At 45.0% G+C, this 57,671-nt stretch carries 47 protein-coding genes and 1 tRNA gene (1 of these 48 running past the window's edge); 22 read left to right on the forward strand and 26 right to left on the reverse strand.

What is annotated here, in order from left to right; genetic code table 11:
* Positions 1-370: 370 nt before the first annotated feature.
* A complete protein-coding gene (locus tag DN748_RS02020; RefSeq protein ID WP_161554449.1) occupies positions 371-2,443 on the forward strand; it encodes a sigma 54-interacting transcriptional regulator in 2,073 nt (690 codons plus the stop codon).
* Positions 2,444-2,509: 66 nt separating this feature from the next.
* On the opposite strand, the gene DN748_RS02025 is transcribed toward DN748_RS02020, so the two are convergent.
* Positions 2,510-3,016, reverse strand: a complete 507-nt coding sequence (locus DN748_RS02025; protein WP_112370107.1) for a dihydrofolate reductase family protein — start codon at positions 3,014-3,016, stop codon at positions 2,510-2,512.
* An 84-nt stretch (positions 3,017-3,100) separates the two neighbouring features.
* Here DN748_RS02025 and DN748_RS02030 point away from each other — a divergent pair, with 84 nt between their 5' ends.
* Positions 3,101-3,445: a winged helix-turn-helix transcriptional regulator gene (locus DN748_RS02030; protein WP_112370108.1), complete on the forward strand. Its 345-nt coding sequence runs from the start codon at positions 3,101-3,103 to the stop codon at positions 3,443-3,445.
* Positions 3,446-3,471: 26 nt separating this feature from the next.
* Here DN748_RS02030 and DN748_RS02035 read toward each other — a convergent pair whose 3' ends face one another.
* From DN748_RS02035 to DN748_RS02045, 3 genes are all read right to left on the reverse strand, one after another.
* Positions 3,472-3,774, reverse strand: a complete 303-nt coding sequence (locus DN748_RS02035) for a LytR/AlgR family response regulator transcription factor (protein ID WP_201741413.1) — start codon at positions 3,772-3,774, stop codon at positions 3,472-3,474.
* A 138-nt stretch (positions 3,775-3,912) separates the two neighbouring features.
* A complete protein-coding gene (locus DN748_RS02040) occupies positions 3,913-4,356 on the reverse strand; it encodes a hypothetical protein (RefSeq protein ID WP_146746544.1) in 444 nt (147 codons plus the stop codon).
* A 320-nt stretch (positions 4,357-4,676) separates the two neighbouring features.
* A complete protein-coding gene (locus DN748_RS02045; RefSeq protein ID WP_112370110.1) occupies positions 4,677-5,246 on the reverse strand; it encodes a porin family protein in 570 nt (189 codons plus the stop codon).
* Between the two features lie 373 nt (positions 5,247-5,619).
* On the opposite strand from DN748_RS02045, the gene DN748_RS02050 reads away from it, so the two are divergent.
* The 10 genes from DN748_RS02050 (at position 5,620) to DN748_RS02095 (ending at position 16,986) form a co-directional block, all read left to right on the forward strand.
* Positions 5,620-6,663: a sensor histidine kinase gene (locus DN748_RS02050; protein WP_112370111.1), complete on the forward strand. Its 1,044-nt coding sequence runs from the start codon at positions 5,620-5,622 to the stop codon at positions 6,661-6,663.
* A complete protein-coding gene (locus DN748_RS02055) occupies positions 6,660-7,367 on the forward strand; it encodes a LytR/AlgR family response regulator transcription factor (protein ID WP_112370112.1) in 708 nt (235 codons plus the stop codon). Before DN748_RS02050 ends, DN748_RS02055 begins: the two co-directional genes overlap by 4 nt.
* A 362-nt stretch (positions 7,368-7,729) precedes the next feature.
* A complete protein-coding gene (istA, locus tag DN748_RS02060) occupies positions 7,730-9,253 on the forward strand; it encodes an IS21 family transposase (protein ID WP_236636755.1) in 1,524 nt (507 codons plus the stop codon).
* Between the two features lie 11 nt (positions 9,254-9,264).
* Positions 9,265-9,996 (forward strand): IS21-like element helper ATPase IstB, encoded by a 732-nt coding sequence (gene istB, locus DN748_RS02065; protein ID WP_112370114.1) that lies wholly within the window; start codon positions 9,265-9,267, stop codon positions 9,994-9,996.
* A 216-nt stretch (positions 9,997-10,212) separates the two neighbouring features.
* Complete coding sequence (locus DN748_RS02070; protein WP_112370115.1) at positions 10,213-10,620, forward strand: hypothetical protein; 408 nt, start codon at positions 10,213-10,215, stop codon at positions 10,618-10,620.
* A 36-nt stretch (positions 10,621-10,656) separates the two neighbouring features.
* A complete protein-coding gene (locus DN748_RS02075) occupies positions 10,657-13,020 on the forward strand; it encodes a TonB-dependent receptor (protein WP_146746545.1) in 2,364 nt (787 codons plus the stop codon).
* Positions 13,021-13,230: 210 nt separating this feature from the next.
* On the forward strand, positions 13,231-14,529 hold the full coding sequence (locus DN748_RS02080; protein WP_112370117.1) for a hypothetical protein: 1,299 nt from the start codon (positions 13,231-13,233) through the stop codon (positions 14,527-14,529).
* Positions 14,530-14,697: 168 nt separating this feature from the next.
* Positions 14,698-15,015, forward strand: coding sequence for a hypothetical protein (locus DN748_RS02085; RefSeq protein ID WP_146746546.1), 318 nt, complete (start codon positions 14,698-14,700; stop codon positions 15,013-15,015).
* Positions 15,016-15,297, forward strand: coding sequence for a hypothetical protein (locus tag DN748_RS02090; RefSeq protein WP_112370119.1), 282 nt, complete (start codon positions 15,016-15,018; stop codon positions 15,295-15,297). It begins immediately after the preceding gene.
* Positions 15,298-15,315: 18 nt separating this feature from the next.
* Entirely contained in the window at positions 15,316-16,986 is a 1,671-nt protein-coding gene (locus DN748_RS02095; protein ID WP_112370120.1) for a PepSY-associated TM helix domain-containing protein, read from the forward strand.
* Positions 16,987-17,230: 244 nt separating this feature from the next.
* Here DN748_RS02095 and DN748_RS02100 read toward each other — a convergent pair.
* A tRNA-Pro gene (locus DN748_RS02100) sits at positions 17,231-17,307 on the reverse strand.
* Positions 17,308-17,463: 156 nt separating this feature from the next.
* On the opposite strand from DN748_RS02100, the gene DN748_RS02105 reads away from it, so the two are divergent.
* From DN748_RS02105 to purB, 5 genes are all read left to right on the forward strand, one after another.
* Positions 17,464-18,591, forward strand: coding sequence for a PQQ-dependent sugar dehydrogenase (locus DN748_RS02105; RefSeq protein ID WP_112370121.1), 1,128 nt, complete (start codon positions 17,464-17,466; stop codon positions 18,589-18,591).
* 165 nt (positions 18,592-18,756) lie between these two features.
* Complete coding sequence (gene lpdA / locus DN748_RS02110; protein ID WP_112370122.1) at positions 18,757-20,148, forward strand: dihydrolipoyl dehydrogenase; 1,392 nt, start codon at positions 18,757-18,759, stop codon at positions 20,146-20,148.
* Between the two features lie 75 nt (positions 20,149-20,223).
* Positions 20,224-20,502, forward strand: coding sequence for a DUF3817 domain-containing protein (locus DN748_RS02115; protein WP_112370442.1), 279 nt, complete (start codon positions 20,224-20,226; stop codon positions 20,500-20,502).
* Between the two features lie 144 nt (positions 20,503-20,646).
* Positions 20,647-21,189, forward strand: a complete 543-nt coding sequence (locus DN748_RS02120) for an outer membrane beta-barrel protein (RefSeq protein ID WP_112370123.1) — start codon at positions 20,647-20,649, stop codon at positions 21,187-21,189.
* Between the two features lie 45 nt (positions 21,190-21,234).
* Entirely contained in the window at positions 21,235-22,578 is a 1,344-nt protein-coding gene (gene purB / locus DN748_RS02125) for an adenylosuccinate lyase (protein WP_112370124.1), read from the forward strand.
* Between the two features lie 110 nt (positions 22,579-22,688).
* Here the strand turns inward: purB and DN748_RS02130 are convergent, their stop codons facing one another.
* The 4 genes from DN748_RS02130 to DN748_RS02145 form a co-directional block, all read right to left on the reverse strand.
* Positions 22,689-23,246, reverse strand: a complete 558-nt coding sequence (locus tag DN748_RS02130) for a DUF4252 domain-containing protein (RefSeq protein ID WP_112370125.1) — start codon at positions 23,244-23,246, stop codon at positions 22,689-22,691.
* Positions 23,247-23,269: 23 nt separating this feature from the next.
* Complete coding sequence (locus DN748_RS02135) at positions 23,270-23,764, reverse strand: DUF4252 domain-containing protein (RefSeq protein ID WP_236636778.1); 495 nt, start codon at positions 23,762-23,764, stop codon at positions 23,270-23,272.
* Positions 23,765-23,948: 184 nt separating this feature from the next.
* A complete protein-coding gene (locus DN748_RS02140) occupies positions 23,949-24,398 on the reverse strand; it encodes a hypothetical protein (RefSeq protein WP_112370127.1) in 450 nt (149 codons plus the stop codon).
* Positions 24,385-24,894 (reverse strand): RNA polymerase sigma factor, encoded by a 510-nt coding sequence (locus DN748_RS02145; protein ID WP_112370128.1) that lies wholly within the window; start codon positions 24,892-24,894, stop codon positions 24,385-24,387. The genes DN748_RS02140 and DN748_RS02145 overlap by 14 nt, the downstream gene beginning before the upstream one ends.
* A 263-nt stretch (positions 24,895-25,157) precedes the next feature.
* Between DN748_RS02145 and DN748_RS02155 the strand changes: the two genes are divergently transcribed.
* A complete protein-coding gene (locus DN748_RS02155) occupies positions 25,158-26,627 on the forward strand; it encodes a S41 family peptidase (RefSeq protein ID WP_112370130.1) in 1,470 nt (489 codons plus the stop codon).
* 93 nt (positions 26,628-26,720) lie between these two features.
* Here the strand turns inward: DN748_RS02155 and DN748_RS02160 are convergent, their stop codons facing one another.
* Positions 26,721-27,842 carry an acyltransferase family protein gene (locus DN748_RS02160; protein WP_112370131.1) on the reverse strand — a complete coding sequence of 374 codons (1,122 nt, stop codon included), beginning with the start codon at positions 27,840-27,842 and terminating at the stop codon, positions 26,721-26,723.
* A 72-nt stretch (positions 27,843-27,914) separates the two neighbouring features.
* Positions 27,915-29,081, reverse strand: a complete 1,167-nt coding sequence (locus DN748_RS02165; RefSeq protein ID WP_112370132.1) for a helix-turn-helix domain-containing protein — start codon at positions 29,079-29,081, stop codon at positions 27,915-27,917.
* Positions 29,082-29,219: 138 nt separating this feature from the next.
* On the opposite strand from DN748_RS02165, the gene DN748_RS02170 reads away from it, so the two are divergent.
* The 3 genes from DN748_RS02170 (at position 29,220) to DN748_RS02180 (ending at position 32,186) form a co-directional block, all read left to right on the forward strand.
* Positions 29,220-29,396: a histone H1 gene (locus tag DN748_RS02170; protein WP_112370133.1), complete on the forward strand. Its 177-nt coding sequence runs from the start codon at positions 29,220-29,222 to the stop codon at positions 29,394-29,396.
* A gap of 244 nt (positions 29,397-29,640) precedes the next feature.
* Positions 29,641-30,969 (forward strand): PQQ-dependent sugar dehydrogenase, encoded by a 1,329-nt coding sequence (locus tag DN748_RS02175; protein WP_112370443.1) that lies wholly within the window; start codon positions 29,641-29,643, stop codon positions 30,967-30,969.
* 221 nt (positions 30,970-31,190) lie between these two features.
* A complete protein-coding gene (locus DN748_RS02180; RefSeq protein ID WP_112370134.1) occupies positions 31,191-32,186 on the forward strand; it encodes an aldo/keto reductase in 996 nt (331 codons plus the stop codon).
* A 109-nt stretch (positions 32,187-32,295) separates the two neighbouring features.
* On the opposite strand, the gene DN748_RS02185 is transcribed toward DN748_RS02180, so the two are convergent.
* Positions 32,296-33,147 (reverse strand): alpha/beta hydrolase, encoded by an 852-nt coding sequence (locus DN748_RS02185; RefSeq protein ID WP_236636756.1) that lies wholly within the window; start codon positions 33,145-33,147, stop codon positions 32,296-32,298.
* Between the two features lie 289 nt (positions 33,148-33,436).
* On the opposite strand from DN748_RS02185, the gene DN748_RS02190 reads away from it, so the two are divergent.
* Positions 33,437-34,546 (forward strand): TlpA disulfide reductase family protein, encoded by a 1,110-nt coding sequence (locus DN748_RS02190; RefSeq protein WP_112370135.1) that lies wholly within the window; start codon positions 33,437-33,439, stop codon positions 34,544-34,546.
* Between the two features lie 83 nt (positions 34,547-34,629).
* Here DN748_RS02190 and DN748_RS02195 read toward each other — a convergent pair whose 3' ends face one another.
* From DN748_RS02195 to DN748_RS02260, 14 genes are all read right to left on the reverse strand, one after another.
* Positions 34,630-36,042: a glycosyl hydrolase family 28 protein gene (locus DN748_RS02195; RefSeq protein ID WP_112370136.1), complete on the reverse strand. Its 1,413-nt coding sequence runs from the start codon at positions 36,040-36,042 to the stop codon at positions 34,630-34,632.
* 3 nt (positions 36,043-36,045) lie between these two features.
* Positions 36,046-38,001: an FG-GAP repeat domain-containing protein gene (locus tag DN748_RS02200; RefSeq protein ID WP_112370137.1), complete on the reverse strand. Its 1,956-nt coding sequence runs from the start codon at positions 37,999-38,001 to the stop codon at positions 36,046-36,048.
* A gap of 50 nt (positions 38,002-38,051) precedes the next feature.
* Complete coding sequence (locus DN748_RS02205) at positions 38,052-39,812, reverse strand: DUF4886 domain-containing protein (protein WP_201741399.1); 1,761 nt, start codon at positions 39,810-39,812, stop codon at positions 38,052-38,054.
* Positions 39,813-39,836: 24 nt separating this feature from the next.
* Positions 39,837-41,645, reverse strand: coding sequence for a RagB/SusD family nutrient uptake outer membrane protein (locus tag DN748_RS02210; RefSeq protein WP_161554450.1), 1,809 nt, complete (start codon positions 41,643-41,645; stop codon positions 39,837-39,839).
* Between the two features lie 95 nt (positions 41,646-41,740).
* Positions 41,741-45,010 carry a SusC/RagA family TonB-linked outer membrane protein gene (locus DN748_RS02215; protein ID WP_201741400.1) on the reverse strand — a complete coding sequence of 1,090 codons (3,270 nt, stop codon included), beginning with the start codon at positions 45,008-45,010 and terminating at the stop codon, positions 41,741-41,743.
* 357 nt (positions 45,011-45,367) lie between these two features.
* On the reverse strand, positions 45,368-46,078 hold the full coding sequence (locus DN748_RS02220; protein ID WP_112370139.1) for a sialate O-acetylesterase: 711 nt from the start codon (positions 46,076-46,078) through the stop codon (positions 45,368-45,370).
* 61 nt (positions 46,079-46,139) lie between these two features.
* Complete coding sequence (locus DN748_RS02225; protein ID WP_112370140.1) at positions 46,140-48,254, reverse strand: TIM-barrel domain-containing protein; 2,115 nt, start codon at positions 48,252-48,254, stop codon at positions 46,140-46,142.
* Between the two features lie 75 nt (positions 48,255-48,329).
* On the reverse strand, positions 48,330-49,826 hold the full coding sequence (locus DN748_RS02230; RefSeq protein ID WP_112370141.1) for a sodium:solute symporter family protein: 1,497 nt from the start codon (positions 49,824-49,826) through the stop codon (positions 48,330-48,332).
* A gap of 3 nt (positions 49,827-49,829) precedes the next feature.
* Positions 49,830-50,768, reverse strand: a complete 939-nt coding sequence (locus tag DN748_RS02235) for a dihydrodipicolinate synthase family protein (RefSeq protein WP_112370142.1) — start codon at positions 50,766-50,768, stop codon at positions 49,830-49,832.
* Positions 50,769-50,774: 6 nt separating this feature from the next.
* Complete coding sequence (locus DN748_RS02240; RefSeq protein WP_161554451.1) at positions 50,775-52,142, reverse strand: sulfatase-like hydrolase/transferase; 1,368 nt, start codon at positions 52,140-52,142, stop codon at positions 50,775-50,777.
* A gap of 53 nt (positions 52,143-52,195) precedes the next feature.
* The gene (locus DN748_RS02245) at positions 52,196-53,647 is read right to left on the reverse strand and encodes a sulfatase (protein ID WP_201741402.1); all 1,452 of its coding nucleotides are present in this window, start codon (positions 53,645-53,647) and stop codon (positions 52,196-52,198) included.
* Between the two features lie 25 nt (positions 53,648-53,672).
* The gene (locus DN748_RS02250; protein ID WP_201741403.1) at positions 53,673-55,187 is read right to left on the reverse strand and encodes a sulfatase; all 1,515 of its coding nucleotides are present in this window, start codon (positions 55,185-55,187) and stop codon (positions 53,673-53,675) included.
* Positions 55,188-55,190: 3 nt separating this feature from the next.
* Positions 55,191-56,735, reverse strand: coding sequence for a sulfatase family protein (locus tag DN748_RS02255; RefSeq protein ID WP_112370144.1), 1,545 nt, complete (start codon positions 56,733-56,735; stop codon positions 55,191-55,193).
* 3 nt (positions 56,736-56,738) lie between these two features.
* Positions 56,739-57,671, reverse strand: the end of a protein-coding gene (locus tag DN748_RS02260; RefSeq protein WP_112370145.1) for an FG-GAP repeat domain-containing protein. The gene runs 1,035 nt beyond the window's last position; the window shows 933 of its 1,968 coding nt (coding positions 1,036-1,968); the start codon falls outside the window, past its right edge — the gene reads right to left on this strand; the stop codon is at positions 56,739-56,741.

The following is a 57,671-nucleotide window of genomic DNA, read 5'->3' on the forward strand; positions in this document are numbered from 1 at the left end:
AACCTGATGCTAAGCTATGTTTTCAAGTCCGTTCGCCCGGAAAATCTCTATAACTAACTATATTTCAAATATTTCAAAGAACTTTTTCAGATTTTAATGGGACAGCAATGATGTTTTTTAATTGATGACCATCCCTTACCGCGATATATTAAAAGTTCAGGACAGTCATTTGCTGCCTATACATAAGCCAGTTTCATGCCATCCACATAATACATTGTATATCAATCAATTAATTAAAAAAGTAAAAACGAACTTATTCTATTTTATTATAAAATTCTATTATTTTAGAATTTAAAACTATCTTTACCAAGGTCAAAATGTATAATCGATGAGCAATATTACGGATGAATTAGAGTTAAAAGGTTGGTTGATGGACCGACTTCCCTACGAAATGGTCTGGGTCAGGGAAGACAGCCAGATCATATACGCCAATGCCAGGTTTTGTAAGGGAGTAGGCTATAGTCTAAAAGAATGCATGAAACTTAAGGTTTCGGATATCAATGTTACCGTGACCCCTGAAAGCTGGAAGAATCATTGGGAAGAAGTAATGACGAAGGGCGCCGTCCAATTCAGAGCTGTACATAAAACCAAAAAAGGAAAGTTCTATGAAGTTGAAGTCCATGTACAAAAATTCTCATATAATGGAAATTATTACATCTGCGGAACAACAAATGAATTTTCCGAGTCCAGTTTTTACAAAAACCTGATTGACAATACCCATAGCATAGCCAATGTCGGAGGATGGGAATTGAATCTGCATGACGGCTCTATTTTGGCCACCAATTGTGCACTGGATATTTTAAATGCTGAAAATTCGGAAGAGTTGACCCCGCCTAAGGTCATCTATAAATTTAAAGACAGTGGCAGGTTTAAGTTCTTACTCGGGGAGGTCATCAGAAAAGGGATTGCTTTTGATGAACTGTTCGAAACCAAGGATTCGCCTCCACGTTACATTCGGGCCGTGGCCAAACCTATTTTAAAAGGGGATAAAATTTACAAGGTCCTGGGAGTTTATCAGGATGTGACCGAGATTAAGCACAAGGAAAATGACGTAACACTCTACAAGACCATCATAGACAACGCCCAGGATTTAATCTATGTCTATAATGACAAGGGAGATTTGCTTCATTACAGCGAATCGCTGATCGAAAAGCTGGGATTCAGCAAGAAGGAGCTGAATAAGATGAGTATGTTCGATCTGGATACTTCGGTTACGCGTGAATTTTATAACTCCCATTTTGAAGAACTCAGAGAAAAAGGGTTACATAGATTCGAATGGCTCATTTCCAGGAAGGACGGAACCAAATTCCCCGTGGATATTACAGCAAGCCATTTAAAGTATTACGATGAAGATTACAGCTGCGCAGTGGTAAGGGATATTACGGCTAAAAAAATGCGGGATCTAAAACTTTATGAAGCCTTAGAAGAAATCAAATCCTTAAAGGAACGTCTCGAAAATGAAAATGAATACTTGCAGGAAGAAATAAGCAATAAAATAAACTTTAATAACATAATAGGCCAAAGCCAAGCTTATAAAAGTGTACTTATACAGGTTGACCAGGTGGCTCCTACCGAAGCAACTGTACTGATAACCGGGGAGTCGGGCACCGGCAAGGAATTACTTGCCCGGGCCATACACAACAGCAGCGGGAGAAAGAACCGCCCGCTCATAAAACTCAACTGTGCCACACTGCCAAAAGACCTTATAGAAAGTGAATTGTTCGGCCATAAAAAAGGAGCGTTCACAGGAGCGTTCGCCAATAAGGCAGGTAAATTCACCCTTGCCGATGGTGGAACCATTTTCCTGGATGAAATAGGAGAACTGCCCCTGGAATTACAGCCCAAACTCTTAAGAGTATTGCAGGAAGGCGAATATGACGAACTCGGAGGTACAAAGACGATTAAAGTCGATGTCCGGATTATTGCAGCAACTAACAGGGATTTAAAGGAGATGATACGGGAAGGCCAGTTCAGGGAAGACCTTTATTACCGCCTGAACGTATTTCCGATCCACAATATCCCTTTACGGGCCAGAAAAGACGACATTCCCGTATTGGCACAGTTCTTTCTGGAAAAATATTCCGCCAAAGCCGGGAAAGTATTCAGACAATTGTCGAAAAGAGCCATTGACAGCCTGGTAAATTATAATTTTCCCGGCAATATCCGGGAACTGGAAAATATGATAGAGCGCGCAGTAATTATAGAGAATGGTACTACCCTGAAACCGGGAAACTGGATTCCTGAAAAAGACATCGTATCGGCTACCGGCGACTTTAAATCTTTTGAGGCTGTTCAAAAGGATTATATTATCGAAGTGCTCGATCATACCAACTGGCGTGTAAGCGGTCCGAACGGAGCGGCTAAAATTTTAAAGATGAAAGACAAAACCCTGTTTGCCAAAATGAAACGTTTGGGTATAGAAAAGAAAGTCAGTTTAAAATGACAAGAGTTTCTTTTACAGTAATGGTGTAAGATAATAAACCTGTGATATGTTTTCGAGTGACCAATATTAATCCTTAACCAAATGTAGTTGGATAAAACCATCTTTAACTTTATGTTCTTTATATTTAAATTTTGAATTCAATTCACTGTTATTTCCCAGAACACCACCTATCCCTGTTATTAAAAGATTGATATTAAAATGAATATCTGTCACCAAATCTTTGTCTATAAAAGCATTAAAAGTATTTGTTCCACCACCGACCGCAATTTCATTTATTCCTTTTGCCGAAAGATACTCAATAGCTTCTTCAGGACTCCCAACCACCTTATAATCTTCTGATACATTTGTTTTATTAGACAATACTATGATTTTTATCCCGTCAAAAAGTTGCCGAACATCTGGCGGTAAATTCTGAAAATTTTCAAATGTTTTTAATCCTATGACAAGGTTACCAACTTGTTTTGCAAGCTCGAGATAAAAACTCATCGCTTCAGGAGGCAGATTATGATGAGGATTATCGGATAATAAAACTTTTCCATTGGCCGAAATGTTTGCTATTACTGTTACTTTCATTATGAATGATTTTTATTTGAATACAAAACTATTGGATATTAGATTTATATTTGCTATTCATTACCTTTAAGAAAGTAACTATCTATGAGCAAAAAAAATGATATAAACAAAGAAAAAATACTGGCTATAAAAGATGCTCTCGAACTTTTGAGTGGCAAGTGGAAATTTTGTATTTTACACAACCTACACCATTATAAAACCATGAGATTCAAAGATTTACAGGAAAAATCTGTAGGCATCACCCCAAAAGTCCTGTCAAAAGAGTTACAGGAATTAGAAGACAATTTACTGATCATAAGAACTGTCAACAATACAAAACCAGTTACTGTAACTTATACACCCACTAAATACGTTGAGGAAATTTATCCGGTGATTGATGCTTTGCTTAATTTTGGTTTGAAGCATCGAAAAAAAATAAAAGAAAAGTAATTTGAAAATCGTGCTGAATTAAATTATCAATCAACAATACCGTCCATCCATTTCATAAAGTCAGGAACGCGTACTCGACTTACCAGCACTTCAGACGGACATTCAGGCAAAAAGGAAAGTTTTAAACGGCTGTTGAAATATCTGGCAATATTTTCTATGGCTTTTACATTACCGATGCAGTTGCGAGACACACGGAAAAACAGGCGATTATCCAGCTGTTGTTCTAACCGGTCTAACGTAGAATTAATAATATAACGCTTATTTTGAAAAGTATGTAGAAAAACAACTCCTCCCTCACTGTAAAAATGGGCTATATCAATAGTTTCTATATATTCTTTTTTTACTCACCATGTGAGATTTAAAATACTCCGACCCTGTCCAGGGTTTACGGGGAGATTTGTGTCGAAAAGCTCTTTTTCGGATTTTCCGGTTTATCCCCGGAGATAAAACCCCGGGGAGAGCTGAGTTTATAGATTTCTGAAATTTTCTTTTTTCCGAAAGACCATATTTATTCTGAATTTTGCATTACTTCCTGTTACCTGGATATCATTTCCTCCTCCGACACCTATTGTTCCCGAAGAGGCATTATACGCGTCTACATAATCGAATCCTAATGTAGACATGGCATTCAGTAAATCCGTCTGATTCCGTATTTGAAGGTTATTCCTTTTTTGGAGTAATTTTTCCAGGCCCTCCAGGACTTCTTCATACTGTGATTTTTTACTTTCAATGCTTATGTTCATCCCTCCCAAAAACTTTGTATTTTCTGAAGTAACAACTACATATTCCGGAAGTTGCCGGATGTTTACAGACGAGGAATTGTCTACATTCAATTCTTGTGCAGACAAGCAAAACGTTCCGGATACGACCATTAAAATTAATGCGATTACATTTTTTGTCATTGTTTTCATTTTATGTTAATTTATGGTTTAAGACTTTAATCGCACGGTGCTGTCTGTGCGAATACTACAATATTTTGAAAAAACAATTAATACTTGTCGCTTATATGATATCAAAGAAACATATAGCATTCCCAACTGAAATGCAGCTTGCCCCGGACAAAAATGACAGGACGAGCATTACCGAAAGTAATAAGAGTAATAGTATAGCTATTTCCAGTAGGTCGCATAACAGGTCAAGGGTTTTGATAAGCTTTTGTTTTTTCATCATGCATGTTTTAGGAAAAAATCAAGTTTAAAATAAACCGGGAGGAATCTCATTCCAGAATCGGTCAAAAAACTCTTAGGGCGAGCCCCAGCTGTATTTGGCGACTTTTCACTTCTTTGCCAAACTGCCCGATATCGGAGAATCCCCAGATATAACGACCGTAAATGATAATGGGAAAAAGGTTTAGTTCGGCTCCAAGGACTGCTGAAAAATCGGTATCCTTAAACAGCTTTTTTCCGTTTTCCAGAACACCGTGGTCATGATTAGCCAGGAAACTAAACTGAGGCCCCCCGCTTATGGTTAAAACCCCACTTGAATTAAGCCTTAATAAAACTGGAACACTAATGTAATTGAGCGTCTTGTCTTTGTCGAAGGCGTCTTGAATAATGTCTTTATAGCTATCACTGATTTCGGTATTTGTTTGACTAAAAAGAATTTCTGTTTGTAAGCCGATAAAATCAGTAATGTCGTAATAAGCAAAACCTCCGAGCTGATAGCCCAGTTTATAGCTGTCACTGAAAGACTGACCATCCAGTTTGGTAAGATTGGCACCTGCTTTTGCGCCGAGATGAAATTGGGCCTGCCCGGTATAACCTGTTAAAAAAAGGATCAAAATAAAAAAAATCTTCCTCATATCTTAAAGTTGAATTGGGAGCGAAATTATAAAAACCGGCAGGTCACGATCCGTTTTATATACCAACCTGTTGTTTTAATAGACAAAGACATCCCGGAACAAGAGCAGCTGCAATGCGAGTTAACTGGAAATTACGGCATATATTGATCAGGTTTTCAGATCCTTTTCCGAATCTGTAAGATGCCATGTATCCAAATCCCGGTCCGGAAAGAAACCCGATAGTTTTTTGTCAAGTGAGAAGGAGTACGTAATTAAAGTGGTTTTTAGGGAAAGCTACCACTTTATAAAGTAATTTGGTATAGTTTTAAAGAACTTTCGTATATAAGTATAACTTTGTTAGTGATAAATACGGTTTTTTGAGCATAAAAAATATATGAAAAATGCTGATTTAAAAGAAGATACCCTGGAGTTGTACCTTGTCAAAATCCTTATTCAAAACAAGTATAGAATTTACAGGCATTTGATCGGGGTCGTGTTTTTGTTTTTAATGTTCATCAGCCTGCAGTCCATAGAAGAATATAATATATACAGACTGGGCATATCACTACTTATTATCCTGGGTGTTTTTTATACGAACATATATGTTTTGCTTCCCGCTTTACTTTATAGAAAAAAGTATTTTAAATATCTGGTATCCGTTGTACTGCTGTTATTGACAAGCCTGGTCGTTTCAGAAATTATAGACGTCTTTTTCGTAGATCCGGATGCACCTCAACCTCAACTATCGTTTTTATTTATATTTCTGGCTTATACCGTGTTACTCTCTCCTTTCATTTTTGTCTCTACCGGGATAAAAATATTCCAGAAGTGGATAAAATATGATAACAGGATGAAGGAACTGGAAAAAAACACGGTGGAAATGGAATTGAAGGCATTGAGAAATCAGATTAACCCGCACTTCATATTCAATACGCTTAATAATTTGAATTACATGATCATGAAGGACCAGGAAAAAGCATCGGTAATACTTTCGAAGTTGTCTGGTTTTTTAAGCCATCACCTACATGAAAACCATCAAAAATATATTTCATTAGCATCGGAAATCAGGTTTATTCATGATCATCTCGATCTGGAGAGTATCCGAAGAGATTATTTTACTTTTGAAGTTACCCCCCCAAAGGAAACTGACATAGAGATTCCTACAAATATTTTCTCCGTATTTGTCGAAAATGCGATCAAGCACAGCCTTGACCCCGATGTAGCGTCTTATGTGCGTGTCTCATTTGAGAAAACCGGAGATATGTTAGTTTTTAATTGCATTAACACAAAATCATCCAATCTGCCCGTAAAGAATCATAAAGGAGTGGGACTAAAGAATGTGAAAAGGAGATTGGAGTTGATTTATTTAGACCATTACACCTTGAAGACAACCAACTCCGAACATATATATAGTGTAGAATTAACTTTCCCGGTATGAATTGTATTGTTGTAGATGATGAGCCCATGGCAAGAGAAGTAATCAAGGGGCTTATTGAAAACAGGTCAGAGTTAAAATTTATCAAGGATTTTAGCAGTGCCTTCAGGGCAAAGGAATTCCTGGAACACCACGATGTAGATCTCATATTTCTCGATATCGAAATGGCTGGTTTGAACGGATTAAAGTTTGCGCAAAGTGTTCCGGATCATACATTTATCATTTTTACCACGGCATACAGAGACTACGCGGTTGAAAGCTATGCTTTAAATGCCGTAGACTATTTGTTAAAACCGATATTTGCCGAACGTTTTGAGAAAGCCGTGAACAAGGCCCTTTCCTTATATAAATTGCTGTTGAGAAAAGATACCGATACCTCAGGGAAAAAAAGAAATTTTTTATTTGTCAAAGCAGACCGAAAGTATTATAAAATAGTATTTGATAAAATACTATTTATCCGGGGGATGAAAGATTATTCGATTATATATAGCGGTACGGAGAAAATTATAACGCTGCTAAATTTAAAGACCCTGCATAAGCAATTACCCGATGAAAAATTTTTAAGGGTGAGTAAATCACATATTATCAACGAGGCAGCTGTTGATGCTTTTGACAACAAAACCATTTATATCCGCGAGTATGAGATCCCTATTGGCAAAGTCTACCAGGATGATTTTTATAAATATTATATAGACAAAGAGATCTGAATTTATATTTGACGGCGAGTGGTTAGGATGATATTCAATGACTTTTGTGATTTTTTTTTAATAACGGTTTTTGAATAAAAAAAAGAAAATGCCGCCTAATATGCTCCAAATTGATGACCTTGGGATGAGATATTGAGTACTCTTGCTCCATTGGCCTTTTTTAAGGTCTCCCACAATCCTTGGGTAAGTGCAAAAAACGGATATAGTATACCACTAAAAACGGGTTAAAGTGAGCATAGCACAGCGGGTGAAACTGAGCCACCTAAAACGGATGAAAGTGAACCACTAAAAATCGATTCTATTTGAAGTGTGCGCAATAGTCTTTTTTTGTCAAAAAGATTATGGCCAACAAACAAATAGAAATGCGAAAAGTAAAGAAGATATTTAAGTTATACAGTGCCGGGGTTAGTAAGCGCCGGATCAGTTCCCAGTTAGGGGTCTCCCGCAATACCGTAAGCAAATACATCACTTTTTTCCAGCGCTACCAACTGACCTCTTATGAAGTAGAGGCCATGACCCAGGAGGAACTTCATCACCTGTTTACTTCCACTGAAAAGCCCAAGAGTGAACGCTTACGCATTCTGGAAAGCTACTTTCCTTATTTTGACAAAGAACTGCGTAAAACCGGGGTGACCAAAGAACTACTCTGGCAGGAGTATTATAAAAAACATCCTGAGGGATATCAACTTACACAGTTCCGTTATTGGTACCAACAGTGGACCAAAGAGGTCTCTCCTGTGATGCATTTTACCCATAAAGTAGGAGATAAACTGTTTATAGATTTTACGGGGAAGAAACTTCCTGTAGTAGATCGACATACCGGGGAAATACAAGAACTGGAAATCTTTATTTGTGTACTGGGTAGCAGTCAATATACTTATGTTGAAGCCTGTGAGAGCCAGAGCGGGGAAAACTTTATAAGATGTGTAGAGAATGCGCTTCGGTTTTATGGGGGTGTTCCTGAAGCTCTTGTTCCAGACAATCTTAAAGCAGCGGTGACCAAAGCCAGTCGGTATGAACCGCGCCTCAATGCTGCCTTTGCCGATTTTGCGGAATACTACCAAACGGCTGTACTTCCTGCAAGGACCTACAAACCCAGGGATAAAGCTATCGTGGAAAATGCCGTCAGGATTATTTACACCAGGGTCTTTGCCCCTTTAAGAAACCAGATCTTTTATGATAAACCTTCATTGAACAAGGCCATTGCTTTTTTGTTGGAACAGCATAACAAGATGCCTTTTAGAGGGAGAGAATACTCCCGTTATTCTCTATTTATGGAAATCGAAAAACAAGCCCTCAAACCATTGCCCACAAAGCGGTATGAGGTTAAATCTTCCGCTAATGGGACCGTTCATAAAAACAGTCATGTGTATCTAAGTAAAGATAAACATTACTATAGTGTGCCCTACAAGCATATAGGAAAGCGTGTCAGGATTGTCTATTCTGACAGCCTAGTAGAGATCTACCATAACCAGGAAAGGATGGCTGTCCATGAAAGGGATAAAAAGAAATATGGATATACCACCACTAAAGAGCACATGCCTTCATATCACAGGTTTGTCAGTGAGTGGAGTTCGGAGAAGTTCATCGCTTGGGCAGGTCATATAGGAGAGGCTTGTAAGGCCTATATCATTAAAATACTCGATAAAAAACAACACCCGGAACAATCCTATAAATCATGTCTTGGTATACTCCACCTGGCTAAAAAGGCGGGTAATGAACGCCTGGATAATGCCTGTAAAAGAGCCTTGGGCTATGAAGCCTATAATTATAACATGATTGAACGTATCCTTGCAAAGGGATGGGACAAACTCGATGAAGATATCGAAGAACATACCGACATCCCCAACCATAAAAACATCAGGGGCGGTGATTATTATAAGTAAACATCAATACTATGAATACACAAACATTAGAACAAATGAAGGAATTAAGGCTCTATGGCATGTATAGGGCTTTTACGAGCGCTCTGTCCTCGCAGAGCATCGCTTATACCAATGATGAGCTGATCGCCTATCTCTTGCAATCCGAGTGGGATGACCGGCAGAACAGAAAAATTGAACGCCTGACCAAGGCCGCAAAGTTCAGGTACAAAGCCGTGATGGAAGACATCGCCTTCGACGCTGCCAGGAACATCGATAAAAATCAAATACAGCGCTTTGCTTCCTGTCAATTTATAGATAAAAAGGAAAACATATTGATTACAGGTAGCACAGGGACTGGAAAAAGCTATATCGCTTCAGCCATAGGCCATCAGGCTTGTTCACTGGGATATAAGGTCATGTACTTTAATGCCAATAAACTCTTTACCATGCTCAAAACCTCAAAGGCTGACGGGTCTTATATCAAACAGATCAACAAGCTTGAAAAGCAGGACTTGCTAATCCTTGACGATTTTGGACTAAAAGGCTTAGATCATATCAATAGGCAAACCTTGATGGAAATCATAGAAGACAGGCACGGAAAACGCTCCACGATTATGGCTTCCCAGCTCCCTATAGAGGCCTGGCATCAAACTATCGGGGAACAGACCATTGCTGACGCTATTTTAGACCGCTTGGTACATACGGCCCACCGGGTTGATATCAAAGGGGAATCTATGCGGAAAAAACTAAGAAATAAAAGCTAACTTTACACCAAGAATGAATCGATTTTAAACACTTCATTTACACTGCTCACTTTTATCCGTTTTAGGTGGCTCACTTTGTCCGTTCTTTCCAGTTGGTTAAGTGAAACAGCTACCGAAATACCCCAAATCACCAATGACCAATGGAGGCAAGCAGATGCATTGATGCGGATTGACATTGGGAAGCACACCTCCTTTGACAAAAAACCTATTGTTCCCATGTACAAAAAATTGACACATTATGCAGTGGCGGCATGTGTGACAGCGGTTATTTTCTTTGCTGGCCGTTACTCCGCAATTGAAAACACCCCCCTTAGTGCACAACAAACTATCACACAAGCATCCAACAACCTTTTGGTATATGGAGGCAACGGTGCCTATGCGAAAATACAGGGTAATACGTTTAGTCTGCAATTTGATGGTCAGCTAAAGCTCTATAACGGTTCCGAAGAGATCAAAATCGTTACCGTAGGTAACAAAACTTATACTCTGGAGCCCATGCAGGGTTATATTCTAATGGGCGATAACGAAAAATCCACCCTTATAACGGGTCTTGATCTAAAACTTGAACGTGTTGGTTTTGCCAAGTTAAAAGGTGATTTTGGAATTAGGGTACTTAAAGCATAACTGATTTTGAAATATATTTTATTTACACTGCTGCTTATGCAAGTAGGACTACTTACAGCCCAGAACAAAACAAATCATACTATAGAGGGAAAGGTTTCCGATGCATCGGGCAACCCTATTGCGTACGCTTCCGTAGTACTAAAAGGGACGAACCATGGAGCGGTCAGTGATGATGGGGGCGAATTCGTTATACGAGCTCCTTCGGGCCACTACACCTTGCGGGTATCTTTTATCGGTTACACTACGTATCAGGCCCCTATTACTATTAAAGAAGAAGGGAATGCTCTTGTTGAAGTAGTGCTCAAGGAAGATAATACAAAGCTGGAGGAAGTAACTGTTGTTGGAAAAACCCAGGCCCAAAGGCTGGAGGAATCAGCCAGAGCGGTCGGGATCATCGAGACCCGCGAGGTGAAACTCCGATCTGCCGACCTGGGAGAGATCCTGGCCAAAACCGAAGGGATCAGTGTACAACGTGCAGGGGGACTGGGCTCCGACACCCGTTTTGCCTTAAACGGCCTATCCGGCGACAAGATCCGGTTTTTCCATGATGGCATTCCATTGGACTTTTCACCTTATGCATTTGGTATAGCCAATGTACCCGTAAATGCCATTAAGCAGGTCGAGGTGCATAAAGGTGTGGTGCCCATACAATTCGGTGCCGATGCCTTGGGCGGAGCCGTTAATTTGGTATCGCCTACAATTTTCAACGGTTGGTCGGGGGCGGCATCCTATCAGGTGGGGTCTTTCAATACCCATAGGGCTACCGCAAACATGGCCTATGCCAGTGACCAGAGTGGATGGTTTGCTTCGGCAGGTGGCTTTTATGACTATACGGACAATGACTATAAAATAGACGTGGCCATCGATGATGAACAAGGCCAGCTACACCAACAGACCGTAAAAAGGTTTCATGATGGGTATAAGGCGGTTGGTTTTAACTTTAAAACAGGTATCCGACATAAAAGCTGGGCGAATGAACTGAGTTTGGAAGGGTATTACGGAAAATATGACAAGGAAGTACAAAACTCCCAATCTCCAGGCCTGGTAGATTACCCTGATTTGGGCATTGACAAGGCCGTGGCAGGAAAACCTTTCGGAGAGGTTATGTTCAACCGTTTTTCACAGGGCTTGAACCTACACTATAATGTAAATCCGGCCGTAAAGTGGGAGCTTGACCTTAAAGCAGGATACAATTACAACGAAGCCGAGTCTTTCGATGTTAGCCATAACCTATACAACTGGTATGGAGAAGTGGTTCGTGTAAACAACCAGGCCGGGGAATTTGGGCAGGCCGACCATCTCATCACCAAAAGCACAAACTATTTTGCCCGCCAGCAGCTGGGGTATTCCATTTCGGACAAACACAATCTGACGCTGACCCTGGCCCCTACCTATGCCCATCGTACCGGTGATGACCTGTTGATAGACGGGGAGTATGATCCTGCATTGGACGATGGTTATTTGTTTGATTTTGTTACAGGTCTGGAATATAGTGGTGAAGTATTGAGAGAAAGATTGCAAATCATTGTCTTTGCCAAAAACTACCGGCAAAACATACGTATAGAGGGCATAGACCCAGGAGTGGAAGGCCTGCAAGTAGATAAACGTTCGGTGAACAATTTTGGTGCGGGTACGGGGCTACGCTACGCCTGGACTTCCCGTTTCAGCACTAAACTGAGTTACGAATATGCCTACCGCCTACCTCGACAAAACGAAATATTTGGAAACGGTCAACTTACGAGCAAAAACCTTGGACTAAGACCCGAAAACAGCCATAATGTAAACCTACAGTGGCTTGTGGAAAGCAAAATTTTGGCTAAAACGGCATGGCAAATCCAGGGAAATTTCTTTTTGCGGAAAGTTAACGACCTTATTTTTTTGATGACAAATTCTGAAGGTTTTGGTGTTTATGACAATGTATGGAGTGCCACTTCACAAGGAATAGAGCTGGGGGCAAACATAAAGGAGGTGGTCAAGGGTCTGAGTTTAAGTGCCAATGGCACGTACCAATCGTATTTTAATACCTCTGATGAAGGGCCTTTTGCAAGTTTTAAGGACGACCGTATACCGAACACCCCCTATCTCTTTGCCAATGGGGGAGCCTATTACCAATTAAAAAATATGGTCCGGACAAACGGCGAACTTTCCATTTTTTGGAATACACGGTACGTACATCCCTTTTATATCGGATGGGAAAGTGCCGGTCTGCCCCAGTACAAGGCACAGACCCCAAAGCAATTTACCCATGCCATAGGGGCTACACAAAAAATGAAATTTAAAACGGTAGAGACGGCTCTAACGCTGGAAATGCAAAATCTCACCAATGCCAAGGTCTTCGACCTATACGGTGTACAACGTCCCGGCAGGGCGCTTTATCTAAAACTGACTACGCAATTCTAAAACCACATGCCTATGTGAAAAATAAAATCCAAACATAACCGTCATGCTCAACTTGATTCAGCATCTCCATTATGGATATATCACGATTAAAATGACCGACAAAAACAAAAAATCTCCCACAACCAAGCAACTTACAGCGCGCAAAACAAGGGAAGCACAAAACCATCCCGAAATATCCGGGGCAACATTTAAAAATCAAAGTACAAAAAAATGAAATCATTTAAATTACATCACATAACGAAAAAAAGCAACAAGTGGGCAGGAATGGCTTTTCTGTTCCTTTTAATGATGGCCATAGGAGTTATCTCCTGTAATAGTGACGACAATGGGAATCCGAACACTGGAGGAGAAGAACCCGAAGAAGGGGAAGTAGAAACTGCATGGGTCATAGGATACCGTGTAGAAACACCACAAGGTAGAGTTTACTATTTGGAAGCGCATGAGAATATTCCATCGGAAACAAATACAAGTAAAGCGGTTGAGTTGGGTTTAAACAGTCGGATTTATTCCTATGGTGAAAATCCTTACACCTGGAACGGTGATGCCGCTACAATTACGAAATGGGAAGTGGATAAATCTACTTTAGAGTTATCGGCTATAGGCATTTTGAGTTTTGCCAGTACCGGAGTATCGGGAAATATTGCCGCACCGGCATTCATTTCCGAAACACAGGCCTATACAACCAACTTGGCCGAGGGTGTGGTAGTCGAATGGAACCCGTCTACCATGGAAATTACAAAAGTTCATAATGTGGATGCCTTCCCTGATTTAGGTGTTGATGATCTATTATTTGAATTCAACAAAGAAGTCACGGCTGATGGTAAGATCCTTATACCGATAGAAACCAACGAATTAGGCACTTGTTGTGATTATCCTACGGGAGCTGCCGGAGCAAGAACAGCTATCTTCGATCCAGAAACAGCAACCGTTACATATCATGTAGATGACCGATTAATTGGATCGGATAATACCCACTTCACCGACCCGGTCACGGGTGCCAGATATTGCGTGCCGGTTTGGGCAAATTCCGTTGTTCCTGCTTACTTTAACAACCTGGAAACATTGCCCAATGCACATACTTTGCTCAAAGTAAACGATGACGGTTCATTTGACGCTGATTATGCGTATAATCTTGATGATATATTGGATATCACATTGTATTATACCACTACTTTTATTTATGACAACAAATTGGTGTTCACCTATGTTGGTGATGATTATACCTGGGGCAGCTTTGATGAAAGATATAATATTTTATATACAGGAAACTTCAGGGCGGCCATGATTGATTTGGAGACCAATGAGGTTCAGCCTTTTGATGCTTTTAGTGGTTATACCGGTGCCATCGCATTCGGCGTTTTGGACGGAAACTCTTATATAAAAGCGAGCGGTCTTGATTCAGATGGGAATGAAACAAGTTCCTTATTGCAACAAAATGCTATTGATGATTACACGGAGGTTACAAAGCACGTAGGTGGCAACATCGAACATTTTAACAAGCTTTGGTAAAAAATCCCAATATTTTATCGATCAAAACCGGTTGCCAAAACCTGAATTATGGAATGGATTTTCAATGGTCCATTTCAGGTCGAACATAAAGAACACTACCAGTCCGGGAAAACCCGGACTGGTAGTTCCCAATATAATTGATATGGATATGTTATTATTACTTGTGATATGGCCATTGTATTGATACTTTCTGGTTGTTTTCTACTTTACGCCAAATCCAAACACATACCGGTATTTCTTGAAAATATTGGAAAGAAAGCGAAGAAAAGGCCTATGGTCACCAGGGGCGTTGCCTATGTGGTTTTTATTTTGGCATTGCTGGTCCTGGCCTACCGATATGGATTCTTTACCGGGGCGATCATTTTCCTTACTGCAGTAATGTTAGGACTTTGCCTGATGGTGATACTTTTGCCGTTGCACAGCAGGTATGCCTACATTTTGACCGCGGTCACCCTCATTATTATCGTTATTGAAAACAGTATATAAATGCCGGCAAACCAGAAATATCTATCCAGCAGCGGACAGCGTTTTTTAAAGATCAGCGCAGGAATTCTAGGGGGGTTCCTGGTCATGACCTTCTTTCACAACGCGATTGGAAGTCTATTAGAGGAAAAAACGGGGTTGATTATTACCACAACCTATACCTCGTTTATAATGTGGGCACTCTTGATGGTAATTGCCTTTCTGTTCAAAAACGGGTGGAAGGTGTGGGGCATCTACCTTTTGCTTACCGCCGTGTTCGGGGCCATTATTTTTTTGAACAAGTAAGAAATCCAACAGCAAAACATGAAACTCAATTCGCTCAAACCCAGACTGCACAATGTAATGTTCCATACACACACCGTAGCGGGCATCGTCATCAGCTTTGCCCTGTATGTCATTTTCTTTACAGGTGCCGTGGCCTTGTTCATGGGCGAACTGTACCGTTGGGAAAACCCGGAGGCCCGTTTTGAATCCGTTGACCCCGATCAGGTGGACTACAACAAAATCTATAATCATGTCAAGGCAGAAGTTCAGGATTTTGACACTGCCCTCCAATTTGGGATCGTGCCCCCCTCCCAAGAGTATCCATTTGCATATTTTTACGGCACTACCAAGGATGCCAATGGTAAAACGGAACGTTTTAGCACCAACATAGACCCAAGGACATATAAGGTGACTCCCTTTAAGGAACCCAAGACCCACATGGCCCAGACCTTATATGAGTTGCATTTTTTTCATCAAATCCCCTTGGTAGGTCTTTATTTATCGGGACTTGTGTCCTTCTTTTTCATCTTTGTCATCATTACGGGATTGTTGACACACTGGAAAAACATAATCAACAAATTCTATGCTTTTACCACAAAAGGAAAATGGAAACAAATATGGACCAACAGTCATATTTCACTTGGATTCATAACATTGCCCTTTCAAATCATATATGCGGTTACAGGTGCTCTTTTGGGGTTATCCATCCTGTTATTGGCACCCAGTTCATTTTTAATCTTTGATGGTAACACGACCGAAGTGTATAAAGCGGTCAAGCCTGCTGCGGGTTTCAAATACGATAGAAATGCCGGAAATTCAGAAAATGGGATTGGTTTAAACGCTATTTACCATAAAGCACGCACCTCTTACCCAGATACCAAAGTCACATATCTCTCCGCCACCAATTTTGGGAAAGAAGATGGTACCATAACCGTCAATCTGGACGACCATACCGGCATCAGTGGCGATGGAACCATTGTCTACTCGCATAGGGACGGAAGTTTATTGAAAGCCATAGAACCCCAAAGAAAATCATATACCGAAGGTGCTTTTGGGGTCATGATCAAATTGCATTTCGCCAACTTTGGGGGCATCTTGTTAAAGATCATTTACTTTATTTTGTCCATGATTACCTGCTATATCATCATAAGTGGCGTCATGATCTGGCGCACTGCACGGGACAATAACAGATATACGAACAGGCAACGGAGGTTCCACCACAGGGTCACCAAGGTCTATTTGGCCATATGCCTCTCCATGTTCCCGGCTACGGCACTCATATTCCTGGCCAATAAACTGGTTCCCATGGATGTTGCAGGCCGAGTTGCGTACGTAAACGCTGTTTTCTTTCTGGGGTGGCTGGGATTGACCCTCTTAGGGCTTTTCTGGAACGATTACCGAAAATTGAATCGCAACTACCTCTTTTTAGGAAGCATTCTGGGCTTAATGGTACCATTGGCAAATGGTTTTGTTACAGGCGATTGGTTCTGGAAAACCTGGATCGACCAACAATATTATGTGTTCAGTGTAGATGTTACCTGGATTGTGATCGGTGTGTTCGGGTCATTGATCTGGCGCTTCGATTTAAAAGGAAAAAATGGAGCGACGGGATCCATGCATAAAGAAAAAAAGGGCGATAAAAATACCTTCTCCGGTACAGTTTTGCCCGAATATCCCGAACCGGCCCTGGAAAGTAGGCCCAAAAAATAACCTTGGTATCTCCCCTAATTTCAATTTCAGTGATTCCCCAATCCATATTCTCATGAACTCGTATTTTTACCGGGTATCCTTTTTTTTGTTTTGTATCTTTTGTCCAGTATGATTTCCGCGCTTATCATTTTTTGCAATGGATTTGCAATCAAAAGTGGTAAAAGAAGTTAAAACAACACGTAAAAAAAGCGGTAAATCTATTGAAATACCGCTTTCACTAAAACTTAAGTTGTTGATTTTTAAATGGTCGGGGTGACAGGATTCGAACCTACGACCTCGTCGTCCCGAACGACGCGCGCTACCGGGCTGCGCTACACCCCGAATATATTCCCTAAAAGGAAATAAGGCTGCAAATATAGGATTTTTTCCTTAAAAAAATATTTTACGACGATCAGAACTTCCAAAAGTTCGTAAATTGTAACATCCCGTACGGGATGCTTGATAATCTGTTTAAAAAACTTTAAAACGAACATTGTGATGTACCCCCTGAAAAAAATCCACACACTACTGTTACTGGTGCTTTCCCTGATGGCATGTGCACAGAAAAGAGATCCGGGAATACACGAACCGGAAGAGATCAATTACGAAATAGAAACCGTGGCAGAAGGTATACAGACCCCGTGGGGCATAGCCTTTCTCCCCGACGGCGATATGCTCGTTACCGAAAGGTCGGGCAAGATCTACCGGATCAGGGACGGGCAGAAAACGGAAATAAAGGGCGTGCCCGAAGTTTATGCCAGGGGGCAGGGCGGGCTCATGGATATTGTACTGCATCCCCTATACGAAAAAAACGGGTGGATCTACCTCTCCTACTCTTCTCCCGAAGGAAGTGAAAAAGGGGCGCATACAGCCATTATGAGGACGAAGATCAAAGACAATACACTCACGGAAAAGCAGGTGCTGTACAAGGCTTCGCCCAATACGGAAACCTCGCATCATTTCGGGTCCAGGATGGTATTTGACAGCGAAGGGTTCCTCTACTTCTCCATTGGAGAACGGGGAGCGCGCGATGTGAATCCGCAGGATATTACCCGTGACGGGGGTAAGGTATACCGGTTGCAGGACGACGGCACCATCCCGGACGGAAATCCGTTTGCCGGAGACCCGGAAGCCAGGCAGGCCATATACAGTTATGGTCACCGGAACCCGCAGGGCATGGTCATCCACCCCGAAACGGGACAGGTATGGGTACATGAACACGGACCGAAAGGCGGCGATGAGATCAATGTGGTGAAAAAGGGAGCCAATTACGGCTGGCCCGTAATCACCTACGGGGTAAATTACAGCGGCACCTCCATCACGGACCTGACGGAAAAGGAAGGCATGGAACAGCCCCTTTATTACTGGGTACCCTCCATCGCCCCCAGCGGAATGGCCTTTGTCACTTCCGATATCTATCCCGGCTGGAAGGGCAATCTACTGGCGGGGTCCCTGGCTTTTCAATACCTCGAACGCCTGGAACTGGACGGCAGCAAAGTGATATACCGCGAAAAACTGCTGCCGGGTATCGGGCGTGTACGTGATGTCAGGCAGGGTCCGGACGGGTATATCTATGCTGCCGTAGAAGGCAGGGGGATCGTTAAACTCATCCCGGGAAAAAGCTGATCGCATTTCCGCCAGCCATAAAATGATCCGCGTCCGGCAGTACGGGATCACAAACAGGTGATCCCTCCCTGTAAAACCCTTCATTATATGACCGGGCCATTCCCGAATTTAAAACTAATTGCGTACCTTCGTAACCGAATTTTTTCGGTCAAAAAAACATTACAAATGAGCAAATACGATATCATAGTTGTGGGCAGCGGCCCCGGAGGATATGTTACTGCTATCAGGGCCTCTCAGTTGGGCTTTAAGACGGCTATTGTAGAAAAGGAAAACCTGGGGGGCGTATGTCTTAACTGGGGATGTATCCCCACCAAGGCCCTGCTTAAAAGTGCACAGGTATTCGAATACCTCAAACATGCGGAAGACTACGGACTGAGTGTTAAGGAATACGACAAGGATTTCGGTGCCGTAATAAAAAGAAGCAGGAATGTAGCCGAAGGCATGAGCAAGGGAGTCCAGTTCCTGATGAAAAAGAATAAAATAGATGTTATCAATGGTTACGGTAAGGTAAAACCGGGCAAAAAAGTAGAAGTAACCGGGAGTGACAACAAGAAAACCGAGTACCAGGCAGACCACATCATCATTGCTACCGGGGCGCGTTCCAGGGAATTGCCGAGCCTGCCGCAGGACGGCAAAAAAGTGATCGGCTACCGCGAGGCCATGAGCCTTCCGGAACAGCCCAAAAAGCTTATCGTGGTAGGTTCCGGAGCCATCGGTATTGAGTTTGCCTACTTCTACAATGCCATTGGCACCGAAGTGACCGTAGTAGAATATTTGCCGAACATCGTTCCGGTAGAAGACGAAGAAGTGTCCAAACAACTGGAAAGAAGCTTCAAAAAAGCCGGGGTCAAGATCATGACCTCTGCAGAAGTGACCAAGGTGGATACTTCCGGTAAAGGTGTAAAAGCTACCGTAAAAACCAAAAAAGGGGAAGAAGTACTGGAAGCCGACATCGTACTCTCTGCAGTAGGGATCAAAACCAATATAGAAAGCATAGGCCTCGAAGATGTAGGTATTGCCACTGACCGCGACAAGATACTGGTAAACGATTACTACCAGACCAATATCCCCGGTTACTACGCTATAGGTGACGTTACTCCCGGACAGGCGCTGGCACACGTGGCCTCTGCCGAAGGGATACTGTGTGTGGAAAAAATAGCCGGCATGCATGTAGAACCCCTCGATTACGGCAATATCCCGGGATGTACCTACTGTATGCCCGAGGTGGCTTCCGTGGGGCTTACCGAAAAACAGGCCAAAGAAAAAGGATACGATATCAAGGTAGGCAAATTTCCTTTTTCCGCATCCGGTAAGGCAAAAGCCAGTGGTAATGCCGACGGTTTTGTAAAAGTGATCTTCGATGCCAAATACGGCGAATGGCTCGGTTGTCACATGATCGGTGCCGGCGTTACCGATATGATCGCCGAGGCCGTGGTAGCGAGAAAACTCGAGACTACCGGTCATGAAGTGCTCAAGGCCGTACACCCGCACCCCACCATGAGTGAGGCTGTGATGGAAGCCGTTGCCGATGCCTATGACGAAGTGATCCACCTCTGAGGTTAAAAAACATAATGTACAGTTATGGCTTCCGCAATCCGTTTGGTTTGCGGAAGCCTTTTTAAAAACCCGGTCATGCTTAAAAGTTTTCGTATCACAGCCATTCTCGAAGGTATATCATACCTGCTGCTCTTCTTTGTCGGAATGCCCCTGAAGTACCTGGCAGACCATGCCACGACCAATATGGCGGTAGGTTATGCCCACGGCATATTATTTATACTATATGTCATACTGGCTGTTGTGGTATGCCTGGAAAAGTCATGGGGCCTGAAGCGCTTTGCCATATTGTTTGTCGCTGCCCTCCTGCCTTTCGGGACTTTTTATGCCGAGAAAAAATATTTGAGGGAAAATTGAGTTATCTATAAACTTTATCGCCATGCGTTCGTCGGTAAAAACAGATGTTACAACGGTGATTCCGGAGATTTTAACGGAAAAGATATTACCCGGAACAGCGATAAATCTTATTTTTGCACAGATAACACTTAAATCAGTTTTATTATGAAGAAGTTAGTTTTATTTGCAGCTGTAGCACTGTTTAGCTGCGCAGGATTGTTTGCACAGGAAGACCAGGAACCCCTTAAGGGAAAATGGCTGATAGGAGGGTCTTTCGGATTCGAGAAGGATAAGACCGGTAGCTCAGAAAGAACCGACTTCTCCTTACTGCCCTCTGTCGGTGTTTTTCTTGAAAACGACATAGCGGTCGGGCTCAGCGCCGGTTATGAACAGACCAAAATAAACAGTGAAAAAAAAGAATTCTACGGCGTTATTCCTTATGCCAGAAAGTACTGGTTTCCCCAGTCCAAACTGATGCCTTTCGCACAAGGTGACGTAAGGCTCGGATGGGCCAAAGACAGCGCAGACGACACATTTGCCTGGGGGATCAACGTACGTCCCGGTTTAACCTACAGGCTCAACGAGAGCATCGCCTTTGATGCTACCGTAGGCCGTTTCGGTTATGACAATGAAGGGGAAGATTCCGACAATTACGGAATAGGGCTCAATCTCAACGACGTAAGGCTCGGGATCATTATTTTCCTGTAGTCCATAGTATTTTACAAAAACCAATCTCTTTTACAGTCTAAGACAATGCAACTCACCGAACTAAACGCCATTTCTCCCATAGACGGGAGGTACAGAAATAAAACCCGTGACCTCGCCCCCTTCTTTTCTGAAGAGGCCCTGATCAGGTACCGGGTAAGGGTAGAGATCGAATATTTCATAGCGTTGTGCAATATTCCCCTGCCCCAGTTAAAGGAATTCGACAAAGCACTTTTCGGGGACCTGAAAACCATCTATACGGCGTTTTCGGCTGAAGATGCACAGGCTGTAAAAGAGATTGAAAAGACCACCAATCACGATGTGAAAGCGGTGGAGTATTTTATAAAACAGAAATTCGACACCCTCGGGCTGTCGGAATACAAGGAATTCATACACTTCGGGCTCACTTCCCAGGATATCAATAACACTTCCGTGCCGTTGTCACTGAAGGAAGCCGTTTCCGAAGTGTATTTTCCCTGTTTAAAACAGGTTACCGGCAAGCTGAAGGCCCTGGCTACCGAATGGGCAGATATTCCCATGCTGGCCCGTACTCACGGCCAACCGGCCTCACCTACCCGCCTGGGTAAGGAAATACAGGTGTTCGTTACCCGTATAGAAGAACAGCTTTCCGTACTGGAAAAAGTTCCTCATGCCGCCAAATTCGGGGGAGCTACGGGTAATTACAACGCGCACCACGTCGCCTACCCGGAAACAGACTGGAAAGCATTCGGGACGAATTTCGTGGAAGAGGTCCTCGGCCTCCATCATTCCTTCCCCACCACCCAGATTGAACATTACGACCATATCGCCGCACTGTTTGATGCCGTAAAGAGGATAAATACCATACTCATCGACCTGGACAGGGATATATGGACGTATATCTCTATGGATTATTTCAAACAGAAAATAAAAGCGGGAGAAGTCGGTTCCTCGGCCATGCCGCACAAGGTAAACCCGATAGACTTCGAAAATTCGGAAGGCAACCTGGGCATCGCCAATGCCGTATTCGAACATCTCGCCGCCAAGCTGCCGCTGTCGCGGTTACAGCGCGACCTTACCGACAGCACCGTACTGCGTAACATAGGCGTACCTTTCGGGCATACGGTGATTGGACTGCTATCTACCCTCAAGGGGCTGAACAAGCTGCTTCTCAACCAGGAAAAATTCGAAGCAGACCTGGAAAACAACTGGGCCGTAGTCGCAGAAGCCATACAGACCATCCTGAGAAGAGAAGGATATCCCAATCCGTATGAGGCCCTCAAGGGACTCACCCGGACCAATGAAAAGATAAACAGGGAATCCATCGCAGGGTTTATAGACACCCTCGATGTTTCCGATGCCGTAAAAAGTGAGCTCAAGAAGATCTCACCGGCCAGTTATACCGGGATATAAGTCTGCCGGACAAAAACATAAATGACATTATCGAAAAATGAAAAGAGACCGTTTCTTAATGCGGTCTCTTTTTCGTTTTTTATCATCCGGATATCCCCGTATTTCTATAGTCAGCTTCCCAGAAGCTCCTTGAGGCTTCCCAGTTGTCCTTCGTCAATATCGGAATTTTCCATGAGTTTGACGAACTCTACCATGCGCTCCGGGCTCATGTCTTTTCCCAGTATGCGCACCAGTACAAACCCTCTTTCGTCATCAGCCCCGAAAAACACCACCTCGTCTATGGCTTCTTCATCTCCGAGGTATTTGAGCACGGCTCTTTTATCTTTGTCAGATAAACGGAACAGCTCCTCGAAGTTGTCATCGGCAAGGATAGTATTTATCTTTTCCTTTTCCTCCCGGAACACGGCCTCGTTTTCAGCGGTTACCGGCAAGGCCAGTACATTCAGTTTTTTAATGGATGTATAGGCTTCCTTCTGCTCCGGGGTCAGTTCCAGTTTCGATACATCCAGCATCCCGGCAGGAAGTTCGAGGTTGATAAACCCCTCTTTTTCTGCACTGTTTACATAATACTGCTGCAAACTCTCTTTCTTGCCGCAACCAGCAACCATCAGGGCAAAAAACCCCAATACCGCCCCGGCATACACTACTTTATCTATACTTATCTTCATGAGATTATATTTAAATTAAGCCCTTATTTCCCACCGGCCTCGCCGAGTTCCGAAGGAAGGTTCATCTTCTGTGTAAGCAGGCTGATCTTGTTCAGGTCTATATCACCGGTGAGTGACAACAATACCGTTTCAAACTTCCTGCCGTTTACATCAACATCCTTGATCCCGGAAACAAACATCAGCAATTCACTGACGTGGTCCGCATCCTTACCGGGACGGATATAGAACTTTACATTAGACTCCTTATCCTTCACCCGCATGAGCTCTTCCAGGTCTTCCTTTTTGATATATCCGTCCATCGTCGATCTCATTTCTTCGGAGATATCCTTGTCTTCCGTAGTAAACACCTTGAGGTTTTTAAGCGACTTCACCATATCCATAAACGCTACGGCCTCCGGATCGTCTGCCTGTATCCTGGAAAACAGCTTGAACATGTTCTGGTTGACCACCACGGTAGTCACATCGTCCATCGCTTCAAAACGATCGAATATGGATTGGGAAAAACCGAATACCGGCATGAGGAGCAAACACACTCCCGTTATCCAGGCATATGGAAATGTCTTTCCTTTTCCAACTTTGGCTCCTGTATCTTTTTTGCCGGCCACCACTCCCGGAAGTCCGGCAAAATTCCTGTTCTTTTTCATAATTTTTTATCCTTTTTTACTGTGTTTTATAATCTGTTATTCCGGCGATAGCCAGGCACTACTGCAACTCCCGTTCCGGCAAAATACGCTTTTTTGTCTGGTCGAACTCTTCGAGGTATTCCATCCTGGCCGTACCCTTGTTCAGGTTCTCACCGATCATGTACAACGCCTGTACGGTCTCTTCATAAGCCAGCCTGGCTTCCGCTTCCTTATCCCTGGAAGTATACCCGGAAAACCATATCCCCGCGGCGATGGCTACCACAGCAGCTGCCGACAGCCAGCCGTACACGTGTTTTTTACGTCTTCCCGTGCCAATCCTGATCTCCCTTGTGGAAGTTTCGTCCCTGCTCCGGGAAAAATACCGGAACACGGGAGCGTACTCCCGGAGGTGAGGTGCGATATGCTCTTCCGCCCCGGCAAAATAATCCTGCAAGGCCTTTTCTTCAGCTATGCTGCTGCTTCCCTCAAAGTACTTTTCCAGGTACCGTTCTATGTTATCCAACTCCATAATTGTGTTTTTTAATCAGTTCTTCCCGTACAGCCTTCCTCGCCCTGGAGAGCGCTACCCTTACCGAAGCGGGATTCATTTCCAGCATATCCCCTATTTCTTCAAATTCATACTGCTCCACGTCCCTGAGCTGCAATACCATTTTCTGCTGTTCAGGCAGTCCCTGCATGATCTTGTGCATCAGGGACACACTGTCCCTGGCCTCCACCTGCCGTTGCAGCGAGCTCGCCTCATCCGTATAATTGCTGTGTGCCAGCTTCAGGTTCGAGGCCTGTTTGGAGCGAAGCCGGTCGAGGCAGTAATTCCTGGTTGTGGTCACCGCAAAGGCTTCCACACTGCGGTAAGCGGTTATCTTGCCCTTATTTACCCAGAGTTTCAGCAATACCTCCTGTAACGCGTCCTCCGCTTCCTCGGTAGAGGTCAGCAATCGTTTGGCCAGCCGGAACAACTTGTCCTTAAAGGGCATTACCGTATGCAAAAACTCTGCCTGTTTCATTTTTCATCGATTAGTCTTTCTGTGCCTGTGAAAACCGTTTTTACCATTCTGCCTGCCCGGGCTGCCTCCGGAAGCTTTCCGGGCGGGCTTTCCGGGGTTCTCAAAAGGGAGACGAACAAGCTTAAAAAATGTTACAAAAAATTTTTAAAAGCCAATAATTACAGTAATTTTAACGTTACATATCACGGTAACCGCCCGTTATTTCAACCGAAACAACCGGATCTTTTGACTATATCCGGGGGCCATACCCAAAACACAAACCTATGAAAAAGTTTTTTTACTTCCTCTTAACCGGCATGGTCCTGTGGAGTTGTTCTGATAATGATGATGAAACCTTTATCCCCCATCCTTCCGAAGAATATGAAATCCAGGATTTCGTATGGAAGGGGCTCAATGAATGGTATTTCTGGCAGGAAGATGTGGAGAACCTCGGAGACGGCAGGTTTGCGTCCAATAAAGCTTATGAAGATTTCCTGAACACACACAACAGTCCGGAAGCTCTCTTCGAAGACCTGCTGTACCGGAAAGACGAGATAGACCGCTTTTCCTGGATCGTAGACGACTACGAGGTACTGCTGGGGTCGTTCCGGGGAGAAAGCGAATCGTTCGGGTTTGAGATCGGGGACCTCGTCAAGGCGTACCAGGATGACGATGCCGTGATCATGTATGTAGGTTATGTGATCCCCAACTCTCCCGCCTCCGAGGCTGGAATAAAAAGGGGCGATATCATATACAAGGTAGACGACGTAGAACTCAATACGTCGAACTACCAGGTGGTCAACAACTTTTACAACAATACCTCCATAAAACTCGGGTTCGCCACCGTGGAAGACAATGTGATTACCCCTACCGGGAACACCCAGATACTGAACACCCGTACCGTCCTGGAAAACCCGGTACATCACAGTGAAGTTATATCGTATAACAACAAAAAAATAGGATACCTGGTGTATAACGGTTTCAGAAATACCTATAACGGCGAACTAAATGATATATTCGAAGATTTCAAGGGTGAAAATATAGACGAACTCGTACTCGACCTGCGCTATAACGGCGGCGGATCGGTAGAGACCTGTACCTACCTGGCCAGCATGATCTATGGCAAGGCGTCTGCTTCGGATGTTTTTGCCGAATCGATATTCAACACCAAAAATACCGGGGAGAACACAACGGATACTTTTGCCGACAAAGCCAGGATATTTGATAAGAGTTCGGGGAATGACACCGGGGATAAAATAGAGATCAACCGTATTTCTTCCCTCAGCAGGCTCTACGTACTGACCAGTGCAGCTACCGCTTCGGCCAGTGAAATGATCATTAACGGGCTCCGCCCGTATATGGAGGTCGTCGTTGTAGGCGATACCACCTATGGTAAAAATGTAGGGTCCTTTACACTGTTCGACTCCCCCACTTTTGATTATAAGGACGTAAACCCGAACCATTTGTATGCCATGCAGCCCATCACCTTTACCATCTACAACAAGGACGGGGAAAGCGATTACACGCATGGTTTTACTCCCGATATACCGGTATTCGAATACAACTACTGGGACGATATCAGGCCATTCGGAGATACTGACGAAGCATTGCTGGCCACAGCATTACAGGATATCTCCGGATTACAGGCAAGAAGCGCTGCCCAACCGGAAGAAGCGAGCCGGATGAAGGGGATCAGAAAGAAGCCTTTCTCCAGGGAAATGTATATCACCCCGGGAGAAATGAAATCTGAGTGACGGTTGCTGTCAGGGATATTATAAATTCTGAATTTTGAATTTGATCACACTAACAAACTAACAACTAAGAACTAACAACTAAGAACTAAAAACTCATCTCTCTTTTTTCAGCGCTTTCATCCCGAAGGGAATACGAAGAAAATTAACTTTCATAATAACAAAACGGATCAGCACAAAGCAGCTGACAAACGTAAAGATGGCCACAAAGCAGAATTTTGTGAGGATCGGCCATGAAAGGTCCCTGATGTAGTATCCCAGAACGACAATAACCGTCTGGTGAAGGATATAGAAAGGATAAACCAGTTCGTTCAACATCCTGAGATAAGGCGTATTGGCCTTCAGGTACCGGAGGGAAAACCCGAGAATGGCCATCATCCAGCACCAGCGGTTTATGGAAACCAGGTAATAGTATGTTGTGCTCCCGAGGTATTCCCATCCTGTAGAGGAAAACCAGAATAACCCGTAGAGCAGGACAACCGCAATCAGGGCCAGGGCCAGGCTGTAACGGCAGGTCTGCCTGATCTTTTCCTGCAGGCGGGCAGAGGAGACTATTAAAAAACCGAAAATAAAAATACTGACATAAAGATAATGTGCAGCCCAGTCGTTATAAAAAGCGCCGCTGATGGGAAACAGGGGTTTTAACAAGCTTTCGCCCATACCCAGCCACAATCCGGGCAACAGGAGTAACATCCAGCCCCTGGTCCGTTCGAAGCGGAACGTCCTTCGCTTTATCACAAACAACAGCGGGAGCAATAAAACACTGTAAACCAGTATATACGTCAGGAACCACAAGTGATGCCAACTGAAATTACCGTCCGGATATGGCTCAAATTCCAGAAAGGTCATAAAAAATGAGAAGTAATGATCTTCTGCTCCCTGGGCCATCCGTTCGAAATAAACCTGTGGTGCAACCACCAGGAAGATTCCCGCAAGCAGGGGGAGCAGTATCCTCCTGAACCTGTCCTGCAGAAAAACCCTCGGGCTTCGGAAATCCAAAGCATAATACACCCCTACTCCCGAGATCAGGAAAATAAGGGGCATCCTCCATTGACTGAGAAAGATCATGGGCCATTCGATGCCATCGCTTATTTCGTTGTTCTTAATATGCCATTCCCAGCTCACAAACAGCATTCCGGTATGAAAAAACACAAGTAAGGTAAAGGCCAGCACCCTTAACCAGTCGAACTCGTAACGTCTTATCTTTGTCTGCATCATGTTTCTTTTGCGACAAAGAAAGAGCGGCAAGGCCGGTTACAGCGAATGTTCCGGCCGGATAGAAGTACTGTTTTATAAGCGAGAACTTTTGTTTTCGGCAGATTTCCTGAATGCCCCGGGAGTGGTACCCGTCATTTTCTTAAAGGCCGTAGTGAAGGCCGACTTTGACAGGTAACCGCTCCTTTCGGCGATTTCTTCGATCTTAAAATGCCAGGTGGCGGGGTCCGACAGCATTTCCCGGGCTTTTCTGATCCTGAGATCCGCTATATATTCAAAATACGTTTTGCCAAGGGCCTCGTTGAGTACCTGCGACAAATGATGAGGAGTGGCCCCCAGTTGCTTCGCCAGCTTTGCCAGGCTCAGTGTTTCTGCAGTGTAAAATTCCGTTTGTTCCAGCCCTTCTAATTTCTCGAGGATGTCCTGCTTGTTCCGGTCATCTAAACCGGACCTCTCGTATTTCAACCTGACTACCGGCTGGAAAAAACCGGAATCCGTAAGCATTTTATAACTGAAGAAAAATAACCAGGCCGTTATAAAAACAGCCATAAAATGATCTCCGAGGTCATTCTCATAGCTGAACTTCACAACCAGGTAAAACAGGCTGGTAATCACAAAAAAAACTAAAAAAAATCTTATCCACCCGAAAAAATAAGGATTGTCCAGTTCCTCCCTTTTCAGGTTCCGCACCCTTAAATACGCCAGCAAAAGATAGATCCCGAAATGAAGTATAATAAAATAAGGCAGATTTCTCCGGAGGTATATCGGGTCGAACGGAAATTTCCTGTCGGCTTCGGAAAATGGTACCTCCGGGTGAAAGGCCCACAAAAAGGAATTGTACTTAACGGCATCACTTTCCATCAGGAAAGGCACATGATAGAAAAAGTACAGGAGGAATGGTAAAAAATGTAACCAGTCCTTTTTCCTGAACCACGTCCCGCCCATACTCCGTATCAACAGGTATATCAGCGGCCCGATCAAAAACACCAGAGGTTCGGAAAAATCCACCAGGAACAGGGCCTGTACGATCAGCCCGCTATACCCCAGGAATATCTCCGTAAGTATCAGTGTACAGGATAAAACAAGTATTGCCAGGATCAGGTTATTAAAAGGTTGTCTGAAGGGCTTCGACTGTAGCAATACGAACAGGAATATTCCCTGAATGATCCCGGCCGACATCAATCCCGCAAAAAGATCAAAGTGAAAAAAATCCTGTATGGTCAGTATCTGTGTATTCTGCATATTTATGCCAAACTACGGTTATTAATCGAAAAAAAAGCACTTTCGTCCACAATAGTCTAAAACTACAAGCGTTCTATGCTATAGATATATTCAAAATTATTTATTTTCGCCATTCATTGTTTAAAATTAATAAATCACATGAAAAAGTTATTAGAAAACATTCAGACCCAGATCGAGTCATTCAACACCGAAGCCCAGGCACAAGTAGAAAAAGGAAACAAGGCTGCAGGGACCAGAGCGCGTAAAGCCGCACTGGAGATCAGCAAGCTCATGAAAGAATTCCGTAAAGTTTCGCTGGAAGAGTCTAAAAAATAAGACTTTCTTTTCAGAGAGATCTTTCAGTATACTTTCGTCAAGAAAAAAACAGGCTCTCCTGCTTCGGGAAGCCTGTTTTTTTATTTCATTCAAGAAAAGATGCTGCAACCCCATGCCGGTCTTCGGGATTTACAGGCCGGAAAAGTTCCGGGTACGGCATTTTCCGCCATTATTTTACTCCAGGCTTATGGCGATCAGTAATTTTTTTTATAACTTAACCTCTTGCAACCAAAAAAATCGTGCTATGATATCATTTTCTTACAGAATCCGCCCGCTGTACGGTCTGTCTGTGGTACTGCTGGCTTTCGGGGCCCTTTCCTGTGCTCCGGACAACAATAAAAAGGAAAAGGGGATACTCCCCGACCCCGACAATGCAGCCTTAAAACTCCCCGAAGGCTTTGCCGCCCTGAAAGTTACCGATAGTATAGGCAAGGCAAGGCATCTTGCCGTCAACAGGAACGGGGATATTATCGTAAAGCTGGAACGTCCGGACGAGGGTAACGGAATTATCATCCTCCAGGACGAGGACGGAGACGGCCGCGCCGACCGGCAGACCGGTTTCGGAAGTTACGGGGGAACGGGCATCGCCCTGCATGGGGATTACCTCTACGCATCGTCGAATACTTCTGTTTTCCGGTACCCGCTCAACGACCGCCAGCTCCCGGAAAGTACCAATGCCCCCGATACGATAATACACGGACTTATAGACCAGGGTCAGCACAACTCCAAATCTATCGTGCTGGACGACAAGGGCAGTATTTATGTAAATATAGGCGCGTATTCCAATGCCTGCCAGGAAAAAGACCGCACCAAGGGATCTCCCGGAATGTACCCCTGCCCTATCCTGGATTCCGCCGGGGGAATATGGCAGTTCAGGGCCAACGAACTGAAACAGTCGTACGGCGAAGGCAAACGGTATGCCACCGGGCTCCGGAATGTAGTAGGGCTCGACTGGAACCGCCAGGACCAGTCGCTCTATGTCATGCAGCACGGACGTGACAACCTCTCTGATCTTTTCCCCGAATTTTTCGACGCCACGGCTTCCGCCAACCTGCCTGCCGAAGTCATGTATAAGATAGAAGAAGGAGATAATGCCGGATGGCCCTATGTCTATTACGACCAGGAACAGGGCAAATACGTACTTGCCCCGGAATACGGAGGCGACGGAAAAAAAGACCCTGAAGAAGGAAAAGGCGCAGGGGCCATTCCTCCGAAAGTGGCCTTTCCCGCACATATGGCCCCTAACGGTTTGCTTTTTTATACCGGCGATATGTTCCCCGAAAAATATAAAAACGGTGCTTTTGTAGCCTTTCACGGTTCCTGGAACCGCGTCCCGGAGGAACAAACCGGCTATATGGTGGCTTTCGTACCGTTTAAGAACGGGGAACCCGCCGGGGAGTGGGAGGTCTTCGCCGACGGTTTTGCCGGTACTGCTCCCGTAATGGCCCCCGGCGATGCCCTGCACCGCCCCTGCGGACTGGCACAGGGGCCCGACGGATCGTTATATGTTTCGGATGATGTTACCGGTGCCATCTATCGTATCATGTATGACCGGCAGGAAAATAAAAGCTGAGACTGGTTGCAGGTTTATATAGTTTTTTAGTTTTTTAGTTGGTAGTTCTTAGTTGTTGTTAGTTGCATTGAATTGCGAAGTCACAGACATTCGCAGGGCAGTTACATAACTCTGAATTCTGAACTCATAACTGGTTGCTTGTTGGGGCTTCGGAGAAAAAGAAGTTCCTTAAAACACATACAATACATGGTTTATAAATAATTCAATATAAATTTATTCAATTGAAATACAGAACTTTAGGAGATACGGAATTAAAGCTGTCGGTAATCACCTTCGGGGCATGGGCTGCCGGCGGATGGATGTGGGGAGGTACCGAAAGAAAAGAGGCGGTCAATGCCATAAAAGCGTCATACGATGCCGGGGTGACTTCCATAGATACGGCTCCCATTTACGGACAGGGGACCAGCGAAGAGATCGTGGGAGAAGCCATAAAAGACATTCCCAGGGACAAGGTACAGCTACTCACCAAATTCGGTATGCGATGGGACCTCGCAAAGGGAGATTTTGCCACGCACAGCCAGGACAATTCGGGCAGGGACATCGATATTTACAAATATGCGGGAAAGGAAAGTATTATCAAAGAATGTGAAGACAGCCTGAAAAGACTGGGCACCGACTATATAGACCTATACCAGATACACTGGCCCGACAGGACCACTCCCATACAGGAGACCATGGAAGCGGTAGACCTGCTTATCCGTCAGGGAAAGGTACGCTATGCAGGGGTATGTAACTACAGTGCCGCACAAATGGCCGAAGCTGAAAAATACGTTTCCCTCGCTTCCAACCAGGTGCCGTACAGCATGGTGCTCCGGGATATCGAAAAGGACGTGGTGCCGTATTGCCAGGAACACGGTAAGGGCATCCTGGCCTATAGCCCCATGCAGCGCGGACTGCTTACCGGAAAAATAAAGCCCGGGCACCGGTTTGCCGGGGGAGACCACCGCGCATCCAATGTGTTTTTCCGGGAAGAGAACCTCGTTCGTACCAATGCCTTCCTCAACAGTATAAAACCCCTTGCCGACAGTAAAGGGCTCACACTGGGGCAGCTGGTGCTATTGTGGACCCTGGAACAGCCCGGTATTACCATAGCTCTCGCAGGTGCACGTAACGAAGCTCAGGCCGTACAGAATGCCGGCGCCGTGGAACAAAATCTCTCCGAAGATGAAATCAGGGAGATCACGGAAAAACTGGAGCAGATCGAACTGGTGTTGTAAGTAGTTAAAATGGGTTATTGGGTTAATAGGTTACTGGGTTATTCAGGCGATAACTACAACCTGTACTCCTTTCCGGCCAACGCCACCGGAATACCAGGTAGCAAAGGCTTTATTTATCCTTTGCGATCCTTGCAGCCTGCTTTTTGACCTCATCAACCAGTAGCGGGAATGCCGGGTAAACCATATTATGCCCGTAGCCGTCCATTTCGTAAAGCGTGGTATGCTCATGCCCTGCGATCTTCATCATCCGGGCCATATAGGCGTTTTCTTCATACCTGCCGAGCATTTCCTTTTCCCGGTCTCCCGTGATCAGCAATACGGGAGGGGCATCGGCCCGGACATGCCATAACGGGGCCATGCGGTCTATAACGGGTTGCGTGTCTTTTATCCCATTTTCCTTCCGGATGTTAAAATGTGTGATTACCTGGCCGCTGAAAGGGATGATCCCCGCTATATCATTGGCATCGATGCCGTGAGATGACAGGTAATGCTTATCGAGGATGGCCATAAGGGCGAGATACCCCCCGGCGGAATGACCGGATACGAAAACGAGATCCGGGTCTCCCCCGTATGCTTCTATATGCTCAAACACCCAGGTTATGGCTGCAGCCGCATCTTCGATACACTGTTCCGATCTTACTTTCGGCGACAGGCGATACCCTGCCCCGGCCACTGCGATCCCACTGTTTTTCAGGGCTTCCGGTATTTCCCGGTGCCCTGCCGTAAGGCCTCCGCCATGAAACCATATTACCGTAGGGAATTTCTCCCCACCCGCAGGATAATACAGATCGAGCCGGCACTGCTGTTCCGTATATGTATCCTTCTCAACGCTATTACCGTAATACGCAATATCCGATGCTGTCTTATAATCGCTCTGGGCATACGAAAACATATTGAAAACCAGCAGGAAAAACATTGTCGCGGTCCTGTGGTCAGAAAGTGAGGCAAACAGTGCAGTCATGATAAAATATTTAGGTCTGATTTCTGAGTACATGGCCAAAATACGTTATCTTCCGGTAAAGGAAAAGAAGAATCCCTGATTTTTACAAGGCTCCATCTTTCCGGGAGGGCGGGCCCGTATAAAGACAGGTGTGCTGCCGTTCCCGTTCCATGCCCATCCCGGTGAGAATGCACCTCCCTTTTCGCAATACGGTGACGTTCACCGCCGTTTCCCTTAATTTTATACTAAAGCCCGAGGTTATATGGCTGGAAATTTTAACTTTGCATCTGAACCAATAAATTCAGGATTAATGAAAAAATTAGGCGTTTTATTTTTAATAGCATCCGCTATAGTCGCCTGCAACCAGCAGAACAAGGACAGCTATACCATTACCGTAAAGGCCGACGGCCTGGAAGACGGCAAACAGGTATTTTTGAAGAAGGCAGATGAAAACAACCAGCCTATAGATGTGGATACTACCGAGGTTGCCAACGGTACCTTTACGTTTACCGGTAAGGCAGACAGCCCTGAAATACACTATCTTTTCATAGACCAGGTAGGGAATGTTCCCGTGATCGTGGAAAACGGGGATATCGAAATAGAGGCTTACAAAGACAGCCTGAACTATTCCAAAATGGGGGGTACGCCTTCCAACGACGATTTTTACGAGTTTATTTCCGGTACGCGCAGTATCAGCGACAAGATAGGTGCCTTGCGCGAACAGATGATGAAGGCCTCCCAGGAAAGGGACACCGTGACCATTGCCACCTTACAGGATGCCTACGGAGACATTCAGGAAGAAGCCGGGGCCTATGAACTCGAATTCGTGGAAAACCATTCCGATTCCTATATCTCTGCCCTGGTACTGGAGAAAATGCTGATGTCGCAGTCGCAAACCCCGGAAAAAGTAAAAGAATTACTCGCCGGGCTTTCTGAGAATGTAAAGCAAACCAAGGTGGCACAAAAACTTACGGAACAGATCGAAAACATGACCAAGGTATCCGTAGGTGCCATAGCCCCCGATTTCTCTGCACCCACCCCCGAAGGAAAAGAACTGGCCCTGAACGACATCAAGGGCAAGGTAACCATCATCGATTTCTGGGCCGCATGGTGCAAGCCCTGCAGGGCTGAAAACCCTCATGTGGTACAACTCTATGAAAAATACAAAGACAAGGGACTGAGCATTATAGGGGTATCGCTCGACAGGAAAAAAGAAGACTGGGAAAAAGCCATCGCAGAAGACCAGCTTCCCTGGCATCACGTATCCAACCTGCAGTTCTGGCAAGACCCCATAGCGCAGCTCTACAACATAAGGGCCATCCCCGCCACATTTATTCTCGACGAGAACGGAAAGATCCTGGCCAGGGACCTCAGGGGTGATGCCCTCGACGCCAAACTGGCAGAGCTTTTTGAGATGTAGGTCTTAGTGACTGCAGGTGATATCAACGAGCCCTCTCCCGGATCTTTTTATACCGGGAGAGGGCTTTGTGTTTCTCCTCTTTATCAATGGAATTCTATACGGTCTGTATGCCCGAGAATTTTTATGTGCTGTGACCCTTCCATAAGTTTTTCTCCGTTTATAATAACATTCTCGAAACTGACATTCCGGACCCTCCTGTCCGCATCAAAACCTTCTATGACCGAAGGAGTACCGTTTTTTCCGTCATAGTGAATGTTTTTAAAGCTTATGTCCTCTATGCCACGACCGGGGACCTTATTAAACGCCCCGTTTTTAACAATGCGGAGATTAAACAATTGCCCTTCTTCAAAGTCCTCTACCCGTATATCTTCGAAGCTCACCTCTTTCACCAGGGTATTATCCCCGGAATTGATCGCCATACATCCCTGAAAGATCCTGCTGTCTTCGTCGTGCTCCAGGATATCTATATCTCTGAAGCTGAAATTCTGAAGTGTATCCACTTCTGCCGGGTTGCCGTGAATCCCTATAAATACAGGATGTGCCACATCTGCCCATAAGACAGCATTGGTTATGTTGTAATTTTTTGCCCCTCCGTAATAATCCCAGCGATGCCCGTAAAAAGCCAGGCAATCATCAGAGTTCCTGAGGAACACATTACTGATATTTACTTCATTACAACTCATCAGGTCTATGCCGTCGCTGTACCTGTCGGAACTTATCGACTTTATATTGTCTATATGAATATGGTTGCTGTTTCCTCCGAAAACCGTATAACTTCTTATATTCATAAAAATAAGATCCTTAATACTTACTCTGTCGGTATTGTGTATTTTAAGCCCGTATTTACCCCCGTCTATAATACCGCGTCCCATAAGTTTGACATTGCTGGCATCACTGGCGACAAAAGTAGTCCTTACCACTGCCCCCCCGGCTATATACACGGTCTTGTTTTCCGGAATTCTATAAATTTTGGCAGGATCGTCTCCGGGTGTGTGAATACCGGGTCCGAAATAGATCACATCCGGGTCTGAGGGATCAGGCCCGGACGTTTCCATACCGTTGGCAAACAAATGAAGGTTGTGAAAACGGTCGCCATTAAATTCAACAGACAATTTACGGGGTTGATCCAGTGTAAAGGTAATGGTATTCTTTTTCTGTTTATGGGAAATATCACAGGAGAACGGCCTTATGGCAACATCCTCAATTTTTCCCGTATTTCCGGTTACCGAGACTTCTACCGTCCCTTCAAAATCGAAATACGCCAGGGAGGCTTCCTGTGGATCGTCGAGATCCACACGGACCTTATAGGTAAATACGTCCTGCCATTTACCGCCGGGGGTTCTCACCTTCACGGTATAGGCCGGATTGTGCATACTTTGCCTGATCTCATCATCAACCGGGTAAACTTCCAGCTTGTCGCTCTTTTGAAAAGCATGAGCTTTAAAAAAGAACACGGACAGGATAACCAAAACACTCAACTTTTGCTTTCTATTCATGGCTTAACGTTTATAAACATAGAAATGACCATCAGAAGCGCCTATTAACAAATACGGTTCCTCCTCGTCTCCCCAGATCACTTTGGTAGGATTACTGGTATGTCCTGCAAGCCTTAGGTTAGTTACCCTCTCGATATTTTTCAGATAAACATTTCCGTCTTCCTCTTTTACATTTTCATAGATCACGGCATTCAGGGCATTTAATACAAAATCAGGATCACCGTCATTATCCCAGTCCATGATCGTAAACTTTCTTCTCCCGCTTTTACCGTATTTTTCAGAATTAAGCTGCAGCAGTCCCTGTTCGTCTTTTTCGCTCATCAACCGGTTCCACGAATTGTATGCCACACCGTTCACCCCGTAAAAGATACGCTCTCCGGGTTTTAACATCAATTCCCCCTGTTTATTTTTAAAACGTTCGAAATAGGCCAGGTAACCTTCGTGGTCAAGCATGATCAGGTCCATTAGCCCGTCTTTGTTCCAGTCTGTCATATAGGGAGTGGTCCTCCATTGGGTTACCAGGTCATTAGCCTCCGGGGTCCACCATACCCATTCCGGTTTCCGGGGAGCCCCCTGCCAGTCTATTTTAACCTTCTTCCGTTCGGAAAGCCTCGGTGCTGTCGGGGTACCTGTATTTTTATACCATTCTATGTTTCCCCATATCGAATTGACAACGATATCCTTCAGGCCATCACCATCCCAGTCTTCTACCGAGAGTACCGTATATCCCCATTTTGCCTCTGCCGGCCCCTGTATGGAACCGTTCTCCCCGGCCAATATCCTGATAGGTTTACCTTCTGATTCCAGTAATACCGGGGCTGCCCATTTGGGAGGATTACCCCCGAGGTTTTCTATAAACCCTATTTGCCCGGCAGAATTCCCTACGATAAGGTCTTCATCGCCATCATTGTCCCAGTCAACGCTATAGGGAGTGGCCAATACCCCGAATTTAAGGTCGTCTGCTTCCTGTTTAAGGTAAAACGGAGCTTCGAAAACGGGCATATTGTCTTTTACTTCACCGGTGTTTCTTATCAGCGCTACCCGCCCGTCTTCATCGCCTACCAGAAGATCTGTATGGCCATCGCGGTCCCAGTCAAAAGCTACCGGGTAAATTTTCTGAAGGTCCAGGCGGATCTCCGTTCCCCCGCTGTCTGTCAATCGCCTCCCTTCGGCATACTCGGGGTTTTCACGGGTCCCTGTGTTTTCGAACCAGGTCAGTTTATCCATAAACTCCCCGCAGATTATGTCAAGGTCACCGTCACCGTCAAAATCGGCAAAATTGGGAGTGGGCATTCCGTAGGTATCAATATCCTTACCCCCGGCCTGTATTTTTCCCTGATTTACATATTTTCCGTTCTCATTTTTATAAAGGATTACATAACCGTGCAGCGGACCACGGGTCCACTCCCCTTTTTCGTTAAAAGCATTGTCCCAGCCGTAATCCGACCAATCGGAGACGCCGACAAAAATATCCTTGTCTCCGTCACCGTCGTAATCCACATAGCCTATATGCCCGCTGTCATGCGCTATGTCAACTTCTTTGGTCTTTTTGTCAAGGCTTTTTCTGAAGTCGGTCAGCTCTTCCCTTTTCATAAAAACCACAGGTTCACCCTTGCCCTCCATATAGGAAACACTGAAGCTCTTTATACCCTCTCCCAAAAGCCGGGGTTTGGCGAATACGGGAATATCTTCTCCCGATACATTTTCAAATAAATATACGCCGTAATAAGGTTTATTGGGAGAATTGACCAGCAGGTCCATATCACCATCACCGTCATAATCCACGGGAATAGGATGCCCGTAAAGCCCTACCCCCAAATCTACTTCGAGGCCCGGATTATTGTATTTCACGATCTGGAATTCTTTTTTTTCCGGAGATGCTTTCTTCCTTTGTGCATTTACCACAGCTATGGTACAAAAGAATAAGGCAAGCCAGAGGGTATTCTTAAAATGTTTCATTGCTTTATTACTATTTTTGCGTGTTACAGTTGTCACTGTTTTTTCAGTATCTATTCTTCTACCGGAATTATCTGCATTGCATTGAGGTAGAAAAAGCCATTGCCATTATTGTTATTGTCCCCTGCCGTAATATCAATGACGATCTTCCCTTGAGCATCAGGCGATATTTCGTCGGTACAAGCTGTTTCCGAACTATTGCCGGCAGTTTGTAAACTGACCGCTTCTTCATTGGCTCCGGAAACGGTGTACCTGGTCTCCCTGTTGTCGCTAACTCCCGATCGGGCACCAAAAAAACAGAATTTATACGTTTTACCGGTATCCAGTCCTGATAAAGTCAATTGACTTTGTGTTATTTCCATATTTTCCCATACCCCTTTTGCATTTCCGAAGTAAGATTGTGAAGACACCTCCCCCGGTATAGTCCAATTACCGGTATCGGTAGTATTGGGGCCGCCTGTATTAATTCCATTAAAGCGTTGCGTTATCGTCACCGATATACCCGTAAATTCATCATCGCTGTTTTTCAGGTCTTCAATGGAAGTACCTTCTACATGATTATCAAGGGTATTCCACACAGGAGCGGTTCTGGTCCCCAAATTTATATAAATTGCCGCTCCCGAAGGTACCTCTTCTTCTTCCTCCTCTTCGGGCTGGTAGTCCTCAAGAACAGTAACCGCATAAGGCTGTAAAATGGCTGCATGGGCCGAATGTTGTGCAATTTCCTTTTGTATCCCGCTTACACTTTCGGGAGCATAAGCATTTCCTGTCACATTAATTCCCGTAAGTGCTTCAAACCAGGTACAGGCTGCAGTATATCTTCCGATCCCCATATCCAGGTGGTATCCGTCCCTGTTAAAATAGTCCCCGACAAGGGTGTTCCTGCCATTCTGAATAGCGGTTCCGGAAGGTATGACAAGGTCAAATTCAAACTCGTTTTCAATCCGGCTTACCGTTTCCATGATCGCCTGGTACATCTGTTCCTGGTCCCGGTCATACCTCGGGAAATCGGCGTGAGTGGAATTTTGTGCATAGGCCCATGTCTGATGTAAAATATACCCGGTTTCCGTATTCGTGGCTTTTTCTTTGGCATATTCCAGCAATCCAGTAAGCGGGGTGATGTAGGTATCGTACTCTCCGGAATGGCCGCTTACCTGTTGAAAGCTTATATAATCCCAGTTCTCATCCAATATCGCCATTTCTATACTGGCACCAGGCGTTCTCGTTTTATTCCCGTCTGTCGAGATCTTTCTGTAATTATAGGCCGTAGCATTCGATTGTGCATTGTTCCAGTGCCGTTCCAGGGAAGCCCCCCCTATATAAAGGTTACCAATAACCATGGTTACCCCTTCGGCCCGGGCGAGTTCGTACAGGTTGTTCTCCACCGCATCTTCAGAAAAACTGTTCCCGATAGCAAGTACCTTGAGAATACCGTCGTCCCCTCCTACAGTTTCTACATGTATCTCGAAAGACGTGCTTACCGCCCCGTCATTCGAGGAGAATTCTACAGTGGTACTACCGTTTCTCAAAGCGGTAATGATGGAAGATTTGTCGTGATTTACAAAAATATCGACAAGGCTCGAATCGCTGGATTTCCACGTATACGAACGCCTGGGTTCGGAAACAGGCTCAAATATCGGTCTGACCAATATCTTGTCCCCTATCCCCATGTCTACTGCACTTTCTACACTTAATGTGACCGATTGTTCTACTTCTCCATCATCATTGTTGTCGCAGGAAACCATTCCCAGGCAGAAAACACCTATCGCTATTAACCATAACGATAACCTGTGTTTAAAGTATAATTGCATCATGATTTATGTTTTTATCTTATTGATTTACCAACCCGGGTTTTGTGTCATGTTGTGATTGACCGATAATTCCCAGTTCGGGATGGGCATATAAATATGTTTTTCCTCTACGTTATTACCGGCCTTTGCGGCATGCTGAAAGTTATTGGGGGCGGTTTGTTCTACATATTCCGCCAGTTCCTTCATATGTTCTACCAGGATCCCCCAACGGATGAGGTCCAGCCTTCTGCAACCTTCAAATGCCAGTTCCCTGGACCTTTCTTCCCGGATAATCCGGCGGAACTCTTCTTTGCTCCCCGCTGTGACCAGCATATCACTATCCGAAGCCAACACGATCTCTGCCTGGGCCCCTTCCCCGGTATCTGAAGTGATGGTCACCGAGGGTTGTGCGTCATACATGGTCCCTCTTGACACGATCCTGATATCCGTAATGGCCCCTCCGTTGATTACCGGCTGAAGGCTTAAGGTATCCTGCCCTGCGGAATAGCTGGCACTGCCCTGTACTTCAATGGAAATATTGGAATTATTGGTATATCCGCTTCCGCCATCGGTTACTACGATGTCTTTTACGGATTTCCCGTCGGCAAAGGCTCTTCTCCTTACCTGGTTGATATAATCCAGGGCTTTTGAGGTAGGGCCATTGATCTCGTTTTCTGCCTCCGCCGCCATCAAAAGGACGTCGGCATACCTGAGTAGGGGGAAATTGGTCCCGTTCCAGTTTCCGGGGTTTTGAATTTGTTCAAACTCCCTGCGGTATTTCCCGATATACCGGGAATATATAGCATCCTCCTGGGCATAATTCTTATCCGGGGCCCTGTTGTTGGCATAAGAATACGGGGCTATGGCCCAGTCCCTTCGCATATCGGCATCATTGTATTTATCGTATAAAAAAGCATGTATCCTGTGAGCCGGATTGGCAACACCATAGGAGGTTTCCCTGTTTAAAATGCCATTCTGTATCCCCAAAAATCCACGGTTATTGTATATTTCTCCTGAACCGGTAGTGAAAAATTCCACCTCCCATATACTTTCTCTGGTATCGTATTTATCCTGAATTAAATTGATAAACACCTGGGAATAATCCGGATTCAGTTCATGATAGCCTCCATTGATCACCTCTTCCGCCCAGTGCAATGCATCTTCATACTTCCCTTCAATATTATTCGGATAGCCTGCCATAAACAGGGAAACCCTTGCCAGCATGCCCTGCACGGCAGACCGGGTTACCCTACCCGCATGGTCATAAGCTGTAATTTCAGGCACCATCCCTTCTGCCTCTACCATTTCATTATAAATAAACTCATATACCTCACTGGCGGGTACGCGTTCATTAAAAACATCGCTTACAGAAGCCGTAGGTTCCGTCCTCAAGGGGATATCCCCGAAATTCTGGACCAGGATGAAATGATAAAACGCCCTTAAAAATTTGGCTTCCCCTTTGATGATCTCTCTTTTATCTTCATCCATATCGGGCTTATCTGCATTCACCAGTACCAGATTGGCCCTTTCCACACCCCGGTATAATGCTCCCCATACACTGTTGGAATTTTCATCGGTTGCACTATAGCTGTAGATTGCCGTACTGTTTACGGCATTACTGTTAGTCAGATACATTTCATCGGCGGCGTCAAAATCAGTCACCAATGATTTCCCGGCTGCTGAAAACAGGAAGCGTTCTCCCAGAACATTATACACACCAACAAGGGCAGAACTCAATTCTTCTTCCGTGTTGTAATAGTGTGTTGTAGAAATAAAATCTTCAGGATCTCTGTCTAAAGAGCAGCTATGAAATACTGTACACAGAAGCAACAGGATACAATATAGTTTTGTTTTCATAATTGACATTTATTTTGTTTTTCGACGGTCTGATGAAATACCCGGATTGATCTGACAGTATCGGGTCGGACGGGTATTTCACAATATTTTAAAGATTAAAACGATACATTAACTCCCATAATAATGGTTCTCATCCTCGGATAGGGCGATAGGTCAAATCCGGGAGTAAGAGGGGTGTGCCTGGTCGAAACTTCGGGGTCTACCCCGGTATACTTGGTCCAGGTATAAAGGTTTTGTCCCGAGACATATATCCGCAAGGCATTCAGTTGAAGCGTCTCCAGAATGTGATCTCCGAAATTGTATCCCAGGGAAACCGTTTTCAGCCGGATAAAAGATCCGTCCTCAACCAGCCTTGAAGAATAAAAATTAGCCCCCAGACCATTGAGCCTGGGAATGTCGGTATCCTGGTTATCAAAAGTCCACCGATCTGCCATACTGGCAAACTGGTTGGAGTTTGTTCCTATAAACCTGCCGTTTTCAAAATTGACCTTATTGGCATTGAAAACATCATTCCCGTAAGAATACTGAAACAACACATTCAGGTCAAATCCCTTAAACCTAAAATTATTGGAAAACCCCCCGTAGAAATCAGGGTTTGGGTTCCCTATTACCGTATAATCGTCAAGATTGATCTCCCCGTCACCGTTCTGATCTACATATTTCGCATCTCCGGGTTGAATATTTGCCCGGGGTGCCCCGTTGGCCGGAAATTCATCCCTCAGCACAAAATCGCCTTCCTCGGTAAGATCGAAATCACCGACCTGATAAAGCCCGTCAGCTTCCAGTCCGTAAAACTGGGCAACAGGTTCCCCGATTTTTGCAGTATACACCGAATTATTAACAGACCCTACTATGGTTATACTCGAGGTTAATTCTTCCTGGTTTTCGGTCAGGGCCAGGACTTTATTCCTGTTAAATGAAATATTGAAATTGGTAGACCACTGAAATTCGGGTTTACTGATGTTAATGGAGTTGAAAGAAAATTCCAGGCCTTCGTTAGAAACAGAACCCACATTTTTAAAGGCCCGCAAATACCCTGAAGAATTGGGTAATTGTGCCCGTAACAGAAGATCATTGGTTTCCTTGTAATAATAATCCGCCGTAAAGTTAAAGCGGCCATTCCACAAAGACAGGTCTACCCCGGTATCTACCTGATCGGTCGTTTCCCATTTTAATTCCGGATTGGTCAGAACATTAGTGATCGCTCCCAACCGGGGAATTTCATTGCCGAAAGAGTACCCGTTATTAAGTCCGCTGTTTAATTCTGATAAATAGGCAAAGGTCGAAACCCTGTTATTTCCTGTTTTACCATAACTGACCCTCAGTTTCAGGTCTGATATCACATTGCTCTTTTTTATAAAGTCTTCCTGTCCCAGTTTATAGGCAAAAGCTCCGGAAGGAAAATAGGCCCATCGGTTTCCCGGCGCAAATTTAGAAGAGCCATCTGCACGAAAAGAAGCCGTGAACAAGAATTTGTCCATCAAGGTATAATTTACCCTTCCCAGAAAACTTTGTAAACTGAAGCTGTTCTTCTCTGCAAAAATTTCCCTCGGGGTTCCCTGGTCAAGACCATTCAGGCCCAGATTTTCATTAGGCAACTGGAAAGCACTCATGCCCGAGAGCTCAAACTTATCCAACTGCTGTGTGAAACCGATAACGGCATTGAGCTTATGCTTCCTGTTATCCCATTGTTTGTCATAGGTCAATGTGTTTTCATTGGTAAAGACCTTCTTTTTTATGAATCGCCTGCTCCCGTTTACTCCGATGGAAAAAGGAAAAATAGTACTTCCGGAACGGGTTTTGGAATTGTCAAAAGCATTGTTTTCCTGGTTTATCATATTCACCCCTCCGGTAATACTTAACTTCAACCCGTCCAGCAACCTGTAATTTAACCTGATGTTCGTAAAAAGATTTTCACTGATTCTTTCCCTGAATGAATTTTCAAGTTGTAGCTTGGGGTTGACCCTGAACTGCACCCCCGGGTTAACCTCGGGATCCAGCAACTGGTCTTCAAATTCTATATCATCCTCCAAAGGTGTCGTAACCGGCCTGTAAGCCCAGATATTATTCATAATATTTGCATTGGCACCTCCATCATCTTCAGAAACAATAGTCCCTTTTCTGTTTACATTGGCATAATTTACATTCAAGTTAATATCTACTTTATCATTGATCTTCTGGTCCAGCCTCAGGCGTGCCTGATATCTTTTAAAACCGGTATTTATAAAAATCCCTTTTTGATCAAAAAAAGAGCCCGATACAGAGTACCTGGTTTGTTTTGTTCCGCCTCTCATAGACAAATTATAGCTTTGAATAGGTGCTGTTTGCATCGATTCTTTATACCAGTCTATGGTTTTCAGGTTTTTATAGTCGTCCAATGTCCTGCCTACACTGTCGAGATAAATTCTTGTTGCGTATTCCGGGCTGAGTTCCTGTTGCAGTTTTACAAATTCATATCCATCCAGAAGTTCCAGCCTGTTGAGGTCTTCCTGAAATCCCGTATAAGTATCAAACTCTATAACCGGTTTGCCTACATTTCCCGATTTAGTGGTGATGACCACTACCCCGTTGGCTCCCCTGGCCCCGTAAATGGCAGTAGCAGAAGCATCTTTAAGAATATCTATGGATGCGATATCGTCCGGATTTAAAAAGCTGTTGTCATTATCCTCTACAGGGAAACCGTCTACCACATACAAAGGAGAATTATCCTGGGTGATGGAATTTCCTCCACGGATAACTATATTGGGTACACTACCCGGTTGCCCGTCATTGGAAGTTACCAGAACCCCGGCAATACGTCCCGCAAGGGCTTCATCGTAGGAAGAAACAGGGGCCTTCTTCAGTTCATCTACATTTACCTGCCCCACAGAGCCCGTAAGGTCCTTGCGGTTTACCTCACCATAACCTATCACCACTACCTCATCGAGTACATTCAGGTCACTTTTCATAATGGCATTGATAACGGCCTTTCCGTTAACCTGTATTTCCTGGGGAACAAATCCCATATACGAAAATACCAGGGTTGCATCAGAAGCGACATTGTCAAGGCTGTAATAACCGTCCATATCTGTCACGGCTCCTTTAGGAACCCCCTTTACAACAACGTTTACTCCGGGTAATGGCATTCCGTCTTCCTCAGCAACAACCTGCCCCCTGATATCGAGGTGATCCTGCTGGTACAGGAAAGCAGCAGCTCCAGAAACACTTTCGCCTGCGGTAAAGGAAAAAACAGGTAAACTCAACATTCCGAAGACAAAAAGAATAATGTATTTTCCTTTGAACGAAACTTTCGACAAAACATCAAAACACATCTTCTCCAGTGAGAGAGTATCAATGTTTTCCTGATTGTAATAATTTTTTTTCATTAAAGCCCACTTTTATAATTTACATACTTATTAATTCTTTATTTGGGGTATCCGAAACAATTTAATCGATTAAGTAGCATTAAACAAAAAACCCCTCAGGACAAAAATATAAATAATATGAAATATATTTTTATATCAAATCGACATTTTTTTCACAAAAAAATGTCAAATACTTAAAAAACCTTCCTGAGAATGGCAAAAGACGCTTATAAGATTTCATCCCTGCCAACAGACATCGAGAATTTGTCTGCATCCTGTCCTTTCGGCTTGCCCGGGATCTTGCCTTCGGTTCCTTTTTGCATATTTTTTTCCGTTCGCCATTATTCAATTACTTCCCGAACAATGGGGTAGCGATAGTTATCCTTTATTTTTTTCGATTAACGCAATGGCCTTTTCAAATAAGCGTTCGCCCAGTGTCTGATAATTATGAGGCCTTATCTTCAGGACATTTTCATCCCTTCCGTCATTCAGGTCATCCGTATCCACCCAATCATACCGGTCATCCGACTCGGCAACTTTTACCTGAATATCCCTGATCATATCCCAATCGACGTACTCCTTTTTTTTATCTGATCCGAAGTCGTTTAACCGGCCTATCACCACATTGATATCTTCCCGTTTCAACTGGTCCCTGAACTGCTGGAACAAACCTTTTAAACTTCGTTCATAAACATTTCCGAAACCTTCTTCAGCATCCGTCTCACCTCCCATCCAGATCACGGTAACGGTTTTCAGGTCCTGCCCTTTTATAAGCGGGTTTACTTCATTGAAAATGGCCCGGAAAAGCGCCGGTTGGGCTTTAGGCTCATTCCCTGTCAGGGGTTTCCAGTCTTTATACCATCGCCTGATGGCCTGACCTCCCAGGGCACTGCGGACTACTATCACATTATCCTTGCCAAATTCCTCTTCCACCAGGGGAGTAAAAAAACTTTCGTAATCAAAAAGGGCCATATTGACCTGACCGGAAAGGATAAACAGGTGTTTTCCTTCTTCCTCCTGTCCAGAGACAAACGCGGAGCACATAAGGGTTAAGACACATATCAGTAAAGTGGTTGTTCGTGTTTTCATAATTCGTCGTTTTTAAGTTAGTGGTTAAATGGTTTTAAATTTATAATCGGGTATTATTGCATTATTTCTCTAACGATAATGTGATCACTTCGTCAGCCGACCAGTCGGAATACGTGATCAGCCCGTCATGTATATAGCCTATTTTATATACTCTTCGCAATTTTCTGCTTCCTTCGGTCTGTTTTATCTCTACCCTTACCTCATTATCATCTGCGCTACCGGTAAAACGATGTAGGGAATATATGCCTTTCTCAAATCCGAAACCGTTCCCTTCATCATCATACAGTGTTCCGGAGGCTTTTCCCTCTTCGTCGGGATTGATCAGGAGCACGATTTTCCGGGTGTTGTAATCTTCCGTACTTTGAAAAACCTCATCCGCTATGGGCACAATAGCTCCCGGTCTCAGTTTTACGGTAGCCTGGTAATCATCCTGTTCTTCTTCAAAAGGAATGGTTTCCCATTTACCTCCGGGCAAATGGGGCCTTTCAGCCCATTGGGGGATGATCAACAGGTCTTCACCTAACAAAAAGGTTTCCTCCTCCCCTCTTAAGGACAGGTCTTTTACATCCGCAAAAAAAACAGGCTGCATGACAGGTGTTCCTGCGGTATGGGCCTTTCTGAACAGGGTATAGAGATAGGGAAGCAGTTTATACCTTCTGTTGATGGCTTTCCTCGATGCATCTTCTATGGTCTCCCCGAATGCCCAGGGTTCCTGCGAGGTCGTATTTTTGGAGCTGTGATTCCTGCAAAACGGAAAATACACCCCTATGGCGGTCCAGTGCGCCAGCAGGTCTCCGTCGGCATTTTTGGAAAATCCCCCGATATCAGGCCCGTTAAAAGGCTGGCCGGACAGGCTCAGGTTCAGTGACATGGGAACAGACAGTTTCAGATATTCCCATGAAGACAGGTTATCCCCGGTCCACGTCGCCGCATATCGCTGCCCGCCGAGGAAATTGGCCCTCGACAGCACAAACGGCCGCTTGCCGGGACTGGCCTTCAATATCCCTTCCCTGCTGGCCTTTACCATAAGCATTCCATAAACGTTGTGATAGCGCCGGTGAATATCCTGTGGTAAATCACCCCCGCCCCTATGCAGGTTGGTTTCGGGCATGGTGAAATTATCGCTGTCGAAAACCGCCGGCTCATTCATGTCGTTCCATACCCCGTCTATACCCAGTTTCATAAAATCCCCGTACAGGGAGGCCCACCATTTTTGTGTTTCCGGCCTCGTATAATCGGGAAATACGCAATCTCCCGGCCATACCTCACCAACAAAAGCATTGCCGCTTTGGTCCAGAACCCAATGGCTGCCTTCGGTTCCTTGCTGATATATACCGTAATCCTCATCGGCCTTTACCCCGGGATCTATCATATACACCGATTTAAAATCCAGTTTATGCAGGTCGCGATTGAGCTTCCGGGGGTCCGGGAATCCCTGCTTATCAAAAGTGAAAATACGGTATCCGTCCATATAATCGATATCCATCCAGATCACATCGGCCGGTATTTTCCGCTTCCTGAATTCCCTGGCAATATAACGCACACTGTCGGAAGGATAGTAAGAATACCGTGATTGCTGATATCCCAAGGCCCAGAGCGGCGGCATAGGAATAGTACCGATCAGGTCTGCCAGGGCATGCATGACTTCCTGGGGAGAATTCTTTTCGATAATGACCATTCTGAAAGGGGGTCCGTAACTGGTGATCGCGATATCGTCTTTCAGGTCAAAATCCTGTTTCCATGTATTGTCCGCAAGCACCCCGAACGCAGTGCCGTCAGGCCTTACCCCCAACAACCAGGGATGTGACTGGTACAACCGTTTTCCTTCGTGCTTTTTATACACATAATTATCGGTATTCCAAAGTTCCACCGAGGTCCCGTTTCTCCGGAGGCTACCCGTAACCTCCCCGTTCCCGTAGAGGTCGACATCTTCATCAATATCAATTTTTACGGTGCTGTTCTCCCCGTCATAACCAAACTGCGGTATTAACGTCCACTGCCGGGGTATTTTCCCCCTGATCTCCAATTCTCTTTTTATGGCAAACGAAGGCTGATGACGTTCTGCTTCATAATTTTCGGGATAGAAAACAGCTATATCGTCAGCTATCAGTCCGGACGACTGGCCCCGGAGCACTAACTGAGCGCCCAAAAACAGTAATAATATGTATTTTTTCATGTATGATTATTTATAATTCAACCATTGCAAAACAAGCCCGCCAGGCATAAAGACCATCTTTCCCGCCATACGGTTTCACTTCGAAACCGGCACCTGCCTTCCGGAAAAAAGCAGGGTTAAAACAAATCCCGTAAATAAGATGGTTACTGTTCCCAGGACTATGGTCAGGTTGGCGTGAAAAGTACTTTTCATCCCTTCCCACGCTGCGGGAAAGAAAGGAGAAAGGCTCATCCAGCAAATGACCAGTATCCCGGTTACCACGCTTACAAACGCAAACTTGCCGGTAACCTTCCGGGAAATGAATCCCAATAGAAAAAGTCCCAGTATCCCACCGCTGAAAATAGAGGATAACGCCCACCAGGCATCCAGTGCGCTGGTTACTCCGTTTAAAAGCAGGGCTGCTCCTATCCCCGTACTCCCCATGATCAGGGAAGATACGAGCAATACCTTCATTTCTCCCCCGGCAGACAGGTTTTTCTTAATATAACGCTTGTAATGGTCGGTCAGGATAACGGTTGCCGAACTGTTTATACTTGTCGATATGGTACTCATTCCCGCGGCAAAGATCGAAGCTATCAGTAAGCCTGTTATCCCCCTGGGGAGTTCATTAACTATAAAATAGGGATAGATCTTATCAGCATTCTCCAGCCCCCTCAGATCTTCGGGCAACAGTCCGGGCATACTCTGATAATAGGCAAAAAGCGCGGTCCCGATAAAAAAGAAGAGCAGGGAAACGGGAATATAGAGCAAACTCCCGAACAAGGTGGAACGCACCGCCTCCTTATTGTTCCTGGCGGTGATATAGCGCTGGATATAGCTCTGGTCTATCCCGAAGTTCTGGAGGTTGATAAACAACCCGTAAACGAAGATCAGCCAGAAGGTCGATTCCACAAAGTTAAAATCAAAACTTCCCAGGCTCATCTTGTGTTGCTCTTCTGCTATACGAAAAATTTCCCCTGCCCCTCCGGGTATGGAAAAACAGATCACCAACACCGTAGCGATAGCCCCGCCTATAAGGATGATCCCCTGTATCGCATCGGTCCAGATCACCGCTTCTATCCCGCCAAACATGGCATAAATGGTGACGCTCACCCCCGTGAGTATGATTATGGTACTGATATCCCATCCCAGCAGGGCGTTCATGGGCAGGGCCAGCAGGTAGAGAATTGCCCCCATACGCGCAATTTGTGTAAGCAGGTAAAATGCGGAAGCATATATCCTGGCCCAGAGGCCGAACCTCTGTTCGAGATAATAATAGGCAGAATTGCTCTGTAAACTTCTGTATAAAGGGACAAAAAACACAACAGCAAGGATTGCCGCCAGGGGAATGGAAAGGCTGAAGACAAATCCGTTCCAATCCGACAAATAGGCCTTGCCCGGCAATGCCAGGAAACTGATACTGCTTACAAAAGTGGCAAAAACAGACATTCCGATAGCCCAGGAGGGTATTTTCCCCCCTCCCTTGACATAGTCATCAGAGGATCTTTTCCTGAACGAAAAGGAAATACCAAAAAGAATTATGGCAAGCATATATATAAAAAAGACACTCAGGTCTGCAACGGGTAGCTTCATTATCTATTTATTATTGTTTATATGTGCATTTACTTTATCCCTGAGAAAATCCAGATGATTGCATATGATACGATATTCCTTTTCCCGGAATGCCTGTAAAGGCAAAGCCATAATATTCCTGCACAATCCCAGACCATCAAGAGCGGCTTTTACCCCTTTCAGATAACTGGACTGGTGTTTTCCTACCGTATACAGATGGTTACTGATCTCCATAACGAGCCGCTGTAGTTCCATAACCCGTACATATTCCTTTTGTACCACGCTTTCATAAAGCTGCACATACAATTCCGGAAAGAGGTTGGCTCCTCCGCAAATTCCTCCCGATCCTCCCATAAGGGCTGTTTCCGCCAGAATTTCCTCCGGGCCTACATACAGTGAAAAACCCGGTATTTCCTTTAAATTGAATATGAGGTTCTGAAAATATTTGGAATCTCCCGAACTGTCCTTCAGTCCGATAATATTCGGATGCTGTGCCAGCCGCATGACGGTTTTAAGCTCGAAATAAATCTTGGTATTGGAAGGCATATTGTAAAGAAACACGGGAAGAGGAGATCTGTCTGCCAGTCCTTCGTAATAATCAATGAGTTCTTCCTGCCCCAATGTATAGTAAAAGGGAGGAGCGGAAACTACGGCAGAAGCTCCCAGTTCACCGGCTTTTTCGGCAATTTCCAGGCTAACCTCGTGAATGGAATCGGTTATGCCCACCAGTACGGGAACCTTATTGTCCACAAGTTGCAGGACTTCCTGCATAAAACGAAGCCTTTTTTCAAGGCTCAGGCTTGCAGCCTCCCCGGTCGTTCCCAATATAAATATACCGTGTACCCCGCCGTTGACAAGGTGCTCAACCAGTTTCTGTGTTCCCTCCAGGTCTATTTCCTGTTCCGAAGTCAAAGGAGTTACCATAGGTGGTATAATTCCTTTTATATTTAAAGTATCCTGCATAATTTATTACATATTAATAAGCTTCTCATCTTTAAAATCAGTATTCTTCAGGCGGTCCTTTTCCACCCGCGCACTCCATTTTTCCAGCATTTTCAACATCTGCCTTACCTTACCGGGATATTTGGCAGAGAGGTCACCGGATTCCGAAGCATCTTCCCTTATATGGTAAAGTAAAGGCTTAAGGCCGGATTCCCCTGTGATATGATCCAGGTCTTTAAAAGGCCGGACCAGTTTCCAGTCTCCAAGCCTTACTGCTGCATTATGACTGTAAAACGGTTTATGCCGGTTCCACTGCCAGAATCTGGCTTCGGGCAATTTACTTCCTGAAGTTCCCTGTAGGATTGCCGAAAGACTTACTCCGTCAAAATCTTTTTTCACCCGCCCGGCAGCCTTCAGCCCGCATATATCTACAAGAGTCGGGAATATATCTGTAAAGTGTACTACATCGTCAACCTGTCCCGGAGCAAAATGCCCGGGCCAGTAAAACAGCAGGGGAATGTGAATCCCTCCCTCGTATACCGTGTATTTTTTTCCCTTCTGATCCATGTTGAACCGGGTACCGGCGCCGGGATCCTGACCGTTGTCACTTGCAAAAATGACAAGTGTGTTCTCACTGATCCCAAGCTCTTCCAGGGTATTTACCAGTTTCTGAAGCCCTTTATCCATGGCCTCTATCATGGCGTACACCTTGGCCGTTTTATCATCAAATCCCTTTTCAAGGTAATGATTTACCAGTTCCCGGGGGCCTCCCAGCGGACGGTGAGGGGCAGAGTAGGCCAAATGCATGAAAAAGGGAGTTTCCTTATTGCTTTTTATAAAATTTACGGCATGCTCCGTAAGCACATCATCGAGATACTCGTTTTTATATTTTTTCCTGTTACCGTTTTCGTCCAGTGTAAAATTGTAATACGTTTTTAAATCGGGGCCAACAAAGTGATAACTTTCATCAAAACCGCGTTTCAGCGGATGAAAAGGCGGTAACATTCCCAGGTGCCATTTTCCTACCAACGCGGTTTTGTAATTGTTGGCCCTGAACACATCGGCCATAGTGACTTCACTGGTCTTTAAACTGGTAAACCACGGTTCCGTAGCCATACTCAGACTTACCACCCCGGTCCTGTGCGGGTACTTCCCGGTGAGCAGGGAGGCCCTTGCGGGAGCACATACCGCCGAACCGGAGTAAGCGGCATTACACCATATTCCTCCATCTTTCAGGGCATCCAGGGCAGGGGTCCTGTTCAATCCGCCGTTTACCGAAGAAACGTCTCCTATCCCCATATCATCAACCAGGATCAGTATGACATTGGGAGGGTCCTGTGCATATGCTCCGGAAAACATCCCCAGAAAAACGGTTATCCATAAAATATATTTCAAGCACATATCATTTGTATTAATTCGACTCATTTCCTTTTCCGACATGATCTTTTTCACCTTTTCACGAGAGGCTCAACAATGGCACCCTGAAGTTTCCGGTGTAGCTCATCCACCACCTTCCGGAATCTTTTTTCACGGGCCAGGTTAATACTCTCTTTATCATCGTAGTAATGATCGTAAAGTTCCCGGTCTACAATTTCCCGGGTATCAAAATCGAGCCATTCCGTATACCGCCAGCGGTCGGTCCTTACCGAATATCCCATGACATCCGGCTTACCTTTGTAATACATGGGCCGGGGATGCTGGGTAAAAACGGCATCGTTTACTGTTGCATTGCCGTCTTTTAAAACGGGCACAAGGCTCTTTCCCTGTATACCTTCGGGTTCTTCAATACCGCATAATTCAAGAAGCGTGGGATAAATATCGAGTAATTCTGCCAAAGACCCGGTTTTATGACCTTTCATGCCTTCTCCGGGCACGGAGATGATAAAGGGTACCCTGGCATCATTCTCAAAATTCGAGTTTTTCCCCCATAAGGAGTGTTCCCCCAGCTGAAACCCGTGATCTGACCAGAACACGACAATGGTATTTTTATCCAGCTGCAACCGTTTCAGTTCGCTTAATACCTTTCCCACCTGGGCATCCAGAAACGAGACAGCCGCCAGGTAACCATGACGAAGTTCCAGTACATCGCTTTCACTCAGCGTATTGGGTTCGCCCCGGAAAAACTCCCAGCTGTCGTGCAGGGCAATTTCCGGTATCCTTTTGGGCGGATCTCCGTTATATACTGCCGGGATAAGGTCTTTATCATACATGTCCCAATATTTTTCGGGAGCGTTAAAAGGCAGATGCGGTTTCCAGAAACCCACCGCCAGAAAGAAAGGTTGACCGGGATTTCCTGAAAACCCCTGTAAAGCTTCTACCGCTTTTTGTGCTATACGGCCGTCATAATACGCTTCATCGGGAACATCAAGTCTTTTTGTCCATTTGGTTCCGGCAGTATTTTCAGGCAGTTTTCCCCTTACCTGCGGCACATCGTCATTGTGTGTCCCGTAATGCATGACCGGCTCTACACTCCACGATTCCGGGTAATCGGCATGTCCGTCCACATGCCAGTTATGGTATATCTTGCCGATGTCCTGCGTAAAATAGCCGTTCTTTTTAAATTGTTCGGGAAGTGTTACCACATCATCCGTACGGCGAATGGGAGCCGTCAGATTCCACGATCTTGTATTATCAGGCCTTCTCCCTGTCATCACCGATATCCTTGAAGGGGCACAGAGCGCCTGTTGACAATAAGCCTTGTCAAACAAAACACCTTCCCTGGCCAGCTGATCTATATGAGGAGATTTAACCAGGTCATTACCATAACACCCGAGATCTGTTCTCAGGTCGTCACAGGCAATAAACAGGACGTTATACTTCTCCTGTGCTTTTATGGTCATGGTAAGGCTGAAGAACAGTACCATCACCTTAAACAATCCGTATCTTGTTTTGTTCATCATTTAGTTATTAGTTGGTTTTAGAAGCCTACTTCCCGTTTTTCCTCGGAAACCTGGCTTCCCTGTCATTTAGGGTTTTTAACAATTCGTTTTTTAACGCTTCCCCTTCGTCTGATTTTATCCTCACTGATTCCGAATGATCCCTGTTCAGGTCGTATAACTCGGAGCTTTCACCTTCATAAAAATAGATTAATTTGTGATGGCCTTTTCTGATAGAAGACTGGGGCCTGGTCTGACTGATGTATCCGTCATTAACCCCTATTTGTGATCTTGCCTCATCAAATTTTTTTCCTTCGGGATGATAATAGGGAAAATGCCATATAAAAGTTCTGTTTTTTAATGCTTCGGGGGCGTCTTTATCCAGGAATAAGGAGGTCACGGAAACCCCGTCCAGTTCCGGCCCGGTATTGAGATCATTCACAGACCCCCCGGCCAGTTCTATAAAAGTGGGAAAAAAATCGGTTTGTATCAAAGGTGTGTCACATACCGATCCCTTTTCGATTTTTCCCGGCCATCGGGCAATCATGGGCACCCTGACCCCGCCTTCATACAGGTTCCATTTGCTTCCCCGGAACGGACCGTTACAGGCAAAAGCGGGGTTACCCCCATTGTCTGACGTAAACACAATCAAGGTATTTTCATCAAGCCCCAGCACATCTACCGCTTCCAGTAATTGCCCTACGTAATGATCGAACAGCTCTACAAAAGCAGCATATCTCGCCTGCTTTCCCGGTATTTTCCTTCCTTGTTTTTTTCCTTTCTCTATATATTTATCGATCAGCCACTCTACATTATCACCTATAGGGGTATGTACATAATAATGGCTTACATACAAAAAGAAAGGGGTTGTATCGTCTTTGTGATCTTTTAGGAACTGAATGGCTCCTTCGGTCAGAGCATCTGTCGGAAAGTCTCCTTCCCGGGTATATTTTTTCAGTTCCCTTTTCAATATACTCTTTTGATAGGGATGTGAACCGTAAGTCTCCCTGCCCCAGTCAAACCCCTGTTGAAGGGGGCCGTGAGTCGGGCTCCAGCCCAGGTACCTCTTATAATGGGGCGCTACATGCCATTTACCTGCTATCCCCGTAGTATACCCGTATTTTTTCAAGGCTTCGGCTATCGTGACCTCATCCAGAGGCAAGGTCAATGTATATGGTGGCGGTATTAAAGCCTTATCCGCAAAACGCTGTAACCAGCCGGGATCATCCCATGAGTATTTCTCACCTTCACTCATGGTCACAAATTCGAAACCCAATCGTGCGGGCGATTTTCCGGTTAATATCGCTGCCCGCGAAGCCGTGCATATAGGCGCAGGAGCATAGGCACTCCTGAAACGCATTCCCTGCGTGGCCAGCCGGTCTATATTGGGGGTTTCTATAAAATCATAACCGTATTCCTTCCCGAAGGCAGCTACGTCAGAATACCCCAGGTCATCGGCATAGATCAGTATAATATTAGGTTTTTCTCCATGCTGTGCATATCCGTTTATTACCATAAGCAGCAAACACACCAGACCAAAAATTTTATCCGATACCCGTATCATGTCCTAATAGAATTTCCCGGTTACTTTCAGATCCTTGTCCAAATGCCCCAAAAGCGGGTCTTTGATCTCTTTCATCTTTTCCAGTATCTGTTCCGTCAGTTCCTTTTTTACCTGTTTTATTTCCGGCCTTTCCCCTGAAAAAAGATTGATGTGTTCCTCCGGATCTTCGGCTATATGATACAGCTCATCTCTTCCGGGATTCAAAAAATCTTTCACCAGTTTCCATTCCGGAGTCCTGTAGGTACGCATATAGGCCTGACTGTAATTGATCTGGCTGTACTCCGCATAGAAATCATCCGGCCAGTTCTCTGCCTTTCCCTTCAGCAGGGGCACCAGGCTTCTTCCCCTTAATATCTTCCCGGAGGGAATATCGGATTGTGTCATTTCCGCCAGGGTGGGATACCAATCGAGATTGGATATGATCTCGTCGTAAACAGTTCCGGGTCTGATCACTCCGGGCCATTTGATAATGGCCGGCACCTTTAAGGAAGTGTCGTACATGTTCGGACGTGACCTTTTGGCCAGGTTGCCCTTTGCAGGGTGTGGCCCTTTGGTAACCCAGAAACCATTTCCCTTATGTTCGATACCGTTATGCCCCATATTATACCCGTTGTCGGAAGTAAATATGACTATAGTGTTGTCTTCTATCCCCAATTCTTTCAGCAGGTCTGAAATACGCCCCAGATTCCTGTCCACGCCACTGGTACTGGACATATATTCCCTGATCCTCTTTTTGACCACTTCCGTCAATAAACCGGGATAATCGGGATTGGGAATCTCCGGGTCCAGGTTTTCATAAGGCTTCCAGTCCTTATCGTTTAAGGGCAGCCAGGGCCCGTGGGGTGCCCGGTAATGCAAGCTCAATAAAAATGGCCGACCGGCATTTTCCCTGATAAAACCTATGGCATGTTCCGTTAAGATATCACTGGTATATCCTTCAAAACGTTGAAGTTTTCCTTCTTTCTCCAGTTTGGGATCTTTCGGGGATATTCCTCCACCGGTCAGCCCCATAAAATAATCGTACCCGTTATTGGTGGGATGGTATTTTTTCATGGTTTCTTTCTGCCAGTCTCCCACATGCCATTTTCCGACCAGGGCAGTGGCATACCCGTTATTTTTCAGTACTTCCGCAAAGGTCAGGCTATCCGGGGACATTCCTATCTCTTTATCGGGCTCGTACAGTTTATGCCCCGGTGGCGGTATAAAATCATATACGCCGTATTCGCTGGCGTATTGCCCCGTCAGTAAGCTGACCCGTGACGGACTACATACGGGGGTGCTGACAAAAGAGTTTGTAAAATAAGCGCCTTCTTCTGCCAGCTTGTCCAGGTTGGGCGAATAGGTCTGATAGGCCCCGTTCACATTTTTCCGCGTGATATAGTCCGGACCTTCCTCGTTGTAATTATTTCCGACACCTATGTCCCAGGCTGCCTGGTCATCGGTATAGATAAAAAGGATATTGGGTTTTTGCTGTTGGCCGTACCCCAGGTAATACCCCCCGATAAGGAATACACTCAAAAGTGAAGTTATTTTTCTGTTGAGTACCATTGTTTATTTGCCTTTATTTTCCAACCAATACAGATGTCCGTCTTCTGCTCCTACCAGAAGGTCCCTGACCCCGTCGCCGTCCCAATCTACCGTTGTAGGGCTTGTGGTATGTCCGGCCAGTCGTTGCGGGGATACCGGTCCCCTGTTCTCAAACCGTACCTGGCCGTCCTTATCACCGGTATTTTCATAAAAATCCACATTTTTACCGTTTACCAGCAAATCGAGGTCCCCATCACCATCCCAGTCCGTAAAGGTCAGTTTTCTCCTCCCGCTGCCTCCGGCCTTATTGGCAGACAGTCTTAAATCGCTCCCGTTTTCGTCTTTAAAGATACGTTTTCCGGGTTTTAGGTATAACTCACCGTCATCGTTTTTAAACCGCTCATAAAAGGCGAGGTAACCTTCGTGATCCAGCATGATCAGGTCTGTCAGGCCATTCCTGTTCCAGTCTGTAGCGAAAGGAGTGGTCCTCCACTGTGTGGAAAGTTCTTCCTTTCCCGGATTCCACCAGTTCCAGGCGGGTTTGGGAATATCGCTATCTCCCCAGGCTACTTTTACGCTTTCACGTTTGGCCAGCCGGGGTTCTTTTCGGGTTCCCACATTCTTGTACCATTCCACTTTACCCCAGATAGAATTGATGATAATATCGTGCAAACCATCACCGTCCCAATCGGCAACACTTAAGGTGGTATACCCCCATTTTCTTTCTGCGGGGCCTTGGATGGAGCCGTTCTCTCCCGCAAGAATACGAATGATCTCCCCGTCTGCCTTCAGATATTCGGGGGCCGCCCATTTGGGGAAACCATCGTTACCGTTACCGAGGTTCTCAATAAAGCCAATATACCCGGCGGTATTTCCACAGATAAGATCCTCATCTCCGTCCCCGTCCCAGTCTACACTATAGGGAGTAACAAGCCCCCCGAATTTCACATCGTCTGC

This window comes from Sinomicrobium soli (assembly GCF_003285545.1).
Lineage (GTDB): Bacteria > Bacteroidota > Bacteroidia > Flavobacteriales > Flavobacteriaceae > Sinomicrobium.

Coding starts and splice junctions, on each gene's coding strand:
- DN748_RS02020 (WP_161554449.1), top strand. CDS start 371: ATGGACCGACTTCCCTACGAAATGGTCTGGGTCAGGGAAGACAGCCAG.
- DN748_RS02025 (WP_112370107.1), bottom strand. CDS start 3,016: ATGAAAGTAACAGTAATAGCAAACATTTCGGCCAATGGAAAAGTTTTA.
- DN748_RS02030 (WP_112370108.1), top strand. CDS start 3,101: ATGAGCAAAAAAAATGATATAAACAAAGAAAAAATACTGGCTATAAAA.
- DN748_RS02040 (WP_146746544.1), bottom strand. CDS start 4,356: ATGAAAACAATGACAAAAAATGTAATCGCATTAATTTTAATGGTCGTA.
- DN748_RS02045 (WP_112370110.1), bottom strand. CDS start 5,246: ATGAGGAAGATTTTTTTTATTTTGATCCTTTTTTTAACAGGTTATACC.
- DN748_RS02050 (WP_112370111.1), top strand. CDS start 5,620: ATGAAAAATGCTGATTTAAAAGAAGATACCCTGGAGTTGTACCTTGTC.
- DN748_RS02055 (WP_112370112.1), top strand. CDS start 6,660: ATGAATTGTATTGTTGTAGATGATGAGCCCATGGCAAGAGAAGTAATC.
- istA (WP_236636755.1), top strand. CDS start 7,730: ATGCGAAAAGTAAAGAAGATATTTAAGTTATACAGTGCCGGGGTTAGT.
- istB (WP_112370114.1), top strand. CDS start 9,265: ATGAATACACAAACATTAGAACAAATGAAGGAATTAAGGCTCTATGGC.
- DN748_RS02070 (WP_112370115.1), top strand. CDS start 10,213: ATGTACAAAAAATTGACACATTATGCAGTGGCGGCATGTGTGACAGCG.
- DN748_RS02075 (WP_146746545.1), top strand. CDS start 10,657: ATGCAAGTAGGACTACTTACAGCCCAGAACAAAACAAATCATACTATA.
- DN748_RS02080 (WP_112370117.1), top strand. CDS start 13,231: ATGAAATCATTTAAATTACATCACATAACGAAAAAAAGCAACAAGTGG.
- DN748_RS02085 (WP_146746546.1), top strand. CDS start 14,698: ATGGCCATTGTATTGATACTTTCTGGTTGTTTTCTACTTTACGCCAAA.
- DN748_RS02090 (WP_112370119.1), top strand. CDS start 15,016: ATGCCGGCAAACCAGAAATATCTATCCAGCAGCGGACAGCGTTTTTTA.
- DN748_RS02095 (WP_112370120.1), top strand. CDS start 15,316: ATGAAACTCAATTCGCTCAAACCCAGACTGCACAATGTAATGTTCCAT.
- DN748_RS02105 (WP_112370121.1), top strand. CDS start 17,464: ATGTACCCCCTGAAAAAAATCCACACACTACTGTTACTGGTGCTTTCC.
- lpdA (WP_112370122.1), top strand. CDS start 18,757: ATGAGCAAATACGATATCATAGTTGTGGGCAGCGGCCCCGGAGGATAT.
- DN748_RS02115 (WP_112370442.1), top strand. CDS start 20,224: ATGCTTAAAAGTTTTCGTATCACAGCCATTCTCGAAGGTATATCATAC.
- DN748_RS02120 (WP_112370123.1), top strand. CDS start 20,647: ATGAAGAAGTTAGTTTTATTTGCAGCTGTAGCACTGTTTAGCTGCGCA.
- purB (WP_112370124.1), top strand. CDS start 21,235: ATGCAACTCACCGAACTAAACGCCATTTCTCCCATAGACGGGAGGTAC.
- DN748_RS02130 (WP_112370125.1), bottom strand. CDS start 23,246: ATGAAGATAAGTATAGATAAAGTAGTGTATGCCGGGGCGGTATTGGGG.
- DN748_RS02135 (WP_236636778.1), bottom strand. CDS start 23,764: ATGCCGGTATTCGGTTTTTCCCAATCCATATTCGATCGTTTTGAAGCG.
- DN748_RS02140 (WP_112370127.1), bottom strand. CDS start 24,398: ATGGAGTTGGATAACATAGAACGGTACCTGGAAAAGTACTTTGAGGGA.
- DN748_RS02145 (WP_112370128.1), bottom strand. CDS start 24,894: ATGAAACAGGCAGAGTTTTTGCATACGGTAATGCCCTTTAAGGACAAG.
- DN748_RS02155 (WP_112370130.1), top strand. CDS start 25,158: ATGAAAAAGTTTTTTTACTTCCTCTTAACCGGCATGGTCCTGTGGAGT.
- DN748_RS02160 (WP_112370131.1), bottom strand. CDS start 27,842: ATGATGCAGACAAAGATAAGACGTTACGAGTTCGACTGGTTAAGGGTG.
- DN748_RS02165 (WP_112370132.1), bottom strand. CDS start 29,081: ATGCAGAATACACAGATACTGACCATACAGGATTTTTTTCACTTTGAT.
- DN748_RS02170 (WP_112370133.1), top strand. CDS start 29,220: ATGAAAAAGTTATTAGAAAACATTCAGACCCAGATCGAGTCATTCAAC.
- DN748_RS02175 (WP_112370443.1), top strand. CDS start 29,641: ATGATATCATTTTCTTACAGAATCCGCCCGCTGTACGGTCTGTCTGTG.
- DN748_RS02185 (WP_236636756.1), bottom strand. CDS start 33,147: ATGACTGCACTGTTTGCCTCACTTTCTGACCACAGGACCGCGACAATG.
- DN748_RS02190 (WP_112370135.1), top strand. CDS start 33,437: ATGAAAAAATTAGGCGTTTTATTTTTAATAGCATCCGCTATAGTCGCC.
- DN748_RS02195 (WP_112370136.1), bottom strand. CDS start 36,042: ATGAATAGAAAGCAAAAGTTGAGTGTTTTGGTTATCCTGTCCGTGTTC.
- DN748_RS02200 (WP_112370137.1), bottom strand. CDS start 38,001: ATGAAACATTTTAAGAATACCCTCTGGCTTGCCTTATTCTTTTGTACC.
- DN748_RS02205 (WP_201741399.1), bottom strand. CDS start 39,812: ATGATGCAATTATACTTTAAACACAGGTTATCGTTATGGTTAATAGCG.
- DN748_RS02210 (WP_161554450.1), bottom strand. CDS start 41,645: ATGAAAACAAAACTATATTGTATCCTGTTGCTTCTGTGTACAGTATTT.
- DN748_RS02215 (WP_201741400.1), bottom strand. CDS start 45,010: ATGAAAAAAAATTATTACAATCAGGAAAACATTGATACTCTCTCACTG.
- DN748_RS02220 (WP_112370139.1), bottom strand. CDS start 46,078: ATGAAAACACGAACAACCACTTTACTGATATGTGTCTTAACCCTTATG.
- DN748_RS02225 (WP_112370140.1), bottom strand. CDS start 48,254: ATGAAAAAATACATATTATTACTGTTTTTGGGCGCTCAGTTAGTGCTC.
- DN748_RS02230 (WP_112370141.1), bottom strand. CDS start 49,826: ATGAAGCTACCCGTTGCAGACCTGAGTGTCTTTTTTATATATATGCTT.
- DN748_RS02235 (WP_112370142.1), bottom strand. CDS start 50,768: ATGCAGGATACTTTAAATATAAAAGGAATTATACCACCTATGGTAACT.
- DN748_RS02245 (WP_201741402.1), bottom strand. CDS start 53,647: ATGATGAACAAAACAAGATACGGATTGTTTAAGGTGATGGTACTGTTC.
- DN748_RS02250 (WP_201741403.1), bottom strand. CDS start 55,187: ATGATACGGGTATCGGATAAAATTTTTGGTCTGGTGTGTTTGCTGCTT.
- DN748_RS02255 (WP_112370144.1), bottom strand. CDS start 56,735: ATGGTACTCAACAGAAAAATAACTTCACTTTTGAGTGTATTCCTTATC.